This window comes from Vreelandella sedimenti, from assembly GCF_013416325.1.
GTDB classification, from domain to species: domain Bacteria; phylum Pseudomonadota; class Gammaproteobacteria; order Pseudomonadales; family Halomonadaceae; genus Vreelandella; species Vreelandella sedimenti.
In genome coordinates this window covers 56512-114182 of record NZ_JACCGK010000004.1, presented here as the reverse complement: position 1 = coordinate 114182, position 57671 = coordinate 56512, and the positions used below count along the sequence as shown (strand labels likewise).

Annotated in this window: 56 protein-coding genes (2 of these 56 only partly in view); 23 read left to right on the top strand and 33 right to left on the bottom strand. The window is 54.7% G+C overall.

The window, feature by feature from the left end:
* Window positions 1-475, top strand: partial view of a type II toxin-antitoxin system HipA family toxin gene (locus HZU72_RS05445; protein WP_180090896.1) — the end only. The gene continues 776 nt to the left of window position 1, outside the view; only the last 475 of its 1251 coding nucleotides appear in the window; the start codon falls outside the window, past its left edge; it ends in the stop codon at window positions 473-475.
* A 461-nt stretch (window positions 476-936) separates the two neighbouring features.
* Here HZU72_RS05445 and HZU72_RS05440 read toward each other — a convergent pair whose 3' ends face one another.
* Window positions 937-1815, bottom strand: coding sequence for a YicC/YloC family endoribonuclease (locus tag HZU72_RS05440; protein ID WP_180090895.1), 879 nt, complete (start codon window positions 1813-1815; stop codon window positions 937-939).
* 94 nt (window positions 1816-1909) lie between these two features.
* Window positions 1910-2926 (bottom strand): substrate-binding domain-containing protein, encoded by a 1017-nt coding sequence (locus tag HZU72_RS05435; protein ID WP_180090894.1) that lies wholly within the window; start codon window positions 2924-2926, stop codon window positions 1910-1912.
* Window positions 2927-3256: 330 nt separating this feature from the next.
* On the opposite strand from HZU72_RS05435, the gene HZU72_RS05430 reads away from it, so the two are divergent.
* The 6 genes from HZU72_RS05430 (at window position 3257) to rph (ending at window position 10215) form a co-directional block, all read left to right on the top strand.
* The gene (locus HZU72_RS05430) at window positions 3257-4240 is read left to right on the top strand and encodes a substrate-binding domain-containing protein (RefSeq protein ID WP_180090893.1); all 984 of its coding nucleotides are present in this window, start codon (window positions 3257-3259) and stop codon (window positions 4238-4240) included.
* A gap of 76 nt (window positions 4241-4316) precedes the next feature.
* The gene (locus tag HZU72_RS05425; RefSeq protein ID WP_208457971.1) at window positions 4317-5804 is read left to right on the top strand and encodes a sugar ABC transporter ATP-binding protein; all 1488 of its coding nucleotides are present in this window, start codon (window positions 4317-4319) and stop codon (window positions 5802-5804) included.
* Window positions 5797-6795, top strand: a complete 999-nt coding sequence (locus HZU72_RS05420) for an ABC transporter permease (protein ID WP_180090892.1) — start codon at window positions 5797-5799, stop codon at window positions 6793-6795. Before HZU72_RS05425 ends, HZU72_RS05420 begins: the two co-directional genes overlap by 8 nt.
* Complete coding sequence (locus HZU72_RS05415; RefSeq protein WP_180090891.1) at window positions 6792-7784, top strand: ABC transporter permease; 993 nt, start codon at window positions 6792-6794, stop codon at window positions 7782-7784. The genes HZU72_RS05420 and HZU72_RS05415 overlap by 4 nt, the downstream gene beginning before the upstream one ends.
* Window positions 7785-7796: 12 nt before the next feature.
* Entirely contained in the window at window positions 7797-9353 is a 1557-nt protein-coding gene (locus tag HZU72_RS05410) for an FGGY family pentulose kinase (protein ID WP_180090890.1), read from the top strand.
* Window positions 9354-9492: 139 nt separating this feature from the next.
* Window positions 9493-10215 (top strand): ribonuclease PH, encoded by a 723-nt coding sequence (gene rph, locus HZU72_RS05405; RefSeq protein ID WP_180091028.1) that lies wholly within the window; start codon window positions 9493-9495, stop codon window positions 10213-10215.
* A 126-nt stretch (window positions 10216-10341) separates the two neighbouring features.
* Here rph and HZU72_RS05400 read toward each other — a convergent pair whose 3' ends face one another.
* Window positions 10342-11109 carry an exodeoxyribonuclease III gene (locus HZU72_RS05400; protein ID WP_009286323.1) on the bottom strand — a complete coding sequence of 256 codons (768 nt, stop codon included), beginning with the start codon at window positions 11107-11109 and terminating at the stop codon, window positions 10342-10344.
* Window positions 11110-11250: 141 nt separating this feature from the next.
* On the opposite strand from HZU72_RS05400, the gene pyrE reads away from it, so the two are divergent.
* A complete protein-coding gene (pyrE, locus tag HZU72_RS05395) occupies window positions 11251-11916 on the top strand; it encodes an orotate phosphoribosyltransferase (protein ID WP_180090889.1) in 666 nt (221 codons plus the stop codon).
* Here pyrE and HZU72_RS05390 read toward each other — a convergent pair whose 3' ends face one another.
* Complete coding sequence (locus tag HZU72_RS05390; RefSeq protein WP_180090888.1) at window positions 11917-12387, bottom strand: tRNA (cytidine(34)-2'-O)-methyltransferase; 471 nt, start codon at window positions 12385-12387, stop codon at window positions 11917-11919.
* Between the two features lie 134 nt (window positions 12388-12521).
* On the opposite strand from HZU72_RS05390, the gene rep reads away from it, so the two are divergent.
* Window positions 12522-14591, top strand: a complete 2070-nt coding sequence (gene rep, locus HZU72_RS05385; protein WP_180090887.1) for a DNA helicase Rep — start codon at window positions 12522-12524, stop codon at window positions 14589-14591.
* Window positions 14592-14698: 107 nt separating this feature from the next.
* Here the strand turns inward: rep and HZU72_RS05380 are convergent, their stop codons facing one another.
* Both HZU72_RS05380 and HZU72_RS05375 read right to left on the bottom strand, forming a co-directional pair.
* Complete coding sequence (locus tag HZU72_RS05380) at window positions 14699-15529, bottom strand: c-type cytochrome (protein ID WP_180090886.1); 831 nt, start codon at window positions 15527-15529, stop codon at window positions 14699-14701.
* Between the two features lie 184 nt (window positions 15530-15713).
* Window positions 15714-16661, bottom strand: coding sequence for a GNAT family N-acetyltransferase (locus HZU72_RS05375; protein WP_180090885.1), 948 nt, complete (start codon window positions 16659-16661; stop codon window positions 15714-15716).
* A 113-nt stretch (window positions 16662-16774) separates the two neighbouring features.
* On the opposite strand from HZU72_RS05375, the gene HZU72_RS05370 reads away from it, so the two are divergent.
* From HZU72_RS05370 to HZU72_RS05335, 8 genes are all read left to right on the top strand, one after another.
* The gene (locus HZU72_RS05370) at window positions 16775-17416 is read left to right on the top strand and encodes a thermostable hemolysin (protein ID WP_180090884.1); all 642 of its coding nucleotides are present in this window, start codon (window positions 16775-16777) and stop codon (window positions 17414-17416) included.
* Entirely contained in the window at window positions 17400-18860 is a 1461-nt protein-coding gene (locus HZU72_RS05365) for an AMP-binding protein (RefSeq protein WP_180090883.1), read from the top strand. Before HZU72_RS05370 ends, HZU72_RS05365 begins: the two co-directional genes overlap by 17 nt.
* Window positions 18857-19549, top strand: a complete 693-nt coding sequence (locus tag HZU72_RS05360) for an iron-containing redox enzyme family protein (protein ID WP_180090882.1) — start codon at window positions 18857-18859, stop codon at window positions 19547-19549. The genes HZU72_RS05365 and HZU72_RS05360 overlap by 4 nt, the downstream gene beginning before the upstream one ends.
* Complete coding sequence (locus HZU72_RS05355; protein WP_180090881.1) at window positions 19536-20363, top strand: SDR family oxidoreductase; 828 nt, start codon at window positions 19536-19538, stop codon at window positions 20361-20363. Before HZU72_RS05360 ends, HZU72_RS05355 begins: the two co-directional genes overlap by 14 nt.
* Complete coding sequence (locus HZU72_RS05350; RefSeq protein ID WP_180090880.1) at window positions 20360-21025, top strand: tetratricopeptide repeat protein; 666 nt, start codon at window positions 20360-20362, stop codon at window positions 21023-21025. The genes HZU72_RS05355 and HZU72_RS05350 overlap by 4 nt, the downstream gene beginning before the upstream one ends.
* Window positions 21026-21036: 11 nt before the next feature.
* Window positions 21037-21714: a response regulator transcription factor gene (locus HZU72_RS05345; protein ID WP_180090879.1), complete on the top strand. Its 678-nt coding sequence runs from the start codon at window positions 21037-21039 to the stop codon at window positions 21712-21714.
* Window positions 21711-23096 carry an ATP-binding protein gene (locus HZU72_RS05340; RefSeq protein WP_180090878.1) on the top strand — a complete coding sequence of 462 codons (1386 nt, stop codon included), beginning with the start codon at window positions 21711-21713 and terminating at the stop codon, window positions 23094-23096. Before HZU72_RS05345 ends, HZU72_RS05340 begins: the two co-directional genes overlap by 4 nt.
* A gap of 132 nt (window positions 23097-23228) precedes the next feature.
* Window positions 23229-23828, top strand: a complete 600-nt coding sequence (locus HZU72_RS05335; RefSeq protein ID WP_180090877.1) for a CBS domain-containing protein — start codon at window positions 23229-23231, stop codon at window positions 23826-23828.
* 110 nt (window positions 23829-23938) lie between these two features.
* On the opposite strand, the gene nhaD is transcribed toward HZU72_RS05335, so the two are convergent.
* From nhaD to HZU72_RS05310, 5 genes are all read right to left on the bottom strand, one after another.
* Entirely contained in the window at window positions 23939-25405 is a 1467-nt protein-coding gene (gene nhaD / locus HZU72_RS05330) for a sodium:proton antiporter NhaD (protein ID WP_180090876.1), read from the bottom strand.
* Between the two features lie 157 nt (window positions 25406-25562).
* Window positions 25563-27389 carry a glutamine--fructose-6-phosphate transaminase (isomerizing) gene (gene glmS, locus HZU72_RS05325; protein WP_180090875.1) on the bottom strand — a complete coding sequence of 609 codons (1827 nt, stop codon included), beginning with the start codon at window positions 27387-27389 and terminating at the stop codon, window positions 25563-25565.
* A gap of 189 nt (window positions 27390-27578) precedes the next feature.
* Window positions 27579-28949, bottom strand: a complete 1371-nt coding sequence (gene glmU / locus HZU72_RS05320) for a bifunctional UDP-N-acetylglucosamine diphosphorylase/glucosamine-1-phosphate N-acetyltransferase GlmU (protein ID WP_180090874.1) — start codon at window positions 28947-28949, stop codon at window positions 27579-27581.
* 1 nt (window position 28950) lies between these two features.
* Window positions 28951-30120, bottom strand: a complete 1170-nt coding sequence (locus HZU72_RS05315; protein ID WP_235975994.1) for an FAD:protein FMN transferase — start codon at window positions 30118-30120, stop codon at window positions 28951-28953.
* A 12-nt stretch (window positions 30121-30132) separates the two neighbouring features.
* Window positions 30133-30933 (bottom strand): undecaprenyl-diphosphate phosphatase, encoded by an 801-nt coding sequence (locus HZU72_RS05310; RefSeq protein WP_180090873.1) that lies wholly within the window; start codon window positions 30931-30933, stop codon window positions 30133-30135.
* A gap of 219 nt (window positions 30934-31152) precedes the next feature.
* Here HZU72_RS05310 and HZU72_RS05305 point away from each other — a divergent pair, with 219 nt between their 5' ends.
* A complete protein-coding gene (locus HZU72_RS05305) occupies window positions 31153-32346 on the top strand; it encodes a cation diffusion facilitator family transporter (RefSeq protein ID WP_180090872.1) in 1194 nt (397 codons plus the stop codon).
* A gap of 26 nt (window positions 32347-32372) precedes the next feature.
* On the opposite strand, the gene mgtE is transcribed toward HZU72_RS05305, so the two are convergent.
* From mgtE to argC, 19 genes are all read right to left on the bottom strand, one after another.
* Window positions 32373-33755 (bottom strand): magnesium transporter, encoded by a 1383-nt coding sequence (gene mgtE / locus HZU72_RS05300; RefSeq protein WP_180090871.1) that lies wholly within the window; start codon window positions 33753-33755, stop codon window positions 32373-32375.
* A 171-nt stretch (window positions 33756-33926) separates the two neighbouring features.
* Window positions 33927-34355, bottom strand: coding sequence for a F0F1 ATP synthase subunit epsilon (locus HZU72_RS05295; RefSeq protein ID WP_180090870.1), 429 nt, complete (start codon window positions 34353-34355; stop codon window positions 33927-33929).
* Window positions 34356-34379: 24 nt separating this feature from the next.
* On the bottom strand, window positions 34380-35759 hold the full coding sequence (atpD, locus tag HZU72_RS05290; protein ID WP_009286338.1) for a F0F1 ATP synthase subunit beta: 1380 nt from the start codon (window positions 35757-35759) through the stop codon (window positions 34380-34382).
* 73 nt (window positions 35760-35832) lie between these two features.
* Entirely contained in the window at window positions 35833-36720 is an 888-nt protein-coding gene (atpG, locus tag HZU72_RS05285; RefSeq protein WP_180090869.1) for a F0F1 ATP synthase subunit gamma, read from the bottom strand.
* A gap of 65 nt (window positions 36721-36785) precedes the next feature.
* Window positions 36786-38330 (bottom strand): F0F1 ATP synthase subunit alpha, encoded by a 1545-nt coding sequence (gene atpA, locus HZU72_RS05280; RefSeq protein WP_180090868.1) that lies wholly within the window; start codon window positions 38328-38330, stop codon window positions 36786-36788.
* 16 nt (window positions 38331-38346) lie between these two features.
* Complete coding sequence (locus HZU72_RS05275; protein ID WP_180090867.1) at window positions 38347-38883, bottom strand: F0F1 ATP synthase subunit delta; 537 nt, start codon at window positions 38881-38883, stop codon at window positions 38347-38349.
* 11 nt (window positions 38884-38894) lie between these two features.
* Window positions 38895-39365, bottom strand: coding sequence for a F0F1 ATP synthase subunit B (locus tag HZU72_RS05270; protein ID WP_064232398.1), 471 nt, complete (start codon window positions 39363-39365; stop codon window positions 38895-38897).
* 76 nt (window positions 39366-39441) lie between these two features.
* Window positions 39442-39669: a F0F1 ATP synthase subunit C gene (atpE, locus tag HZU72_RS05265; RefSeq protein ID WP_007112217.1), complete on the bottom strand. Its 228-nt coding sequence runs from the start codon at window positions 39667-39669 to the stop codon at window positions 39442-39444.
* Between the two features lie 64 nt (window positions 39670-39733).
* Window positions 39734-40561 carry a F0F1 ATP synthase subunit A gene (gene atpB, locus HZU72_RS05260; protein WP_180090866.1) on the bottom strand — a complete coding sequence of 276 codons (828 nt, stop codon included), beginning with the start codon at window positions 40559-40561 and terminating at the stop codon, window positions 39734-39736.
* A 32-nt stretch (window positions 40562-40593) separates the two neighbouring features.
* Entirely contained in the window at window positions 40594-40986 is a 393-nt protein-coding gene (locus HZU72_RS05255) for an ATP synthase subunit I (RefSeq protein ID WP_180090865.1), read from the bottom strand.
* A gap of 218 nt (window positions 40987-41204) precedes the next feature.
* Entirely contained in the window at window positions 41205-42134 is a 930-nt protein-coding gene (locus HZU72_RS05250; RefSeq protein WP_180090864.1) for a ParB/RepB/Spo0J family partition protein, read from the bottom strand.
* 60 nt (window positions 42135-42194) lie between these two features.
* On the bottom strand, window positions 42195-42962 hold the full coding sequence (locus HZU72_RS05245) for a ParA family protein (protein ID WP_180090863.1): 768 nt from the start codon (window positions 42960-42962) through the stop codon (window positions 42195-42197).
* A gap of 41 nt (window positions 42963-43003) precedes the next feature.
* Window positions 43004-43669 carry a 16S rRNA (guanine(527)-N(7))-methyltransferase RsmG gene (gene rsmG / locus HZU72_RS05240; protein ID WP_180090862.1) on the bottom strand — a complete coding sequence of 222 codons (666 nt, stop codon included), beginning with the start codon at window positions 43667-43669 and terminating at the stop codon, window positions 43004-43006.
* Entirely contained in the window at window positions 43666-45570 is a 1905-nt protein-coding gene (mnmG, locus tag HZU72_RS05235; RefSeq protein ID WP_180090861.1) for a tRNA uridine-5-carboxymethylaminomethyl(34) synthesis enzyme MnmG, read from the bottom strand. Before mnmG ends, rsmG begins: the two co-directional genes overlap by 4 nt.
* Before the next feature lie 617 nt (window positions 45571-46187).
* Window positions 46188-46958: an amino acid ABC transporter ATP-binding protein gene (locus HZU72_RS05230; protein ID WP_208457970.1), complete on the bottom strand. Its 771-nt coding sequence runs from the start codon at window positions 46956-46958 to the stop codon at window positions 46188-46190.
* An 11-nt stretch (window positions 46959-46969) separates the two neighbouring features.
* Window positions 46970-47641 (bottom strand): amino acid ABC transporter permease, encoded by a 672-nt coding sequence (locus tag HZU72_RS05225; protein WP_180090860.1) that lies wholly within the window; start codon window positions 47639-47641, stop codon window positions 46970-46972.
* 119 nt (window positions 47642-47760) lie between these two features.
* On the bottom strand, window positions 47761-48537 hold the full coding sequence (locus HZU72_RS05220; RefSeq protein WP_180090859.1) for a transporter substrate-binding domain-containing protein: 777 nt from the start codon (window positions 48535-48537) through the stop codon (window positions 47761-47763).
* Window positions 48538-48698: 161 nt separating this feature from the next.
* Window positions 48699-49052 (bottom strand): iron-sulfur cluster insertion protein ErpA, encoded by a 354-nt coding sequence (gene erpA, locus HZU72_RS05215; protein WP_007112206.1) that lies wholly within the window; start codon window positions 49050-49052, stop codon window positions 48699-48701.
* Window positions 49053-49384: 332 nt separating this feature from the next.
* Complete coding sequence (argC, locus tag HZU72_RS05210; protein ID WP_180090858.1) at window positions 49385-50419, bottom strand: N-acetyl-gamma-glutamyl-phosphate reductase; 1035 nt, start codon at window positions 50417-50419, stop codon at window positions 49385-49387.
* Window positions 50420-50553: 134 nt separating this feature from the next.
* Between argC and HZU72_RS05205 the strand changes: the two genes are divergently transcribed.
* The 5 genes from HZU72_RS05205 (at window position 50554) to HZU72_RS05185 (ending at window position 55398) form a co-directional block, all read left to right on the top strand.
* Window positions 50554-52389, top strand: a complete 1836-nt coding sequence (locus HZU72_RS05205; RefSeq protein ID WP_180090857.1) for a chloride channel protein — start codon at window positions 50554-50556, stop codon at window positions 52387-52389.
* Between the two features lie 9 nt (window positions 52390-52398).
* Window positions 52399-52830, top strand: coding sequence for a protoporphyrinogen oxidase HemJ (gene hemJ / locus HZU72_RS05200; RefSeq protein WP_180090856.1), 432 nt, complete (start codon window positions 52399-52401; stop codon window positions 52828-52830).
* Entirely contained in the window at window positions 52830-53639 is an 810-nt protein-coding gene (gene thiD / locus HZU72_RS05195) for a bifunctional hydroxymethylpyrimidine kinase/phosphomethylpyrimidine kinase (protein ID WP_180090855.1), read from the top strand. Before hemJ ends, thiD begins: the two co-directional genes overlap by 1 nt.
* A gap of 36 nt (window positions 53640-53675) precedes the next feature.
* On the top strand, window positions 53676-54956 hold the full coding sequence (hemL, locus tag HZU72_RS05190; protein ID WP_180090854.1) for a glutamate-1-semialdehyde 2,1-aminomutase: 1281 nt from the start codon (window positions 53676-53678) through the stop codon (window positions 54954-54956).
* 79 nt (window positions 54957-55035) lie between these two features.
* Window positions 55036-55398, top strand: a complete 363-nt coding sequence (locus HZU72_RS05185; protein ID WP_208457969.1) for a hypothetical protein — start codon at window positions 55036-55038, stop codon at window positions 55396-55398.
* Between the two features lie 64 nt (window positions 55399-55462).
* On the opposite strand, the gene HZU72_RS05180 is transcribed toward HZU72_RS05185, so the two are convergent.
* The 3 genes from HZU72_RS05180 to HZU72_RS05170 all read right to left on the bottom strand — a co-directional run.
* On the bottom strand, window positions 55463-56224 hold the full coding sequence (locus tag HZU72_RS05180; RefSeq protein WP_180090853.1) for a hypothetical protein: 762 nt from the start codon (window positions 56222-56224) through the stop codon (window positions 55463-55465).
* Window positions 56225-56282: 58 nt separating this feature from the next.
* Window positions 56283-56822 (bottom strand): hypothetical protein, encoded by a 540-nt coding sequence (locus HZU72_RS05175; RefSeq protein ID WP_180090852.1) that lies wholly within the window; start codon window positions 56820-56822, stop codon window positions 56283-56285.
* A 239-nt stretch (window positions 56823-57061) separates the two neighbouring features.
* Window positions 57062-57671 carry the 3' portion of a CsgG/HfaB family protein gene (locus tag HZU72_RS05170; protein WP_180090851.1) on the bottom strand. 221 nt of this gene lie beyond the right edge of the window, so 610 of the gene's 831 nt are visible here — the last part of the coding sequence; its start codon lies beyond the right edge, outside the window — the gene reads right to left on this strand; it ends in the stop codon at window positions 57062-57064.

Sequence of the window (57671 nt, the reverse complement as noted above, 5' to 3'; positions counted from 1 at the left end):
CCTACATTTTTCATCCGCAATGACGCAGCTCCAGTACTATGATGGTGAGCATTCCCACGGTGCTAGTTATCTTGAAATCGCAGAATTCCTCTCTAATCAGGGCGCACAAACAAAAGCTGATCTTGCCCAATTATGGCGACGGATTGTGTTTAACATTGCGGTGTCGAACACAGATGACCACTTGCGTAATCACGGTTTTCTGTTGACTGACAAGGGCTGGAAGCTATCACCTGCTTACGATTTAAACCCCATTGTAGGAAAGCAAGGCCTTCACCTGAATATTACCGATGCAGACAACGCGCTTGACTACCAGCTAGCCTTTGAAGTGCAAGCTTTCTTCAGGCTCACGCAAACCGAGGCAATGCAAATTTACGATGAGGTTTTAAATGCCGTGAAACAGTGGCAATTGATTGCACAGCGATTAGGGATCAGCCGAGCTGAGCAAACTTTGAAGCAAGAAGCCTTTAATGTTTGAGTAATGTCAGTATCAAGCACAACTTCTCTTTATTCGGTTCATAATTCTGAAATTCCTGAATAATCGGGAATATAGTCCTATTATTTTATGTCGATAGTATCGACGTAAACCAAGATTGCTCAGCGCAGCAGCGCATTCTTAACTTGTCCGATGTCAAAACCGTAAGTACCTTTGTCCGCTGCACTATTAAAGCATTGATGACCAGTGGTGATTTCCGCACTCCATTCTTATTGGCGCCTGTCCCGTGGCCTGGTTGAGCGATATCTACTGGTAGATTTAAACCTACCGTGCAGGTGCTGGTCACGAGCGTAAAGCCAGCCTGCCCAGTAACACCTCCCACGCATGTGCTGTGTAAAAGGATAGTATTTTGGATGATTAACCTCATGACAACCCGGTCACCGCCTAGTAAACCGCCAGTAGGCTAACAGGGCTCTTTAGCCATTCTTGAACGGGTAAAAAATCTATTCGATGTTTTGAATCTGCTCCCGCATCTGCTCAATCAACACCTTCAACTCCACCGCGCAGCGGGTCGTCTCAGCGACCACGGATTTTGACGACAGCGTGTTGGCTTCGCGGTTGAGTTCCTGCATTAGGAAGTCCAAACGGCGGCCTTTGGGGCCTTTCTGGGCGAGCTGGTGGCTCACTTCTTCTATATGCGTGGTTAGGCGGTCTAGCTCTTCATCCACATCAGCTTTTTGCGCCACCAGTACCAGTTCGGCTTCCAGGCGCTGCGGGTCGAGTTCAGTTTTGGCAACCTCCAAGCGTTCCAGCAGTTGGGCGCGTTGGCGCTCTAAAATCTGCGGCAGCAAGCTACGCACGGTGGCTACCTGCTCACTTACGGCGGTAAGTCGGGTGGTGATCATCTCGGCGAGCTTTTCGCCTTCACGGGCGCGGGCGTCGATCAGCTCATTCAGCGCCTGATCAAACAGCGCTTTGGCGGCGGCCTTTATAGCGTCTTGGTCAAGGTGCTGGGTTTCCATCACACCGGGCTGGTTGAGTAGCGCAAGCGTGGTGGGTGGCACGGCGCTGGGCACTTGCTGCTGTATGGCGGTTAGCGCATCAGCAATGGCGGCTAGGCGAACGCTGTTAACGGCGGGGGCTTGGGCGGTTTCGGCGCTCTCAAAGCGAACACTGCACTCGACTTTGCCACGGGCTAAACGGGTGCGCAGCGCTTCACGCAGCACTGGCTCTAGGTCACGCAGGCTTTCGTGCAGGCGGAAGTGAGGCTCTAAATAACGCTGATTCACTGAGCGAATTTCCACCTGCAGCGTGCCAAACGGGGCAGCCTGCTCGGTGCGGGCAAAGGCGGTCATGCTGTGTACGCGGCTGGAAGTGGCCATGTTTCATCCTGGTAGTGAATAACGGTGTATAAAGCATTGCCCTAAATGGCTAGCCTATTCATTCGATTAAATAAGTGCTGTGCAAAAGAGCGCATCAAACACCCATTATTTCTGGCTGAACCTCTATGAGCAGTTGCGGATCCCGCGGTGGAGTATCAATCAGCTCGAAGACGCGGTCGATCATCTCGATCACATTTTGCCGAACCATCATCAAACGCGGATGAAAGGCAGCGGCAAGGGGATCCCAGTCAAAACAACCAAAAATAATGTCATCTAGATAATAGCCATTTAGCTGTAACCCGCGAACGATGCCCTCAAGAGAAATCGTGGAGTTGACGAACATAGCACTGGGCAGAGTAGAGCGATTACGCAGGTATGTTTCCAGCGCAGCCTGGGCCTTATCGGCAGCATAATCGCAAGGGAGGATATTCTCTTCTGCCGTCGCCAGTCCCACTTCCTCTCTCGCTTGCTTGAAGCCGGCAATACGCTCGCGGGTATTGTGATCTTCATCACGGCCGCCAATAAATAGCACAGGATCATCACTGCGCTTCTCTTCAGTAAGGCGGTTGAGGATGGCATGGGTAAGCTGTCGCGCGCCCTCACGGTTATTGGAAATAACCGACGGGGCCTTACTGCCAGGAAGGTCGAGATTAATGCTTTGCACGCCGCTCTCTGCACACATCTGTGCAATCGTATCCGGATCCGTTGCGCCGGTGCATACCAGGCACTCGACACGGTAAGCCAGCATCATTCGGGCTGCTTCACACTCTTGCTTGGGATCTCGATTCGTACACGAAACAATCGCAAACAGCCCCCGTCGACGTGCTTCTGATTCGAAGTGTTGGGCTATCGAACTGAAATAGCGGTTGTCGTAAAGCGGCAGAATCATACCGATGATACCTGAGCGCTCGCGCCGCAAGGCACGGGCCTGCATGTTGGCCGAGTAGCCTTCCGACTGGGCGAGCGAAAGAATTTTGCTGGCGAGTTTCTTACTGATGCGACGGCGCTGCCAAGTGCCGTTGAGCACAGCACTGACGGTACTGGGCGATGTTTCTGCCAACCTCGCCAGGTCGTAAATAGTCAGCCGCTTGGATGAAGAGTCGCTAACCACGTGGCAGCTCCTTGCGATTAGATAAAAGTAGCATTGACGTGATGATGCAATAGATCAATCCTACGCTATGCACAACCGATTGTGCATGCTCGATTAAATGACAATAACGATAGCGATGACGCATCGCTTAGGTACCACTCAACGTATCCAGCACTGTGTAAAGCTTCTATGCATTAAGTTCTTATGCATTAAATTCCTATGCATTGTGAGGCTCGGAAGCGTCTGCGCCATTTCATTTGACCATGGCGCAACGTACAGCAGCACTATTAAAGCGCTTCAATGCACTCTATTCCACTGACTGGGTCAGCCAACAGCAAGCAGGAAATCACAATGAAATACAAAGCACTTCTTACCGCAGCTACGCTAACAGGCATTATCGGCAGCACCGGCGCAATGGCTCAGGAGTCTCCTACGATTGCCGTGGTCGCCAAGGTGGGGGGCATCCCCTGGTTCAATGCCATGGAAATGGGCATCGAACAAATGGGTGAAGAGCTTGGATTAGAAGCCTATATGGTAGGCCCTACCAGTGCTGACCCCGCCCTGCAGGTGCGTGCGATAGAGGATCTGATCAGCCGTGGCGTTGATGTCATTGGTGTTGTCCCGAATGATCGCGAGGTTCTTGAACCGGTATTGGAACGGGCACGTGATCAGGGAATTATCGTACTGACCCATGAAAGCCCCGAATCGGTCAACATCGACTACGACTTTGAAATGATTTCAGCGCAGCAGTTAGGTGAAGAGCACGCCAAGCTATTGGCTGACAGCACCGGCTGCGAAGGCTCTTATGCCGTTTACGTTGGCGGCCTCAGCGTGCCCGCTCACAACGCCTGGGCAGATGCTGCCGTGAACTGGCTCGATGATAACTGCTCGGGCTTGACCCAGGCCGCTGATCGTTTCGGCGTTGCCGAAAGCGTCGATGACAGCCGCAACACTACACTGGACTTGCTGCGTGCCCACGAAGACTTGGCCGGCATCATGTCGTTTGGTAGCCAGGGAACCATAGGCGCTGCTCGGGCCGTGAAAGAGCGGGGGCTGGAAGGGGATGTGGCCGTTATGGGCCTGTTCTCTCCAGGCCAGGGGCGCCGCCTGGTACACGAAGGTGTGATTACCGGTGGTTTCCAGTGGAGCCCTCTGGACGCGGGCAAAGCGTTCGTTGCCCTGGGTGAAATGCTCTATAACGGCGAAGAGATTACCGATGGCGCCGAATTGCCGGTACTGGGTGAAATTACCCTGGACGGCAAAACGATCTTTGCCTCAAAGCCACTCAAGCTGAGCAAAGATACCGTGGATGAGCTGGCCGAGCTCGGCCTATAAGACTGCGCTTATTGATCGTGTATAGGCTGCCGCGCTCCTGATGAGCGCGGCAGTGATGTTAAGAGAGGAGCCTCCAATGGGCGATATCGCGATTCGAGCGCGTCACGTTAGCAAGATTTTCGGTCAAAGCCGGGTGCTCGATGATGTCGAATTCGAACTTCGCCGGGGTGAGGTGCTTTGCCTTGCAGGTGAAAACGGTTGTGGCAAAAGCACGCTCATTAAAATTATTAACGGCGTATACACGCCTGAAGAGGGGGTAGAGCTTTCGTTTGGCGATGAAACGCTCTCTGCCATTAGCCCGATAGAGGCGCGCAACCGGGGCATCCATGTGATCTGGCAAGATCTCGCTCTGTTCCCGCACCTGACCGTCGCGGAAAATATCGTCTTCGATGACTACGTTGCCAAGCCTTGGCGGCCTATTTCCTATAAAGATGCGCTGACGCAATCCCGTGAGATCATCCAGCAGTTTGGCCTAGACCTGGATCCGATGGCCCGTGTTGAAGACCTTTCGATTGCCCATCGTCAACTCGTTGCGATTTGCCGCGTGCTGCGTGCAGGGGCCAGTATCATTTTTATGGATGAGCCCACCGCCTCGCTTACCTATAAAGAGGTGCAGACACTGCTGGGCATTACCCGCTCACTGGCGGCGAAAGGCATTTCCATTGTCTTGGTCAGCCACCGGCTGGTGGAAGTGTTGGAGGTGTGTCAACGCGTGACCGTGCTCCGCAACGGGAAGTTGGTCGGCACCTACCCCACCGAGGGGATGACCCAGGCACGACTTTCAACCCTGATGACCGGGCTTGAACTTGAGTTTACCCCCCGTGCTGAAACACACAAAGGCGCCCCAGTACTGGAGCTTAAAAACTTAAGCCGTGAAGGGGAATTTGAAAATGTCTCTTTCACCCTGCATCGCGGTGAAATTCTTGGCCTGACGGGCTTGCTGGGCGCAGGGCGTACCGAAATAGCCCACACGATTTTTGGGATGACCCAGCCCACTTCAGGGCAGCTGCTAAAAGAGGGTCAACCGCTGACGCTAAACTCCAACCGCGATGCAGTGCACCATCGCATTGCCTACCTCTCTGAAGACCGACTCAATCTTGGCCTGGTGCAAAACCAGTCCATCAATATGAATACCGCAGTGACAGTACTACCAAGGCTGGAAAAACCGCGCTTTTTTCTCTCCCCTCAGCGCATCAAGGCACTGACCGTCCACTGGATTGAGCAGCTTAAAACCAAGGTGAGTGATGCCGAGCTTGCGGTCTCCTCATTATCCGGTGGTAACCAGCAACGCATTGCACTCGCCAAATGGCTAGCCACCGAACCCGAGGTTCTCATTCTTGACTGCCCGACGATTGGCGTCGATGTAGGCGCCAAAGCCGGTATTTTCGACATCATCAGAAATCTTGCCGACCAGGGCATGGCCATCATTCTGATTTCGGATGAAGCAGGAGAAATCTGGATGAACGCAGATCGTGCGCTCGTATTGCGCGACGGGCGCATCTACTCCGAGGTCATACCTGCGGAGACCACGGAAGAAGCGCTGGAGGCGATCATCAATGCATAAACGACTGCTAAACAGAAGGATCGGCACTGAAGGTACGCTATTGAGCATCCTCATGCTGCTGTGCGTGGTGTTAGCACTTGCGACCGACAGCTTTCTCACCTTTCAGAACCTGTTTGACCTGCTTAACAATCAGTCGGTCAATATCATCTTTGCAGTGGGCCTGGTCGTCGTTCTGATTGCGGGTGGGATAGATATTTCCTTCGCAGTGGCGGCATCCGTGGTGCAGTACGTGGTGCTGTCACTGCTGATCAATTACCTGGGCGGGGGCAACTGGTTGCTTGGCATCCTGCTTTCGATGCTGGTTGGCATGCTACTGGGGCTCTTCAATGCGCTGCTGATCCACCGCTTCCGAATCGTTTCGATCATCGTCACTATTGGCACATTTAACCTGTTTTTCGGCCTCTTGATGTACTTCACCAGTGGGGTGTCCATCTACGATATTCCCGATTGGCTCTACTACTCCGTTCCACTGCTTGACCTACCTGCCGAACGCGGATCAGCCACGCTCTACTTACCCGCGGCAGTCATGGTGGTGATGGTAATACTCACCTGGTTCATTCTGGCCCGTACCGGTTTTGGTCGCGCGATCTACGGTTTCGGATCAAACCCCGAGTCTGCTCGCCGCTCTGGCGTTAGTGTCTGGAAGATCCATGCCTTTGCCTACGGCTGGCTGGGGCTATGCGCGGGGGTGGCGGGCCTGATGCAGGCACATATCGTACAAGAGGTCGTGCCCAACGCCTTGATAGGCCAGGAGTTGCCAATTCTGGCGGCTGTCGTGCTAGGCGGCGCCACCCTGGGTGGCGGGCGTGGCTCAGTGCTCGGCGCCGTACTGGGTGTGCTGCTTCTCGCCATCGTCCAAAACGGCCTGAACCTGCTGGGCGTCACTCCTTACGCCTTCCGCATGATTGTCGGGCTGATTATCTTGATTGCGATCACCACCAGCAACCTAGGCAACCTGTTGCCCCGCACCACCAAGGCGAGGAACGTATGAATAAGCGCCTGAATAAACAGCCCTCCACGGCCGGACTCCGCCTTGGTGGCGATACCCTTGAAGTGGCCGCCATGACGGCTCTGCTCATCGGCAGTATTGGACTCTTCTCGCTACTGGCACCAGGCTTTCTGACCGCCACTAATTTTGGCTCAATGTCGATGCAGTTGCCGGAGCTGGGGTTACTCTCATTGGCGATGCTGCTGCCCATAATTTCCGGTGGCCTGAACCTCTCGGTTACCTTTACCGCCAATATCGCAGGGCTGATGACCGCCTGGCTGGTTCAGGGGTTACTCGCGGGCATGGGCATACTAAGCGTTCCCATGGCGATTATCGCCGGGCTTGCCGTTGGCGCTGCCGCAGGCTTTTTGATTGGCGTTATCGTTGCCTATGTGGGCGCCCACCCCATTTTGGTTTCTCTTGGGGCAATGATTTTTCTGCAGGGTGTGGGTGAGTTTTTAACCCGCGGTGGCGGTATGTCAGGCATGCCGGAGGTATTTCAAACCATCGGCAGCGGCAGTTTTCTGGGCATTCCAATCCCCATGCTGATCTTTCTCGCCGCTGCCGCAGGGTTGATCTACATCATGCATTTCACCCGCACTGGCTTTTCGATTTATATGCTGGGCTCCAACCCTCGCGCGACGGAGTACTCGGGCATTAACGTCAAGCGCGTCCTGATCACCGTCTACACGATTTCCGGCATTTTGGCAGGGCTAGCAGGCATGGTAATGCTCGCCCGCTTTAACTCTGTACGTGTAGGCCACGGCGAGAGCTACCTACTGATTACGGTTTTGGCCTGTTTTCTGGCCGGGGCAAACCCCTTTGGTGGCTTTGGCCGCGTACTGCCACTGGTGCTGGGCTTGATGAGCCTGCAGGTAATCGCTTCCGGCATGAACCTGATGGGCGCCAGCCAGCATCTAGCCACCGCGGTATGGGGGGCTTTTCTAATTATTGTAATGGCACTACGCATGCCATTTATTAAACAGTCGTGAGTAAGGTTTTCCATGAGTCATCAAGAACATGTTCTAGGCATCGATATCGGCACTGGCAGCGCCCGAGCAGGCATTTTCACGCCGGATGGCGTGATGCTTGCCGAAGCGAAAACACCGATTGCGATGCATCGCCCTGCCGAGCACCACGTGGAGCAAAGCTCAACGGATATCTGGCGCGCGGTATGCAGCGCGACCCAGCGCGCCCGCGAGGCTGCCGGTGTGACGTCCGATTCCATCACCAGTATGTCGGTGAGCGCCACTTGCTCGTTGGTGCTCCTTGATAAGCAGGATAAGCCGCTAGCGCTCTCACCGGGCGATGAGGCGTGGAATATCATTGTGTGGATGGATCACCGGGCAACCGCAGAAGCCGCTGAGTGCACGGCTACCCAGGCAGCACCGCTGCGCAACCTGGGTGGCGTCATGTCTCCAGAGATGCAGATGCCTAAGCTCATGTGGTTGAAGCGGCACCGGCCCGAGCTCTATGTAAAGATCGGCTACGCTGGCGATCTAGGCGATTGGCTGGGCTTTAAATGCACCGGCTCTCTTGAACGCTCGGTCTGCATGCTCTCCTGCAAGTGGACGTTTGACCCACGCCCTGGCCATGGCTGGGATCGCGACTTTCTAAACCAGATCGATATGCAGGATGTACTCGAGTGCGCCCGCCTACCCGAACAAGCCCTTCCAGTGGGCGTAGCACTTGGGCAGTTGACCGAAGAAGCCGCCGATGACTTGGGACTGACGACTCGGTGTACCTTCGCAGTGGGCATGATTGATGCCTATGCCGGTGCGCTTGGCACACTAGGCAGAAGCCTCGCTGATGCTCCCGAGCGCCGGCTTGCCGTGATTGGCGGCACCTCCACCTGCCATATCGGCGCCCAGCCCGAACGGCGCGAGGTACCCGGTGTGTGGGGCCCCTATCCAGGGGCACTATGCGATGGTTTTGTCGCCAACGAAGGTGGGCAAAGCATTACCGGAGCCCTTCTAGATCACCTGGCGGCACTATTTTCAGCCAGCAGTGAATTCGGCGACGATCTTCACGGCGCGTTATCAGACCTTCTACTCGAGCGCTTGGCATCCGGCGACCCAGCTCCTGACACCCATGTTTGTCCTGACTTCATTGGCAACCGCTCGCCCTTGGCGGATCCGGAAATTCGCGGCACCATCACGGGATTGACCCTTGATACGCCTTGCGAGAACTTCATCAAGGTCTATTGGGCGGCAGCCACCTCGCTAGTTTACGGCACCCGCGCCATCATAGAGCGTATGAATGCCCATGGTTATGCCATCGATACCCTGCACCTCAGCGGAGGGCATGGACGTTCAGCACTGCTGCGCAAGCTCTATGCCGACGGTACCGGTTGTCGGGTTGTGCTGGCGGATGCGCCGGAACCCGTACTACTTGGGGTAGCCGTGGCGGCCCTGGCTGCTCAGGCCAATTGTGAGGTGCTCAGCGTTGCCAATGGCCTCGCCCCAGGCGAACAAACATTAGAGCCCGACCAGGCAATGCAGGCGCTGCACACTGCGCGTTATGCCGCTTTCAAGAAACTTTACGAAGGGCGTCTCGACTGACACAGCCAACCTGTTTCAAGACGCTAGCTGGACGTTAAGCCAATCAGCGCACTCTCAGACGTGTACAATGGAGGGCTTTTACTAGTTGAGCGTTTATTGAGAGGTACTATTTGTGAGCAGTGCTAAGCGTCCTGATGTTGTGCGCCCCAGCGGTCGCGAAGCCGACCAGCTCCGTGATATTCGCCTGACCCGCGATTACACCCGCCATGCGGAAGGTTCTGTACTGGTGGAGTTTGGCGATACCAAAGTGCTGTGTAATGCCAGTGTAGAGGCCGGTGTGCCGCGCTGGCTGCGCGGCAAGAATCAGGGTTGGGTCACCGCTGAGTACGGCATGCTGCCCCGCGCCACTCACACCCGCAGTGGCCGTGAAGCGACCCGCGGCAAGCAAGGCGGCCGCACACTGGAAATCCAGCGCTTGATTGGCCGCAGCCTGCGCGCCGCGGTGAATTTGAAGAAGTTGGGTGAGTTCACCATCACCGTGGATTGCGATGTGATCCAGGCCGATGGCGGTACCCGTACCGCGGCGATTACCGGTGGCTGCGTAGCGCTGATCGATGCGATCCGCTACCTGCAGCGCGAGAAGAAGATCAAAGCAGACCCCTTCAAGCAGTTGGTGAGCGCAATCTCCGTGGGCATTTATAAAGGTGTGCCGGTGCTGGATCTGGACTACCCGGAAGACAGCAAAGCCGATACCGACCTAAACGTAGTGATGACCGAAAGCGGCGGACTCATCGAAGTGCAGGGCACCGCCGAGGCGAGCCCGTTCAACCGCGCCGAGCTAAATGCCATGCTCGATTTGGCCGAGAAAGCGGGCGACGAACTACGCGACCATCAGCGCGAAGCGCTGGGTGTTCGTGGGTAATGAAGGTGAGATGTGAGGAGTAAGGCGTAAAAAACAACAGGCCAGCATTTAGCTGGCCTGTTGTTTGTCACCCCGGCTAATCAGCAAGGGTGACAGGCGACGCGGGAAAAGTTCGTTGCCTAGCGCTTAGAGCGCCAGGTCGTACTCAACGATTAGCGGTGCGAACTCGGAGAAGGTCGCATCGTAATCGATCCACGCGTCGACCACGTGGCGGCGGAAGTTGGGGCCGACTAACTGATAGTCGATCCGCCAGCCTTCCTGGCGCTCACGGGGCACGTCTTGGTCAAGCTTCGGCCACCAGGTATATTCCCCTGCATCGCGGTTAATTTCGCGGAAGGTGTCGATAAACCCGGTGGGGCCAAGCACCTGATCCATCCAGGCGCGCTCTTCCGGGCGGAAGCCTGAGGTCAGTTGATTATCCGACCAGTTAGCCAAATCGACGGTTTTATGGGCAATATGCCAAGTACCGCAGAGGATGTATTCGCGGCGTTTGCGCGACATCTTCGTCAGGTACTCTTGATACTGCTCCATAAACGCCTGTTTGGCTTTTTGGTCACTTCCGTCAGGCATCAGGAAGGAGACGATACTGAAGCGTTCATAATCCGCCTGCAGAAAACGCCCTTCATGATCACACTGTGGAAACCCAAGGCCATACATAATCGCCTTGGGAATTTTGCGGCAATAGAGTGCCACACCGGAGAAACCGTCCTCTTCGGCATCCAGGAAATAGCCTTCATAGCCTTCCGGATACAGAATGTGGTCACCCAGTTCAAAACTTTTTGCCTTGATGTTCTGCACGCAGACCACGTCGACATCCTGCTGAGCCAGCCAGTCCAGGAAGCCACGATCGACGGCATCACGAATACCATTGACATTGATGCTGGCAATTTTCATAAATCGTCCCTTTTGCGTCGCTGCTGTATGATACCCGACGTTTAGACGTTTGGGTAAAGGCAGCTAGTAAAACTTGCCATTTACCCCACTTTTATTGTTGCTTTCGTACTGATTTAAACCTACCGCCTAGTGAGGAATGCCGTGGCCACCACTCTACAACCCTACCAGCGCGATTTCATTGCCTTTGCCATTGAGCAAGGCGTGCTTAAGTTTGGCGAGTTTACGCTTAAATCTGGCCGCGTTAGCCCCTACTTTTTCAACGCTGGGCTGTTTCAAACTGGGCGCGCGCTGGCCAAGCTCGGGCGTTTTTACGCCCAGGCGATTGTCGATAGCGGCTTAAACGCCGATGTGCTGTTTGGCCCGGCGTACAAAGGTATCCCACTGGCGGCAGTCACCGCGGCAGCATTGGCCGATCATCACGACCGAGATATGCCCTACGCCTTCAACCGCAAAGAGGCTAAAACCCACGGCGAAGGCGGCAATATCGTGGGCGCACCGCTTGCGGGCGATATTTTGATCATTGATGACGTGATTACCGCGGGCACCGCGATTCGTGAAGTGATGAGCCTGATCGAACAGAGCGGTGCCCACGCCGCCGGGGTAATTATCGCACTCGACCGTCAAGAGCGCGGCCAGGGCGAGCAGAGCGCGATTCAGGAAGTGCAGGCTCAGTACGGTATGCCAGTGGTTAGTATCGTCACCCTGGAGCAAGTGCTCACTTACCTTGAAGAGCATGCCGGTGGGGAAATGGTCGCCTACGCTGAAGCGATCAGGGCTTATCGTGACCGCTATGGGATTACGAGCTGATTAGACTTGCAGCGCGCCAGCGAACCCTTGCTGGCGCCACGCTTCGTAGCTCACAATAGCCACGGCGTTGGAAAGATTCAGGCTACGGTTGTTGGGCTGCATGGGCAGGCGCAATTTATGCTCCGAAGTTAGCGCTTCATGCACCTGGGGTGAGAGCCCAGCGGTTTCAGAGCCAAACAGCAGTACATCGCCTGGGGCAAAGTCCGCATCGCTGTAGATGCGCGTGCCTTTGGTAGTGATCGCCCAGATGCGCCGCCCCTGCATGGTTTGCTGAAAGGCGCTAAAATCGGCGTGACGAGTGACGTTGTCGAGGTCGCGGTAATCCAGCCCGGCGCGACGCAGCTTTTTCTCTTCTAGGTCGAAGCCAAGCGGCTCAATCAGGTGTAATCGGCAGCCATTGTTGGCCACCAAGCGCATGATATTGCCAGTATTGGGCGCCATACGCGGTTCAAAAAGCGCTACTTCAAACATCTCCACCTGCCTGTTTATTATGCATTCGCCAAGCGGACGATTGTACTTGAAACCGTACTTGAAACCGTACTTGAAATCGTAATCGAAACTGTACTTGAAACCGCCTGCAACTCTCGTAGAGGACGACCGACGCCATGACGCCTGCAACGCCCAAGAGCATTCTTAGCCGCATCAAAGGGCTAAACCCGCGCCAGCAGGAAGCCGTGCGCTACATTGATGGCCCTTGCCTGGTGTTGGCGGGTGCAGGTTCCGGTAAAACCAGCGTTATCACCACTAAAATTGCCTATTTGGTGCAAGAGTGTGGGATGAGCGCGCGCAGGATCGCCGCGGTGACCTTTACCAATAAAGCCGCCCGAGAGATGAAAGAGCGTGTGGGCCAGATGCTCCACGGCAAAGAGGGCCACGGGCTGACGGTCTCTACCTTTCACACCCTGGGGCTGAATATTATCCGTGGTGAGCTTAAAACCCTGGGCTATAAACCGGGCTTTTCGCTATTTGACCCGGAAGACGCCAAAGCACTGCTGCGCGATTTGATGAATAAAGATGCTCAGGTGGACGCCGAGCAGATCAATGCCGTGCAGAGCAAAATTTCCACCTGGAAGAACGACTTGGTTCTGCCCAGCGATGCGCTCTCGTTTGCGGCTGATGACGATGAACAGTTTGCCGCCCGAGTATACGAAGCTTACGTACGCCACCTTAAAGCCTACAACGCGGTCGATTTTGACGATCTGATTCTGCTGCCGGTGGTACTACTGCAACGTGACCCTGAAGCGCTGGAGCGTTGGCGGCGCAAAATCCACTACATGCTGGTCGATGAGTACCAGGACACCAACGTCTCCCAGTACCTGCTGGTGAAACTGCTCATGGCGGAGCGCTCCACGTTCACCGTGGTGGGTGATGATGATCAGTCGATCTACGCCTGGCGCGGCGCACGCCCTGAAAACCTGATTACCCTGGGTGAAGATTTCCCGCGTCTGAAAGTGATCAAATTGGAGCAAAACTACCGCTCTACCGCCACGATACTGCGCGCCGCCAACACACTGATCGCCAATAACCCCCACGTTTACGAGAAGACGCTATGGTCCGATATGGGCGACGGCGCACCTATTCGAGTAATCGTGAATCGCCATGAAGAGGCGGAGTCTGAGCGGGTCGCCAGCGAAATGCTCACCCGGCGTATCAAGGAAAAGGCCGAGTGGCGGGACTTTGCGGTGCTTTATCGGGGGAATTTCCAGGCCCGCTTGTTAGAGCTTAAACTCCAGCACTACCAAATTCCTTACAAGCTCTCCGGTGGTACGTCGTTTTTCTCGCGCAACGAGATTAAAGACACCATGGCTTACCTGCGCCTGTTGATTAATCCCGCCGACGATAACGCCTTTTTACGCATCGTGAACGTACCGCGCCGCGAAGTAGGCCCAGGCACGGTAGAGAAACTCGCCAACTACGCGACGGAGCGCTCAATTTCGTTGTTCGCCGCCTGCCATGAGCTTGGGTTGGAGCAAGTATTGCCGACCCGAGCAGTGGAGCGGCTGTCGCGCTTTACCTACTTTATCGACGGCGTGCGCAAGCGCATGGATCAAGGCGATGCCATTGCCGCCATTCGCGACATGCTGCGAGATATGGATTACGAAGCCTGGCTATATCAAAACGCCAGCGCGCCCACCGTCGCCGAACGCCGCATGGCCAACGTGTGGATTCTAATCGACCAGTTGGAAAAATCACTCAACCGCGACCCAGAGGACGATACCGATTCCACCGAGACCGAAACCGACGGCGTAGAAGCGGCTATTTCACGTTTGGTACTGCGCGATATTCTGGAGCAGCAGGCGGAAGAGGATGACTCGGATAGAGTGCAGCTACTCACCATGCACGCTTCTAAAGGCCTGGAATTCCCCCACGTCTATTTAATGGGCTTAGAGGAGGATCTGCTACCCCACCGCAACGCCATCGAAGTAGGCACCGTGGAGGAGGAGCGGCGGCTGGCCTATGTGGGCATTACCCGGGCGCGGCGCACGCTAACGTTGACACTTGCCCGCCAGCGCAAAGCCTACGGTGAACTGATGGATTGTGCGCCTAGCCGCTTTTTAGACGAGCTGCCCGGGGAGGATTTGGAGTGGGAAGGTCGTGCCGATAAAGAGGATCCGGATAAGAAACAGGCCCGTGGCAAAGACGCTATTGCCGGGCTGCGTTCGCTGCTGGGGTGATAAAGCGGGAGTTATAAAACTAGGGCTTTTAAATAAAGAATATCCACAGGGCGGCGATTCAAACACCCTGTGGATAAATTTACCAAGCTAAATCATTGCTGCTTACTTTACTGGGCTTCAGCCATTAAATAATCGACAACGGCCATCACTTCTTCATCGGAAAGGTTGGGGTTGCCGCCTTTGGCTGGCATAGCGCCGATACCGTTAATGGCGCTGGCGTAGAGCTCATCAGCCCCCTTCTCTAAACGCGCCGCCCAAGCTTCTGAATCGCCTGTGGTCGGTGCGCCAGCAACGCCGTTATCGTGACATGCCACACAGCCAGAGCTTGCGTAGAGGGCTTCACCGTCTAAATCGCTACCGCCGCTCGCTTCTTCAGATGCGGCCGCGTCTTCCTCACTTGCTGCATCGTCATTAGCAGCCATCTCTTCTTCAGTTGCCGCTTCTTCACCTTCCGCAGCTTCCTCTTCGGATGCAGCTTCGTCGCCACCGCCTAATTCAGGCACGTCCATAACGGGCTCGACCATATAGGCAGTCGCCGCTTCCATCTCCGCATCAGAAAGGTTGGGGTTGCCACCGCGAGCAGGCATAGCACCAATACCGTTAATCGAGTGTTCTAGCAGCGTGGCGAAACCTTGTTCGGTACGTTCAGCCCAAGCCTCTTCATCGCCACGGATAGGTGCGCCTGCAGCACCCGATTCGTGACAAGCGCTACACACATTGCCATAGATGCCCTCGCCATCGACATCACCGCCACTGCTGCTATCGCTAGGAGGTGCCGCTGCGGTACCACAGTCTTGGCCTTGTAAACAGAGTTGACCCACCGGCGCCAAACGCTCGGCAATCGCATCACGTGCGGCGTCATCTTGGGCATAAACACTGGATGTGCCCGCCATGAAGCCGAGGGCCGCCAGCCCGCTCATGATCAGCTTAGCTTTCACTCTCACCACCTCTTGAGTATTGTCATCAAACTTTTATCCTCAACCCCTGTGCGTGGCAGCGCCAATATTGACGGTGCGCAGCTGAGACGCCAAGACGTGCATATAGGACTAGTATAACGGCAACGCAAAGCGCAAGAAAATGCTACTAAGAGCGCCTATTCAACCGTTGACGACTATTGGCAGCTTAATTTGGCAAACCCTTCCTCTCACCACTGCCTTTCCAGGCGAATAAACGTTGCTGCGCATAGCGTATGAAACCCGCCTGCTGGTAAAGCCGTTTAGCCGGTAAATTGACATCATCTACCGCCAGCATGACCTCCTGCACGCCAGCCTGTTGGGCAAGCTCGAGGCCTTTATTTAACAACGAGCGCCCCAAGCCTTTACCACGCCAATTCGGTGTTATTCCCATTAACATTAGCTCCCAGCGGCCTAGCGCAGGGCGCGGCGCAAGCAATAGCACACCCACCACGGCTTCGTGATAGCCCACAGCGTACCAGTGCTGTGGCGCTTGGGGGTCCTGCTGATAAAACCCATTCAATAACTCTTCCACTGAGAGTACGTCGCGCAAGGGTCGGCTATCCAGCGAATCTTGCCCCACTGCGGCCAGCAGGCTCAGCTGTTCCGCCAAAGAAAACTCGCAAAGCGGCTGCAGTAAAAGCGGCAGCGTTTCATTCATCGCTAAGCGGTAGCGGCTACTGCCGGTTAAATGCTCCAAGCAAGCCAAACGCTGCATGCCATGCTCACGTAACAGTGCTTCTGATACGGGCGCCTGGGGTGACAGCTCTAAGTGGCACAAGCGAATATTGTGGGCTTTTACCCATGCATTGGCCGCACGCAATAGCGCGCTAGTATGCACACCCTGCTCGCTGGGCAATTGCTTGGGTAACCATAGCTGCGCCATATTCATGGGCAGCGGTTGTACCCAGATGGCGCTCATTAACTGGCCTGCCTTAATAGTTATCCATAGCCCATCCCACTGGGCATCTGGCTGATTGTACATTGCCTTCACAGCCGCGCTCAGTGCCGCTTGCTGTTCAGGGTCATGAGCAGCAGCCAACTGCAGCAGTGCCTCGCGCCGCCGGGAGGGTGGGCACTGCACGGTCTGAAGAGGCGTTACCTGCGCGGAGGTCATCGATGCGTTACCTGTCCATTGCTCGGTCAAACCGGGGATAAATATTTACCCAGCTTAAGTTTTCGTTAAGTTATCCCGCCCAGAGTGTCGGAAAACACGATGGAGATTATCCGATGGCTCGCCTACGTTCACTCCCCACTGCGCGGACAAGGCTGAATTGGCACGAGGCCCTTAATTGGCAGGAGCAAGCGGCGCTTCAGCAACTGATTCAGCAACGCTTCGCCCAGCAGCACAGCGCTCATATCCAGCATTTCCTGCCGCGCCTGTTTGGGCTGTGGCAAGCGGAACAGCCGCAAGCGGCAGTGGGATTGCGCCTTGCCAGCAGCGGACCGCTCTTTCTGGAGCGCTACCTGGATGGCAAGGCCGAACAGGTTATTAACCATGGGTTTCAGCAGACACTTGCCCGCCGGGATATTGCCGAAATAGGCAACTTGGCTAGCCTGCGCCCTGGCTTGCAGCGCCAACTGTTTATTTACCTGGCCCATCAATTGGCGGCTGATGGCATCGCCTGGCTACTGTTTACCGCCACTCCCGAGGTTGCCAACGGCTTGCGCCGTCTAGGGTTGTCCCCACAGCCTATCACCCCTGCCGACCCTAACCGACTGGGCGAAGAGTCGCATCTCTGGGGGCGCTATTACCAGCATCGCCCATGGGTCATGGCAGGCGATCTACGCAGCGCCATGCAGACGCTTCAAGCGCAGCCCATCCTGGCTGAAATGGGTGCGGCCGAGGTGATGCATGCACGACTTGCCTAATGCGCTGATGGCACGCCTCGACCACCACGCCAACCATGCTCCCCAGCGTACCGCACTTAGCGATGGCGAACAGCGTCTCTCGTATACCGCGGTCATTCAACACATCGCTCAGCGACGCCAACGGCTACGCACGGCTGGCGCACGACGCGTTGCACTGGCGCTGGATAATGGGCTGGAGTGGGCCCTATGGGACCTGGCCCTGATGATGGAAGTGTGTGTCGCGGTGCCTATTCCTGACTTCTTCAGCGATCGGCAGCGCCGCCATATCGTTGAGCAGGCAGGACTGGACAGTTGGATTGGCCACGGTGGCGAGGCCTACGGCTTTCAGACCATCGGTGATGCGGTTATCACACAGCGCCAGATCGAACTGCCACCCGAGTTACCTACGGGCACCACGCGGATCACATTTACTTCCGGTACCAGCGGCTCCCCCAGGGGTGTGTGCCTGGATAATGCTGCGCTGCTAACTGTAACCGAGAGCTTGGCGGCGGTGGTCGAACCGCTCGCCATACGCCGCCACCTGGCCATGCTGCCGCTCGCGACCCTGCTGGAAAACATCGGCGGGCTCTATCTACCACTGTGGTTAGGTGCGTGCAGCGTGCTGCCCAGCTTGACCATGCTGGGCTGGCAGGGCGCCAGCAGTTTCAGCGCTCCTCTCGCCCTGGAATCTATCGCCCGCTACCGGCCGCACAGCATGATTCTGGTGCCACAGTTGCTGCAGGCATTGGTTAGCCATGCTCCGACCTCCCCTCATAGCCTGCGCTTTGTCGCGGTGGGCGGGGCACCGGTAGCCACCACCCTGCTCACCCGTGCCCAGGGTGGCGGTTGGCCGGTGTTTGAAGGCTACGGTTTGTCGGAGTGCTCCTCGGTGGTGTGCCTTAATCGTCCCGGAGAGCCAGTCTGCGGCGTTGGCCGACCACTGCCCCATGCCCAGGTACGTATTGATCAAGACGGCCAGCTACACGTGAGTGGTGCCCTGATGTTGGGCTATCTCGGTGAGCCTCCCAGCGGCGATTGGCACGCCACCGGAGATACCGGCCAGTGGCAGGGCGATACCATCATCCTCAATGGTCGTCAGCGGGAAGTGTTCATTACGGCCTATGGCCGAAACGTCAATCCCCAGTGGGTAGAGGGCGAGCTCTGCACCCAGCCTGCCATTGCCCAGGCCATGGTATACGGCGAGGCCCTGCCTGCTAACCGGGCGCTGATCGTACCCGCCGCGGCCCAGCTGACCGATACCCAGATCGACGCTGCCATCCAGGCAGTAAACCTCACGCTGCCCGACTACGCCCAGGTACATGAGTGGCAGCGTGTGTCTCCCTTTACCCCCAATAACCAGCAAGTTACAGCCAATGGCCGCCTGCGTCGCGAGACCTTGCTAGCTGCTTATGGCCACTGGCTAACGGCCGCGTCGACTCACTCACAAGAAGGAGCACTATCATGACCGCTTACCAACAGCTGCAAGACGCTACCCAGGGAGCACGCACCTGGCTCCTGACGACACCCATCGTCAACCGTGCCTTGTCGGGCCGTGTCACTCTGGAGGAGTATCTTGCTTTTCTCGGCCAGGCCTATCATCACGTCCGTTTTACTGTGCCGCTAATGATGGCCTGCGGCGCACGGCTACCCGACCGACTCGACTGGCTGCGCACCGCGCTGGTGGAGTACATCGAAGAGGAGCACGGCCACGAGCAGTGGATTCTGGACGATATCCGCGCTGCGGGCGGTGATGCTGAGGCCGTAGCCGTTGCCACGCCAGACCCGGCCACGCGATTGATGGTAGCCTGGATTCGTGACGCAGTCGAGCACGGCAATCCGGTGGCGTTCTTCGGCATGGTACAGGTACTGGAAGGCACCAGCACAGCACTTGCCACCCAGGCCGCCGAGCACCTCCAGGCCAGCCTGTCGCTGCCTAACAGCGCCGTGCGCTACCTTACCTCCCACGGCAGCCTGGATATTGGTCATCTGGCCTTTTTTGAAGAGCAGATAAATCAGCTAGGAGATGATGATCTCGCCGTGGTAATTGATAGCGCCAACATGTTCTATCACCTGTATGGCGCGATGTTTAGAGGTATAGAAGCGCATTGCTCAGGCCGCAGTGCGGTGGAGGAACTTAGCCATGCACTGGCCTAGCAAGCGAGTTTTTCCTGGCGGGTGGGCGGAACAGCGAGTACTGATCACCGGCGCCAGCGGCGGCATCGGTTATGCTCTTGCTGAAGCCTTAGCCCAACGCGGCGCGCAGTTGCTGGTCAGTGGGCGGAAGCAAGAGGTGCTGGTCACTCTGGCCGACCGTTTTCCCGACCGTATCACGGCCGTTAGCGCCGATTTGACCAACGCAGACGACCGTAGTCGCCTGATCGATGCAGCCCGGATAGCGGGCTGCAATATGCTGATTAATGCCGCCGGCAGCAATCAGCAGGGCTTCTTCGATTCCACCAGCGACAGTGATATCGAACAACTGGTAGCGATTAACCTGACTGCCACGCTGCAGTTGACTCGCGCGTTGCTTCCTCAACTGATGGCCTGTTCCCAGGCGACGATTATCACCATTGGCTCGACCCTTGGGCGACTGGGTTATCCAGGCCAGGTAACCTACTGCGCGACCAAGTTCGCGCTGCGCGGTTTTAGCCAGGCGTTGCGCCGTGAGCTGGCCGATACCCGCGTGCGCGTCATGTATGTCGCCCCCAGGGCAACCCGCACTGCCATGAACTCACCGCAAACCGAGGCGCTCAATGCAGCGCTGGGCAATACCGTCGACTCTCCTGACGCCGTCGCCCTGGCTATTATCAGCGCCGTGGAAAAGCAGCGCGAGGAGTTGCAGATCGGGCTGCCGGAACGCTTTTTTACCCGCCTCAATACGCTATGGCCAGGCGCTGTTGACCGGGCCCTGTTACGCCAACTGCCCGTCATTCGCCGGTTCGTTGCCACCAAGGAGTCTTCCTCATGATCATGCCAGCTTTCAAAACGCTGCGTACTACGCTACTGGCTAGTGTCATTGGCTTGGCAAGCCTTCAGGGGGTCGCCAGTGAGGGCGACAGCGCGGCGGCCGCCGCATCGCTTGCCGAGTTACAGCAGCGTTGGGCGGAAATTAACTATACGCTGCCACCAGGCGAACAGGCGGCAGCCTTCAGCCGCTTGGGTGACCAAGCTGAACAGCTTGTCGAACGCTACCCGGACGCCGCCGAGCTGCATATCTGGGTCGGCATTATCCGCTCAACAGAAGCAGGTGCCAGCGGCGGGCTGGGCGCGCTGGGGCTGGTAAAACAGGCTAAAAAGGAGCTTGAAACCGCGCTGGAATTGAACCCACTGGCGCTTGATGGTTCGGCCTATACCAGTCTGGGCGCGCTCTATTATCAGGTTCCCGGCTGGCCACTCGGCTTTGGCGATGAACAAAAAGCCGAGTGGCATTTGCAAAGAGCCCTTGCGATTAACCCCGAAGGGATCGACAGTCTCTACTTCTGGGGCGACTATTTACATGAGCAGGGTCGCGATGCAGAAGCACGCCAAGCGCTGGAACGCGCCTTGATGGCAGCGCCCCGGCTAGGTCGCGAACTGGCGGACAGTGGCCGCCGTGACGACATCCGTCAATTGATGTCAGAACTTCAATAGGAAGGAGCCCTATGCGCATTTTGCTGGTAGAGGATGACCCAAGCCTAGCCTCGGGTATCCGCTTGGCCTTGAAGCCCGAGCACTACACCGTGGATCATCTGAGCGACGGAGCTACCGCGCTGAATGCGCTAAAAGAGGGAGAACCCTTTGATGCAGTGATTCTCGACCTGGGGCTGCCGCGTATGGATGGTATGACGGTATTGAACGCTGTCAGGCGACACGGCAGCCAGGTGCCCATTCTGGTACTGACTGCCCGCGATGCGGTGGATGACCGCATCGCGGGGCTAGACGCGGGCGCCGATGACTATTTAACCAAACCTTTCGAAGTGGCGGAGCTGAAAGCCCGACTACGCGCCTTGCTAAGGCGTAGCCAGGGCCAAGTCAGCAGTATATTGAGCTGTCGTGGCATTCGTCTGGATCCCCATACCTTAACCGTTAGCTTTCAGGGGCAAGATGTAAGTTTATCGCGACGCGAACTCACGCTGTTGCAAGAGTTTATGAGCCACCCTGGCCGAGTATTTACCCGTGATACTTTAGCCCGGCTGGTCTACGGCTGGGATGAAGATGTGGAGAGCAATGCCATTGAGGTTCATATCCATCATTTACGCCGCAAGCTGTTCACCGAGGTCATTCGCACGGTGCGTGGCATTGGCTATGTCATGGATAAGCCGTCAAAGGATGACGTATGACCTCAATTAGACAACGTACCCTGGGGCTATCGCTACTGGTATTTGGCCTAAGCATGCTGGTAATCGGCTTTGTCAGCTACCGTTATGCCGCCCATGAAATAGAAGAGCTGTACGATGCCAGCTTAGCCCAGAATGCACGTCTGCTAGAAGGTTTGTTACAGGCGCCGCTGCCTGATACCAATCGCAATGTGTTAATTAACAGCTTAGAGAGCGCATTACAGCGCGCTCGCGACTCTGACAAACGCTTTGCGGGCCACCGCTACGAAAGCAAATTAGCCTTCCAACTGTGGGAAGACGATCGCCTACTGCTGCGCTCTGCGAGCGCTCCTGAAACGCCCCTTGCTCAACAGCCCATCGGCTACTCAACGCTTACCGTGGGGGTGCACGATTGGCGAGTGTATGTCCTTGAGGTGCCGGGCTCATCAAATCGTGTGGTAGTGAGCGAGCGCGAAGACGTTCGCGGGGAGCTGATCAGGGCGGTAGCATTGCGCACGCTACTGCCTGACCTGATTGGCCTGCCGCTACTCACCGCCCTGCTGTGGTGGTCGATTGGCTGGGGCTTGGTACCGCTGTCGCGCATGGCCGAGCAAATTCGCAATCGTGATCCGCATAATTTACAGCCTCTCACCCTCAGCCCACTGCCCCAGGAACTAGATACTATCGCCGGTGCACTCAACCGGCTGTTAGAGCGAATCCGCATAATGCGCGTGCGCGAAAAACGCTTTATTGCCGATGCCGCCCATGAATTACGTACACCCTTAGCAGTGCTTGATCTACACGCCCAAAATGCCCTGACTGCCGACAATATTGAAGATCGTCAGGAGGCGCTCAATCACCTTCGTGGCGGCGTTGCACGGGCCACGCGCTTGGTTACCCAACTCTTAACGCTGGCTCGCCTGGAGCCTGAAGAGGAGTCGCAGCCTGAATACCGCACTAGCCAGTTGCTTAGTGAAGTGCGTGAGACCCTGGCCAAGCTTTCGCCGCTGGCCGCCGAGCGCGAACAGCAGCTACTGTTAAATGCAGATGAGCAGGCAGATTGGTCGATATTAGAAGAGCCCGGTGCCATTGAAACCCTGGTACAGAATCTGGTCGGTAATGCCATCCAACACTCGCCTAACCAAAGTGTCATCAGCATCACCCTAGCGACGACGCCACATTGCTTTCAATTGACGGTGGATGACCAGGGGCCGGGGATACCGATTAATGAACGCAAAAAAGTGATTGAGCGTTTTCAACGCGCAGGCCCCAGCGCTGGTTCAGGATTAGGACTTTCCATCGTTGAGCGGCTGATCAAACGCCACGGCGGCACCCTTCAGCTTGATAGTGCTCCCAGTGGGGGATTGCGTGTGCGTATTGTTTTACAGCGACTAAAAGAGGAGTAACACTCTCTTTGCTTCCTAAGCTGAGTTTTATGGGTCTCTTAAGGTTGCGATAAGAATTGCGTGCAACTGTGGAGTTGCAAGGCGAGCCAGATACCCACGGCTCTCCCCTTTTCTCCACATGGAGGTACCCTGATGAACCAAGTGACATTTTCACCTAAGCCCTTAATTCAACTAGGCTCAGCACCACTGCTAGCCAAGCCAGCTGCGCAGCGGCTACTGCCTACTAGCCCAGCGATGACGGTACTGACTGACTTTTCCCAAGTCATGCCTCAATCCGTTGATGCCGACACGCCCATCGACGAGGCGCACCTTAAGATGCGTTATAGCGGCGTAAGACTACTGTTCGTGATGGATCACCAAGCGCACTGCATCGGCATTATTAACTCAAAAGAAGTGATTGGCACCCGGCGTATCAACATCGCCATGCAGCAGCGTAATCTCAGCCGCGAAGAAGTGACCGCTGAAATGATCATGACCCCTTGGCACAAGCTTAGCGCCATGCCCATCGCCCAGTTGGCATCACTGACAATTGAGGATCTGGTGCTGTCAATGGAAGCCGTGACTGATCAACACCTGTTAATCACTGAGCAAAACGATGACCACCACATTAGAATTCGCGGCCTTATCTCAGCCAGCGATATACAGAGTGCGGTGGGGAAAGAGATCAACCCGGTGCCTATGGCAAAAAGCTTCGCTGATATTTGCCAAGTCATTACCGGCCATGACCTGTAACACGTCGCCGCTGATCATCTTTAAGTTAATCACCTTTAATTCCTGAATCCAGAGACAACAACGCCCTTCACCGATTCCTCGATGAAGGGCGTTTCACGTTTTAACGCACCTTAGAACAAAGCGGCATTGATCCAAAGATGCGTCGCAATGCTGGCGGCATAGCCCAGCAATATTGCCGGTACCCAGCGAAGGTGTACGGCAAAGGTATAAATACCTCGCGCCTGGCCCATAAGGGCGACTCCCGCGGCAGAGCCCATAGAGAGCAAACTACCCCCCACGCCTGCGGTTAAGGTAATCAACAGCCAATTACCCTCCGTCATATCCGGGGCCATGGAAAGTACCGCGAACATCACCGGGATGTTGTCCACGACTGCCGAGATAAGCCCCAGCACCACGTTCGCCCACACCGGGTTCCAACTGCCGTAGAGCGTTTCGGAAAGCAGGCTGAGATAGCCCATAAAGCCAAGGCCACCCACGCACATCACCACCCCATAGAAGAACAGCAGCGTATCCCACTCGGAACGGGCGATACGGCTGAAAATATCGAAGGGTACCACGCTTCCCAGCTGCTCCAGCTTCTTCCAATCGCCCCGGCGGGAATAGCGTTCACGCTTGCGTTCAAGCGAACGCGGCAGGCTGCGGCGCAGGTAGTAACCAAAGAACTGCAGTAGGCCTAAACCAAACATCATGCCCATGGCAGGCGGTAAGTAGAGGATAGAATGGCACAGAACCGAGATGGCCACGGTAATCAAAAACAGTACGATAATTCGCCGCGCGCCGCGCTTGAGCCAAACATTCTCTTTAAGCGAGGCTGGCTGGCGATTAACGATGAAGAAATTCATGATAACCGCAGGTACCATGAAATTAACCACCGCGGGAAGCAGCAGCGCGAAGAATCCTTCAAACGGCACTTGGCCCGCCTGCCACACCATCAGTGTGGTGATGTCGCCAAATGGGCTAAAGGCACCGCCCGCGTTGGAAGCCACTACTACGTTGACACAGCAAAGGCCGATAAACTTATTATCTCCCTCGGCCACTTTGAGTACCACGGCGCACATCAGCATGGCGGTGGTCATATTGTTGGCGATCGCCGAAATACCGAATGCCATGACACCGGTAATCCAGAACAAGGAGCGATAGCTGAAGCCTTTACGCACTAGCCAAGAACGTAGCGCATCAAATACCCGACGCTCTTCCATGGCATTGATATAGGTCATTGCCACCAGCAAAAACAGCAATAGCTCAGCGTATTCAAGTAGTGTTTCACGGAAGGCGGTTTCCGCCTCTTCCGGCATCCCCGCTTGTACATAGACCCAGGCCACTAGCGCCCAGATAAGCCCTGCCGCAACCAGCACCGGCTTAGACTTACGCATATGCAGTAGCTCTTCACTCATCACCAACGCATAGGCGAGCACGAAGATCACGACAGAAGAGATACCGGCAAGCGAAAGAGTAAGATCTAGGGGCCCGGCGGCGGCATAAGAGAGAGAAGGAAAGACAAAAAGCGTGCAGGCGAGCAACAACCAAGTGACCCGGCTAGCATAATGCCGGGTTACGTGGACGTTTGGTGGTTTCATGGCGATATTATCCAATCAGAAGGGAAAAAGACCGCCACGATCATAAGCACCCTAATGACATGCTGCAACGCAACGGTTGCGCATAAGATGCGACTTATTGCCGCATCTTGTAAAGCGTTTTTATTGGCTTAACTAAATATAAAGTCTGAGGTCTAAATCACTCCACCGTCACGCTTTTAGCCAGGTTACGGGGCTGGTCTACATCGGTGCCTTTGAGTACGGCCACGTGGTAGCTCAATAGCTGTAGCGGCAGGGTATACAGTAGCGGCGCCAGCGCTTCGTGCACGTGTGGCAGGGTCAGCACACGTATATCTTCCTGGGCGTCGATACCCACGCTTTCATCAGCGAACACAAACAGTTGACCGCCGCGGGCACGGACTTCCTGAAGGTTGGATTTTAGCTTTTCAAGCAGGTCATCGTTGGGGGCGACCGAGATTACTGGCATTTCGCTGTCCACCAGCGCCAGCGGGCCATGCTTTAACTCCCCTGCTGGATACGCCTCGGCATGAATATAGGAAATTTCTTTGAGCTTTAACGCCCCTTCAAGGGCAATCGGATAGTGAGCCCCGCGCCCCAAGAAGAGTGCATGATGTTTCTCTGCAAACGCTTGGGAAAGTATTTCGATCTGGCTATCCAACGCCAGCACCCGCTGACACACCTCCGGCAACGTGCGCAGCGCAGCGATTATATCCGGATACTCAACCTGATTTTTGGCTTTACTGACCGAAAGCGTCAGCAGCATTAACGCCACTAACTGGGTGGTAAAGGCTTTGGTGGAGGCCACGCCAATTTCAGGGCCCGCGCGGGTCATAAGGGTAATGTCTGACTCACGCACCAGCGAACTACCGGGCACGTTACAAATCGCCAGCGAGCCCACATAGTTGAGGGTTTTAGCAAAACGTAACGCGGCCAGGGTGTCGGCGGTTTCGCCGGACTGGGAGAGGGTGACAAACAGCGTGCCTTCGGGCACGACCGGGTGGCGGTAGCGATATTCAGAGGCCACCTCGACCTGCACCGGCACCCCCGCATAGCGCTCCAACCAATAACGCGCCACCAGCCCCGCATGGTAGCTGGTGCCGCAGGCAATGATATGCACGTGGCGAGTGCGCTGGAAAAGCGCCAGCGCATCGGGGCCAAAGCTCTCTATTAACACGCTTTGAGCGCTCAGCCGCCCCTCTAGTGCCGCCTCAATCACCGTTGGCTGCTCGAAAATCTCTTTGAGCATATAGTGGCGGTAATCGCCCTTACTGGCCGCGCCATCGCCGTGCTCAAAGGTATGAATAGGGCGCTCGACGTCGTTACCGTGGCGATCCACTATGCGAATGGCCCCTTGAACGCGCAGCTCAACCAAATCGCCCTCTTCCAGGTAAATAAAGCGATCGGTAACCGGCAGCAGTGCCAGCGGGTCAGAGGCTAAAAAGGCCTCATTAATCCCCACACCGACCACCAGCGGGCTACCCTGGCGTGCGCCAACCACGACTCCAGGCTCTTTAACGCTCATTACCCCCAAGGCGTAGGCGCCGCCTAAGCCGTTAACGATCTGCTGGGTAGCATCAAACAGGGTGAGCCCATCAGCCAGCTTTTCGGAGAGTAAGTGAGCAATTACTTCGGTATCGGTTTCTGAGCTAAACGCATAGCCACTGCGCTGGAGGCTCTCTTTTATAGCCTCGTAGTTCTCAATGATCCCGTTATGCACAACGGCAACCTGATCGCTACTGTGGTGCGGGTGCGCATTGGCCTCAGAGGGTTTACCGTGGGTTGCCCAGCGGGTATGCGCGATACCCGAAAAACCCGGCAGTGCGGCCGCATCCAATTGGGCGGTAAGCGCCGCCACTTTTCCAAGCGCACGATGGCGGGTTAATACACCGTCGTTGAACACCGTCATACCGGCTGAATCGTAGCCGCGGTATTCCAGGCGTTTTAGTCCTTCTAATAGAATTTCTTGGACGTTGCGCTGGGCAACGGCGGCCACAATGCCACACATAGTGATTCTCCTAGGTTTGAACCAGAGCGCTTCAAAAGCGACTCAACCAGTCCGCAGAACTGTAAAACGACGACTAATGATTATGAATACGGCTTTTTAATGATTCTTAGCACCATTTTAAAAACGATATTAAGTGCTGTTTTAAGAACTGACTCAAGAGCCCTCTTTAATAATTGCTTCCTTCCAGCCCTAAGGCTTTGTCACTTTACTGGGACGCAGCCAATCAATTTTTTCTAGCTGACGGCCTCGCGTAACGGCCAACGCGTAGTCGGTGACATCTTTAGCAATCGTAGACCCAGCCCCTATGGTAGCGCCTTTGCCTACCGAAACAGGTGCGACCAAGGCAGTGTTCGAACCGATGAAGGCGTTATCACCAATGTCGGTGTGGTGCTTGTTAGCGCCGTCGTAGTTACAGGTGATCGTGCCAGCCCCCACGTTCACGTCACGCCCCAATCGGGCATCACCGACGTAGCTTAAGTGATTAATCTTACTGCCCTCACCCACATCGGCGTTTTTGGTTTCAACGAAATTGCCCACCTTGGCTTTTACCGCCAACCGCGTCCCTGGGCGTAGCCGTGCAAAGGGGCCAACCTGGTTCAGGCCAGCTGCCACGGTACCGTCTATCACGCTGTGGGTCTCTATCACGCTCTCTGCACCAATAGTGCTGTTTTTGATCACGCAGTAGGGGCCAATGCGCACGCCCTCGCCTAGTTCAACCTCGCCTTCAAAGACACAACCCACGTCGATAAACACATCGTGACCGCAGGTCAAACGCCCGCGCACATCGAGCCGTTCGGGGTCGGCAAGAGCCACTCCTTGTGCCATTAAATTATCGGCCAACTGGCGTTGATAAACGCGCTCCAAGCGGGCCATTTGCGCTCGATTATTAACCCCTTCCACTTCAACGGCGGAGGCCGGTTGGGCAGTGCATACCTTGATGCCTTCCTCTGCGGCCATGGCAATTACATCGGTCAGGTAGTACTCACCCTGGGCATTTTCTGCGGAGAGCTGCGGTAACCAGCGTTTAATCTGGGCACTCGTCATGGCCATAATGCCGGTATTGCATTCGGTGATCGCAAGTTCGGCGCTGCTGGCATCTTTTTGCTCAACGATCGCCACTGCTTCGCCTGCGTCGTCGCGCACAATTCGTCCATAGCCCGTGGGATCCGCTAGCGCTACCGTCAACAGCCCCATGTGCTGTTCATCTACATAGGCCAACAGCTCGCTCAGGGATTCCCGTTGCAGCAACGGTACATCACCGTAAAGGACTAACACCTTGCCGTTCCCTAACTGCTCGAGCGCTTGCGCAACCGCGTGTCCGGTGCCCTTCTGCTCGGCCTGCACGGCAAACTGCACAGTATGTTCTGCCAACGCTTCACGCAGCTGTTCAGCGCCATGACCAATCACGACATGGGTGCGATCCGGCTGCAATCCTGAAGCGGTATCCAGCACGTGTTGCACCATAGGCTTACCCGCCAAGGTGTGAAGCACTTTAGGTATTTGTGAACGCATCCGCGTGCCTTTACCCGCGGCGAGAATGACAATATCCAGTTCTTGCATACTATTCACCTATTACTGATGGGTCAGCGGGCGCTGGGCTGTCTGTGGCGGGGCTGTTGGTCGCTGGGGTTCGTCGTTGTTCAATGCCCAACTCATTAACCAGTGTTTCCCCAAAATAATTAACAAATTCCGGGCTAGCAATGCTGAGCCACTGCTCGCCATCACGCACGAGCAAAAGCACTTTGAGGTTATTCTCAATGGCCAGTTGCATCGCCTCCTTTTCGCCAACCACCAGTAGCGCCGTCGCCCAGGCATCCGCCCAGGCATTGGAGGGATGAAAAACCGACACCGAGGCAAGCTGGTGGGTCACTGGTCGACCCGTGCGCGGATCGATGGTGTGGGAAAAGCGATGGCCATCTGCTTCAAAATAGTTACGGTAATCACCTGAGGTGGCCACCGACATACTCTCTAGTGGGATAATATGCTGAGCACGCTGCTGGCCATTTTCAGGTACCTCAATACCAATCTGCCAGGGCGTTTGTTCTTCCTCATCACGCAGTCCGCGGGCGATCAGTTCTCCACCAATATTGACTAAGTAGTGCTCAAGCCCCTGCTGCTCCAGGTAAGCAGCTACCCGGTCAGTTCCATGGCCTTTAGCCACGCCAGAAAGGTCGACAAACACATCGCGGATACGCCGTGCCTGCATATTTTGAGTATCGACCTCTAACGCGTCAAAGCCTACCTGGGCCAACTGCTCGGCGAGAACATCGTCGGCGGGCACCTCTTCTGGCCGCGCACCGGGGCCGAAGCTCCACAAATTGACCAGGTCGCCCACGGTAATATCAAAGGCGCCGTGACTGGCTTCAGCGACGGATTGGCTAATCGCCAATACCTCAATGAGCTCATTGGAGAGCGGCTGCCACTCCTCCAGCGGAGCCTCGTTAAAAGCAATCAGTTCGGCATCTTCACGATAGGTGGACATAGCCTGATCAACACTCTCAAGCTCTGCTTTAAAGCCCTCTTCCAACTCAAGAGACTCGCCCTGAGTAAGCGGATCCATAATGGTCACCTGGTAGAAGGTGCCGAAAATATTGCCATCAAAGCGTACCGGTGGTTCCAGCGGTCGATCGCTCTCTGAGCAGCCTGCCACGCCTAACCCCAAGCCCAGCAGTGAGCCCGTTACGATAAGAGCACGTCCCCACCTTGCTGTGCGTTCAACAGCCTTTTTCATCGTTGCTTTATCCTAAAAATAAAAGAACCACAGCAGCCAGGCGCCGAACAGCACGCGATAAATCACAAAGGGCTGCATTCCTAATTTTTTTATAACCACCAGAAAGTAGTGAATACACAAATACGCGCTTAATCCCGATAACAGGGTGCCCGCCAACATCGCGATCCAATCAATCGACTGTGGAGCGTTAAACAGCCCCACTGCTTCTAGGCCACCTGCCAGCACAATCACCGGGATTGATAATAAGAAAGAGAAGCGCGAGGCGCCTTCTCGGCTCATGCCCACCAACAGCGCCGCGGTAATGGTAATTCCCGAGCGTGAGGTGCCTGGGATGAGTGCTAGCGCCTGGGCACCACCAATAATCAGCACATCCTTCAAACGTAGTTGGTACTCATTGCGCGTCCCCTCTTTACGCCAATCGGCATACCCCAACAATAGCCCGAAAACAATTAAACTGAAGCCGATAATCAGTGTAGAGCGCATAAAATGAGAAATAACATCGTGCAGTAGTAAACCAATAAGCCCCACAGGAATGGTCGCTAACGTCACCCATAAAGCCAGTCGTGCATCTTCGTTCACTCCTTTGCCGCTGAGCGCAGCCAAGCTGCTAATGACCATCTGCCAAATTTCCTGACGGAAATAGATAATCACCGCGGAGAGGCTGCCTAAATGCAGAGCAACATCAAAGGCTAGCCCTTGATCTTGCCACTCGGTCAGCACAGGCACCAAGATTAGGTGGGCAGAGCTTGAAACGGGTAAAAACTCTGACACTCCCTGAACAACCGCTAACACCACCACCTGGAGCCAATCCATAAAAAAAATCCTGTGTATAGAAACAATTTAATGGTTTGCAATGGCGTTTAAGGATACACATCCACCTATTCGTTGTCCGCATTGCCTTTGCTGACACTAGCCGCCACTGACACACAAAGGTATCGTTTTCACAGCCTGGAAGCAGTGGAGCCTATAGAGGATATAAGGAGTGCGCTACAATAGGCATCTATTGAATGCGTGCGTCCTTGCAAGGTACCCATGACTCAGACCATCGAAACGCCAGTGGTTCACGATCAAGCGCGACTTAGCCAAGAGGCCAAACGTGTTACCTATATCGGTGCGTGGCTGGATGCCCTGTTAAGCATCGTCAAAGTCGTGATCGGTTTTATGGTCGGTTCAGCGGCGTTGATTGCCGACGGCATTCACTCCCTATCTGATTTAGTCACCGATGGCTTTGTCCTGGCGGCCATTCACTATGGGCGTCAGGAGCCCGATAAAGACCACCATTACGGCCACGGCCGTATCGAAACCCTGACGACCCTGCTGCTGGGAAGCGTGCTAATTTTCGTGGCTGGCGCGATTGCCTGGTCGAGCCTGGATCGCCTGTTTAGCGGCGCCGACGTTAACGCCCCTGGCGCGCTGGCAATCGTGATTACCGTCATCGCGCTGTTTAGCAAAGAGTGGATTTTTCGTTACACCATGCGGGTTGCCAAGCGGGTAAAATCAAAGTTACTCGAAGCCAATGCTTGGCACTCGCGCAGTGATGCCTTATCCACTGCCGTGGTGTTGGTAGCCTTGGTGGGTGCCCAGTTTGGCTTGGGCTGGCTGGATGCCGTGGCCGCCATCATTGTGGGCCTGTTGGTGGGTAAAGTAGGTTTGGATCTGCTATGGGAGTCGGCTCGTGAGTTGGTGGATACAGCGCTGCCGGTGGATGTGCAGGATCAGATGCACGATGTGGCCTGCAGCGTACCAGGTGTGGATAGCGTCCATGACCTGCGTACTCGCCAATCCGCCGGCTGGGTGATGGTCGATCTGCACGTGGTGGTGGGGCCTAAGATTACCGTGTCGGAAGCCCATGAAATCGGTAACGAAGTCAGCCGCCGCCTGCGCCACGAGTTCCCCGCACTGACCGACGTGATCTTCCATGTCGACCCCGAAGACGACGCCGGTGCAGGAGATCCTAGCCGCCTTCCCGGCCTTCCGCTCCGCCCTGAAGTAGAGGCTGCCCTGGATGCACGCTGGTACAAGCACCCTGTGTGGCGCACCCTGAACGAGCTCCAGTTGCACTACTTGGACGATAAGGTGTCGGTATCATTGATCATTGACGACGCCGTGCATCAGCCGCCCCAGTGCCTCGCTAGCCAACTAAAAGCGCTGGCTAGCGATATCGAGTGGCTCGGCCACGTCGAGGTGCTGTTTATCACCCGCGCCGCCAGTAGCTCGATGCGCTAGAGCCACTACCCACTGGTTGTTTCTTCTTATAACCCCGTCAACAGTAGTGTGGCGATGCTGAAGTAGATCACCACCCCAGAGGCATCAATCAAGGTGGTGACCAGCGGCGCCGATGCCGTGGCAGGGTCGACCTTAAAGCGCTCGAGTACGAACGGCAGGCACATCCCCAACAGGCTACCAAACAGCACGATGGTCACCATGCTCAAGGCGACCACCATTGCCAACGCTTCTCCCCCGCGCATAATGCCAATAGGCGTTACCGCGATGGCCATGGTGATACCCAGTGACCCGGCGACAAGTAGCTCACGGCCCAGTAGTTTGCCCCAATCTTTGACGCCAACGTCACCGGTCGCCATGCCGCGCACCATCAACGTAGCTGCCTGAGCCCCGGCGTTACCGCCACTACCGATCAATAACGGTAAAAAGAATACCAGCGCTACCTGGGCGGCAATGGTCTCCTCAAAATAGGCAATCCCGGCCCCCGAAAACAGATTGGCAAAGACCAGCAGTACCAGCCAGAACACGCGCTTACGGTATAGGCTCCAGAGCTTCACCCGGCTTACGCCATCTTCCAGCTGGCCGATCGACATCCCCTTGTGGAAATCCTCTGTCGCCTCGGATTCAGCGACATCCATCGCGTCATCGTGGGTCACAATACCGACCATGCGTTCATCGGCATCGATCACTGGCAGCGCCAACAAGTCGTACTTCGCCACAATACGGGCGACATCTTCCTGGGCACTATCAACCCGTGTACTGATGACATCCTTGATCATAATGTCATCAACAATAGCGCCGGGGCGTGCCACCATAAGCTGACGCAGCGACATGGTACCGATCAGTTGTCCATCGCTATCCAGGATATACAGCTGATAGACCGTTTCCGCATCGGGAGCGGTCTGGCGTACCCTCATCATCGCCTGCGACACCGTCATGCCACTGGCTATGGAGACATAGTCAGAGGTCATGATGGCGCCGGCGGTACCCTCTTCGTAGCTGGCAAGCCGCTTCAGGTCTTCTCGCTCGCGGTGAGCCATGCGTCGCAGCAGTGCCTCACGACGGTCTTCATTGAGAAGATTGAACAGATCGGCGCGTTCGTCCGACCCCATCTCTTCGAGCAGCTTGAGAACCTGGCTGTCATCCAGCTTCCCTACCACTTCGAGCTGGCTCTCACCGGGCAGATAGCCCAGCACATTGGCTGCCCGTTCCGCAGAAAGAATATCCAGTAGAGCGAGCGCCGCAGGCAGCTCTTCATCATCCTCGATCATCTCTTCGAGCACTTCACCGATATCCGCGGAGCGGGTTTCGGCCAAACGCAAAGAGAGCACCGATTTACTGGGCACTTCCTTGGCCAACTCGTCGAGCAGTTCGGCTTTTAATTCCTGTAGGCTTTCATCATTCAGTGCCATGACTCTCTCCCCTTGCGCTTACAAGCGTCGTGCTGCCGAGCTAATCCATCACCCAGCCCATCCTACTGGCAAAGCTCATCATACTTACTTATTTTGCCAAACAAAAAAAACGCCCCTTAAACCCTGGTAGCGGGTTTAAGGGGCGTTGGACACACGCCAAGTGCGTGAGAGTTAGCCTTTACCCGCCTTTTTACGCAGCTGCTGAATCGTTCGCAGCTGTGCAACGGCTTCGGCAAGTTCAGCGGCAGCGCGAGTATAATCGAGCTCCGATGACTTCTCATTAAAGGCTTTCAGCGCCTGCTGACGTGCTTCTTCGGCAGCGGCCTCGTTGAGGTCGCTGGCACGCGATGCAGAGTCGGCCAGAATCGTCACGACATCCGGCTGGACTTCCATGAAGCCCCCCGAGACAAAGAAGTTCTCTTCCTTGCCGCCATCGTGAATCACGCGTACCGGACCCGGCTGAAGCTCGGTCAGCAGCGGGGCGTGACCCGGCAAAACGCCCAGGTCACCCATCATCCCGGAAGCAATCACCTGCTCAACAGTACCTGAGAAGATCGATGCTTCAGCGCTGACGATATTGCAAGTAAAGCTATTCGCCATAGCGAATCCCCCTAATGGACGGGATTACTTCTTCATCTGGTTGGCTTTCTCGACGGCTTCGTCGATGGAGCCGACCATATAGAAGGCCTGTTCCGGCATATCGTCGTATTCGCCAGCGAGAATGCCCTGGAAGCCACTGATGGTGTCTTTCAGCGAGACATACTTACCTGGTGAACCGGTAAATACTTCGGCCACGAAGAACGGCTGCGACAAGAAGCGCTGGATTTTACGCGCCCGGGAAACGGCCAACTTGTCTTCGTCAGACAGCTCGTCCATACCCAGAATGGCAATAATATCCTTAAGCTCTTTGTAGCGTTGAAGAACATTCTGCACACCACGAGCAGTGGCGTAGTGCTCTTCACCGACGACCAACGGATCCAACTGACGTGAGGTGGAGTCCAACGGGTCGATCGCCGGATAGATACCCAGCTCGGCGATAGAACGTGCCAATACCACGGTAGCATCCAGGTGCGAGAAGGTGGTCGCCGGCGACGGGTCGGTCAAGTCATCCGCAGGCACGTAAACGGCCTGTACGGAGGTGATTGAGCCAGTTTTCGTCGAGGTAATACGCTCCTGCAGAACGCCCATCTCTTCAGCTAGCGTAGGCTGGTAACCTACCGCTGATGGCATACGACCCAACAGTGCCGATACTTCGGTACCCGCCAGGGTGTAACGGTAGATGTTATCGACGAATAGTAGAACGTCGCGGCCTTCATCACGGAATTTCTCGGCGATGGTCAGGCCGGTCAGCGCTACGCGCAGACGGTTGCCCGGGGGCTCGTTCATCTGACCGTAAACCAGCGATACCTTATCGATAACGTTGGATTCCGTCATTTCGTGATAGAAGTCGTTACCCTCACGCGTACGCTCACCAACACCAGCGAATACAGAGTAGCCGCTGTGCTCGGTGGCGATGTTGCGGATAAGCTCCATCATGTTAACGGTCTTACCGACACCGGCGCCGCCGAACAGACCAACTTTACCACCCTTAGCGAACGGGCAGACCAAGTCGATAACCTTGATACCGGTTTCCAGCAGCTCGTTAGAGGCTGCTTGGTCTGCATAGCTCGGGGCTTTACGGTGGATCGGCATACGCTCTTGCTCACCGATCGGTCCCGCTTCGTCGATCGGCTCACCGAGTACGTTCATAATACGGCCCAGCGTTTCCTTACCTACCGGTACGGAAATGGCGGCACCTGTGCTGGTCACGTCCATGCCACGCTTCAAGCCCTCAGTGGAGCCCATGGCGATGGTGCGCACCACGCCGTCGCCCAGCTGCTGCTGGACTTCGAGGATGGTCTCAACATCGGAGACCTTCAGCGCGTCGTAGACCTTGGGCACAGAGTCCCGCGGAAACTCTACGTCAATCACCGCGCCGATGATTTGTACGATACGTCCGCTCATCTTGGTTCCTCTCTAAAACCTGCAAATGAAACCTGTCTGCCGGGAGTCGCTTAAATAGTCGACTCCCTAGGCGTTATACGGCAGCAGCGCCGCCGACGATCTCAGAAATTTCCTGGGTGATGGCGGCCTGACGGGCCTTGTTGTAGACCATCTCCAGATCGTCGATAAGGCCGCCTGCGTTGTCAGTGGCACTTTTCATAGCGATCATTCGGGCGGCTTGTTCACAAGCGCCGTTTTCCACTACCGCCTGATACACCTGCGATTCGATGAAACGAACCAGCAGGCTATCGAGCAACGCCTTGGCATCCGGTTCATACAGGTAGTCCCAGCTTCCGGGACGGGCGTTTTCGTCGTCTTGCTCAGCGTCTGCGCCCATATCAGGCGACAGCGGAAGAAGCTGACGAACCACTGGCTTTTGGGTCATGGTGTTCACAAACTCGTTGTGCACCACGTAAAGCCGGTCGAGACGTCCTTCATCGTACGCTTCGAGCATGACCTTAATACTGCCAATCAAACCTTCAACGGTCGGGGCTTCGCCTAAACCACTCTTCGCCGCCACCAAATTGCCACCGTAGTTGCGAAAAAAGGTGCTGGCCTTAGCGCCCAGAGCGCAAAAATCCTGCTCTGCGCCCTGCTTTTTCCACTCGCTGGCCTGTTTGAGTAAGGCTTTGAAGAGGTTGTGGTTCAAGCCACCGCACAGACCACGGTCTGTGGAGACCACAATGTAACCAACGCGCTTAACCTCGCTACGCTCGACCATATAGTCGTGCTTGTACTCGGGGTTCGCGTCGGCAATGTGGCCAACCACTTTGCGGATCTGCTTAGCGTAAGGCTGACTAGCTCTCATCAGATCTTGCGCTTTACGCATTTTAGATGCAGCCACCATTTCCATGGCGCTGGTGATCTTCTGCGTATTTTTAATGCTCCCGATCTGGGTGCGTATCTCTTTTGCAGCTGCCATAGCGATCTACCCTTCGTTCGTGGCTCTCAGAAAGCATGCAAACCCGCCCGCAGGCGGGCCAGACATTACCAGCTCTGAGTCGCCTTGAACTTCTCAAGACCCGACTTCAAGCTGTCTTGAATCTCACCGTTGTAGTCGCCGCTCTGGTTGATCTTGTCGAGCAGATCACCGTGCTCAGACTTCATGTAGTCGTGCAACGCACGCTCGAAGTCCAACACTTTGTTCACATCGACGTCGTCCAGGTAACCTTCGTTGGCGGCATACAGCGAGAGCGCCATCTCGGCAACTGACATTGGCGAGTACTGGTTCTGCTTCATCAGCTCAGTAACACGCTGACCGTGCTCAAGCTGCTTACGCGTGGCTTCATCAAGATCAGAGGCAAACTGCGAGAATGCCGCCAGCTCACGGTACTGAGCCAACGCCAGACGCACACTGCCGCCGAGCTTTTTGATGATCTTGGTCTGCGCCGAGCCACCGACGCGAGAAACCGACAGACCTGCGTTAATCGCCGGACGAATACCGGAGTTAAACAGGTTGGTTTCCAGGAAGATCTGACCGTCGGTGATCGAGATCACGTTGGTCGGTACGAACGCAGAAACGTCGCCACCCTGGGTTTCGATGATCGGCAGCGCGGTTAAGGAACCGGTTTTGCCTTTCACTTCACCGTTAGTGAACTTCTCAACGTAGTCGGCGTTAACGCGCGCAGCACGCTCAAGTAGACGCGAGTGGAGATAGAAAACGTCACCGGGGTAAGCTTCACGGCCGGGCGGACGACGCAGCAGCAGCGATACCTGACGGTAGGCGACGGCCTGCTTGGAGAGGTCGTCGTACACAATCAGCGAGTTCTCGCCGCGGTCGCGGAAGTATTCGCCCATGGTGCAGCCGGAGTAGGCGGCCAGGAACTGCATCGGCGCCGGATCTGCAGCGCCAGCGGCGACAACGATAGTGTGCTCCATGGCGCCATGCTCTTCGAGCTTGCGCACCACGTTGGCAATGGTCGACTGCTTCTGACCGATCGCTACGTAGACACAGGTCACGCCTTTGCCTTTCTGGTTGATGATTGCATCAATGGCAATGGCGGACTTACCGATCTGACGGTCACCGATGATCAGCTCACGCTGACCACGGCCGATCGGCACCATGGCATCGATCGACTTTAGGCCGGTTTGAATCGGCTCATCAACGGATTGACGGGTAATAACGCCCGGCGCCACTTTTTCAACGGCGTCGGTCATTTTAGCGTCAATTTCGCCTTTACCATCGATGGGGTTGCCCAGCGCATCGACAACGCGGCCAATCAGCTCAGGGCCCACCGGCACTTCGAGAATACGACCGGTACACTTGGCGGTCATGCCCTCTTCAAGCTGCAGGTAGTCACCCAGCACCACGGCACCAACGGAGTCGCGCTCCAGGTTAAGTACCATGCCAAAAATGCTGTTGGGGAATTCAATCATTTCACCAAACATCGCGTCTTCGAGGCCGTGAATTTTCACGATACCGTCGGAAACAGTGACGATGGTGCCCTGATTACGGGCTTCGGATGCGACGTCAAGCTTTTCAATTCGCTGCTTGATGATGTCGCTGATCTCGGAAGGATTCAGTTGCTGCATGCCATGTCCCTCAGACTCAAGCGGTTAGCGCTTCGGAAAGGCGGTTCAATCGACCACGTACCGACCCGTCAATAACGGTGTCGCCAGCACGCAGGATGACACCGCCGATAAGCGACTTGTCCACCTGAGTAGTAATGGAGATTTCGCGATTCAGACGTTTCTTGAGCGCGTTCGCTAGTTTGGTCTTCTGCTTACTATCTAATTTGTAAGCAGAGGTGACGTTTACTTCAACACGCTGTTCGTGTTCGGCACGTAGGTGCTCAAACTGAACAGCGATTGATGAAAGTGACATCAAACGACCTTGGTCTGCCAAAACATCTAAAAAACGCTGTAAAGCCTCGTCTTGCTCGCCTGGTGTCATATCGGCCAGCAGCGATACTTTTTGTGCGTTCTCAAGTTTTGGACTGCCCAGCAAACGACGAACATCGCTGTCAGCGACCGCTAAGCTTAAAAAGCCCAGCGCCTGTGACCAGCTATCAAGCGCCTCATGATCACGCGCGTATTCAAACGCTGCTTTAGCGTAAGGACGAGCGACGGTAAGTAATTCCGCCATGGTTCACCTCCTTACAGTTCAGCAGCAAGCTCATCGAGTAACTTGCGATGGGCTTGTTCGTCGACCGACGCTTCAAGAACACGCTCGGCACCCATAACGGCGAGATAAGAGACCTGGGCACGAAGTTCATCCTTAGCGCGATTCACTTCTTGCTCAATCTCGGAACGTGCACTCGCTACTAGGCGTTCGCCTTCGGCGCGGGCTTGCTCGCGGGCTTCTTCAATCATCTGGGCAGAGCGTTTGTTGGCCTGCTCAAGAATTTGAGAAGCTTGCTCCTTGCTTTCACGCAGCGTCTGTTCTGCCCGCTCTTGAGCAAGCTCAAGATCACGGTTAGCACGGCTGGCTGCATCCAAGCCATCAGCAATTTTCTTCTGACGCTCATGAAGCGCATTGCTGATCGGAGGCCACACATACTTTATGCAAAACCAGACAAAGATCGCGAAGGCGATCGTCTGCCCGATTAGCGTCATGTTGATATTCACAGGAATGTACCTCTGACAAGTTCGTGGCGACCGGAGTGAAACAAAACCGAGCGCTTAGCGCTCGGCTGAGCTGTCATTAACCGGCAACAACGAAAATCAGGTACATCGCAATACCAACACCGATCATCGGAACGGCGTCAAGTAGACCGGCCATGATGAAGGTTTTAGTTTGCAGTTGGTCACCCAGTTCAGGCTGACGTGCAGTTGACTCAAGCAGTTTGCCGCCCAACAGAGCGAAGCCAATGCCAGTAGCCAGCGCGCCTAGACCGATGATGATGGCAGCTGAAAGATAAACCATTTCCATGATGAAGCTCCTGAGTTTAAGTTTTGGTTAAGGGTTGAGGGTTAATGAAAAGGTTATTGCTAGGTTAATGATGTTCGTGTGCAGCGCTTAGATACACCACGGACAGCACTGTAAAGATGAAAGCTTGTAGTACGACGATCAAAATATGGAAAATAGCCCACGGCACATCCAGCACCCAGATAGCCCAGAACGGCAGCATGGCGATCAAAATAAAGATGACTTCCCCGGCAAACATATTGCCGAACAGACGCATCGCCAAACTAAACGGCTTCACCAGCAACGCAACGACTTCCAACAACAGGTTGAAGGGAATCAATGCCCAGTGATTAAACGGCGTCAGTGACAGCTCTTTGGCGAAGCCACCCACGCCTTTCACCTTAAAGCTGTAGAAGAGAATCAGTCCGAAAACACCTAATGCCAGCCCCAATGTGGCGTTCACATCGGTAGTGGGTACTATTTTCATGTAGTCCACACCTAACTTGCTGAACAAGACAGGGAAGTAGTCGACCGGAATAATTTTTAGCGTGTTCATGAACAGAATCCACACGAACAGCGTCAGGGCCAGGGGCGCAATAATCGGGTTATGCCCTTTAAATATCCCTTTGACCATGTCCTCGACAAATTCAACAACCATTTCAACCGCATTTTGCAGGCCACTGGGCACCCCCGTGGTGGCCATTTTGCCGGCTTTGCGGAAAATCCAGATAAACAGCAACCCCATGGCAATCGACCAACCCATGGTATCTAAATGAATGGCCCAAAAGCCCATTTCACTTGCTTCTTCCGCTGAGTGCGCCAGCGACCAGCCGTTCTCGGGGTGGTTGCCAAAGGTCAAATTCTGCAAGTGGTGCTGGATATAGTAAGTCGTTGAGACTTCGTTTCCTGCGGCCATGGATGTGTCACCTCAATCAGTTGTGCAATTTTCTAGGCATTAGCGTTTTTTGGCATTAACCAAGGCGTAAGCCAATGCGTTAGAACAACCGCAACATAAGCGTAAAAAAAGAAAGTAGGGTTTGAGGGGGGCGCTGCAACGAACACTGCAACAAACAGTGCCACCGTCAAACCAAACTTGCCTGCTTCAGCACGAAATAAGTGCATAGCTCCTCGTGTTCGGCGCCTAGCGTGAAAAACCCCCATTCGCTGAATAAAAAAGGCTTGCGGTAATAAGGCTACCAGCGCTCCTTTAAATACCGATGACATACCTTCAGCATCTGCGACTAGGTAGGCTGCCAGCATACCAACAAAGGTAACCATCAGCTGCGCGATCGTCAGTCGAATGATATAGGCTTTTCTCCGCTGGGTTTCGTATCGCTGCATAACTCTTGGGGAAAATTACCCAGCCTCACTAGTTAAAACCCACTGCTCGACAAGCTAATACCTCGACAAACCAAGGCAACTTGCACAAATCTTGCGCGATTATAGGGAAGGGCTATCACACCTTCAACCGAACTCGCACCGAATTTGCCCGTTAAGGGGCCTAATTGCGACCAAAGAGGGAAAACGTGTGCGCTTCTTACGCGACATTGAATAGCCTGCTATTTAATATGATTTAAGATGCCGTCCAATTCTTCGAGGCTGGTATAACGTATCGTTAACTTACCTTTGCCTTTTTGACCATGATCAATGGAGACAGGCGCACCAAGCAGTTCGCCAAGATGTGTTTCAAGCTTGGCCACATCGGGCTGCTTGCTTTGGCGGCTAGGCGTTTTGATTGGTGTTTGGCTGGTTTGGACTTTTTTCACCAGCGCTTCGGTGGCCCTCACCGTCATATCATTATTAACCACCTCATGAGCCACTTGGCGCTGCTGGGTGCTGTTCAGCGTCAGCAATGCCCGTGCATGCCCCATATCCAGGTCACCCCGTTCGAGCAGGGTTTGCACTTCCGGATCTAACGCCAGCAGGCGCAACAGATTGGCCACCTGGGTGCGCGATTTACCCACTGCGTCGGCAATCTGCTGCTGGGTAAGCTCAAACTCTTCGCCCAGGCGCTTGAGCGCCATGGCTTCTTCGATGGCGTTGAGGTTTTCACGCTGAATGTTTTCGATCAGCGCCAGTGCCAGGGCAACTTCATCGCTGACTTCCCGGATCACCGCCGGGATAACGTCCAGCTCGGCAAGTTGGGCTGCCCGCCAGCGACGCTCACCGGCAATAATTTCGTAGCGATCCACGCCAATTGGGCGCACGACGATGGGCTGCATCACGCCCTGGGCGCGAATGGAGTCCGCCAGCTCCTCTAACGCTTCGGGCTGAATATCGCGGCGCGGCTGATATTTACCCCGCGTTAATTGCCCTAACGGCAGGCGTTCAAGACGATCTTCGGTAACGTCGTCGGCCGCAGCGCTACGCGCGGCGTCAGAAAGCTCCAACGAGGTGCCACTACCGGCAAGTTCTAAGCTGTCACGACGACGGGCACCGGCACCAATCAGGGCATCCAGGCCACGTCCCAGCGCGGGTTTACGCGTCATACGCTTTCCCTCATTTTTTCAGCGCCCTTTTTTGAATTGAAGAGTTGAAGTGAAGAGTGGTTACAGTGAAAGACGACGAATCATCTCTTTCGCCAGCACGCGATAGGCCTGGCTACCCCGGGAGAACCGGGCATATTGCGTAACGGGCAGCCCGTGGCTTGGCGCTTCGGCAACTTTTACATTACGCGGGATGGTCGTTTTCAATAGCATATCGCCAAAATAGTCACGCAACTGCTTATCCACTTCCCGCGTGAGGCTGGTGCGCTTGTCGTACATGGTGCGCAAAATCCCCGCAATGGCAAGATCAGGATTCACATTTTGCTTAATCTGCTCAACGGTATCGAGCAGGGCCGACAACCCCTCCAGGGCATAAAACTCGCACTGAAGAGGGATCAGCACGCTATCGGAAGCCGTTAATGCATTCACTGTCAGCATGTTCAATGAGGGCGGGCAATCGATCAGCACTACGTCATACGCATCCGAAACCGAAGCAAGCGCGGTGGTTAAGCAGCTCTCGCTTTTATCGCGATCCAGCAGCTCGACTTCGGCAGCGGTGAGATCACCGTTACCCGGCAGTACGTCGTACTTGACCGCCAGCTTTTTGACAATCGTATCAGCGGCCGTTGCTTCGCCCAGGAGAACGTCAAGCACGCTTTTATCGAGCTCATATTTATCGATTCCGCTGCCCATGCTGGCATGGCCTTGGGGGTCAAGATCCACCAGCAGTACGCGACGGTCGAGCGCAGCGAGACTGGCCGCCAGGTTAACGGCCGAGGTGGTCTTGCCCACGCCGCCTTTTTGGTTGGTCAGGGCAATGATCTGGCTCACTTACTCAACTCCTTCTGGGGGTCAGAATCAACGTTCAGCTCTCAACATTCAGCTTTCACATTTAAAACCAGCAGCTGCCTCTGGGCTGCTTCAAAGGGTACTTCTAGCAGGTGACGCTGGTGTAAACATATACCGGCAGGTAAGTCGCGCAGTTCATCATCCGCACCCGGGCCTTTCATGGCTAACCACTGGCCGTCGGCGCTAGGTAGCTGGCGGGTCAAGGTGACAAAATCGACCAAGCTGGCAAAAGCCCGGGAAATCACCTGATCGAAAGCGGCGGCCTCAAACTGTTCCACCCGCGCTTGTACGGGAGTTACGTTTTCAAGCCCTAACTCCATTACCGCCTGACGCTGAAAGCGCACTTTTTTGCCATTACTATCCAACAGCGTCACATCAAGGTGAGGGGCTAATATCGCTAATACAATGCCAGGAAGCCCAGGGCCCGCACCCACATCCAGTAGCTTTGGCCCCAGCACATAGGGCAACACAGCGGCGCTATCCAACACATGACGCGACACCATGTCATCCACATCGCGCACCGCTGTGAGGTTATAAGCCCGGTTCCACTTGTGCAACAGCGCCAATAAGCCTAGCAGCTGTTGGCGTTGATGTTCGTCAACGGCGATGCCTAACTGGGTAAGGCCTTGATCGAGCCGAGGTGCAACGCTTGCAGGTAGAGTCTTCAACAGTGGGTTCAACGAACTCATCCGTTAACCACCTCAGCTGCGGCCACCAAACGGCGCTTTTTCAGATGTACCAGCAAAATAGAGACGGCCGCCGGGGTAACCCCTGAAATCCGCGCCGCATGAGCAAGCGTTTCCGGCCGCGCTTCAGCCAGCTTTTGGCGAATTTCGTTAGACAAACCTTCGACTTTCAAATAATCCAGTTCCGCAGGCAGTGGCGTAGCTTCGTGGCGCTTGAGCTTATCGATCTCATGCTGCTGGCGATCGATATAGCCTTGATACTTAGCCTGAATCTGCACCTGCTCGGCGACTGCCGGGTCAGTGACCAGGGTGCCCTCAATACCGGGCAGATTGGCCAAATCTCTGTAATTCAATTCAGGGCGTTTAAGCAAATCACTCAGGCAATACTCGCGAGTAAGCGGTGCGCCGGTTTTTTCGGCCACTTGTTCAGCCGCTGGACTTCCTGGTTGTATCCACAGGGTGCTTAGCCGCGCGCTCTCTTGTTCGATAGCCTCGCGTTTTTGGCTAAACGCTGCCCAGCGCGTGTCGTCGACAAGACCCAATTCCCGGCCCGCTTCGGTTAAGCGCAAATCCGCGTTGTCTTCCCGCAACAGCAGGCGGTACTCCGCACGGGAAGTAAACATCCGGTAGGGCTCTTTGGTACCCATAGTGATCAGATCATCAACCAGTACACCAAGATAGGCTTCATCGCGGCGGGGATACCAGGCGTCCAGCTCCTGAGCGCGGCGGGCGGCATTCAGGCCTGCGAGCAAACCTTGAGCACCGGCTTCTTCGTAGCCGGTAGTGCCGTTGATTTGACCCGCAAAAAACAGGTTGTGGATAAATTTAGTTTCCAGCGAGTGTCTTAAGTCTCGTGGATCAAAAAAGTCGTACTCAATGGCATAGCCAGGCCGGGTGATATGAGCATTTTCCAAGCCTTTGATGGAGCGCACGACTTGAATTTGCACATCAAAAGGCAACGAGGTCGAGATGCCGTTGGGGTAGAGCTCATGGGTATCCAAGCCTTCGGGTTCGATAAACACCTGGTGGCTGGATTTATCGGCAAAGCGATGAACCTTGTCTTCAATCGATGGGCAGTAACGCGGCCCGATCCCTTCAATTACGCCGGAATACATCGGCGAACGATCCAGGTTGGCCAGAATCAGGTCGTGGGTGTGCTGATTGGTGTGAGCAATGTGGCAACTCACCTGCTGAGGGTGCATCTCCCGCGATCCCAGGTAGGACATAACTGGTGTTGGGCTATCACCGGGCTGCTCTTCCAACTGGGAAAAATCCACGCTTTTGGCATCGATGCGCGGCGGCGTACCGGTTTTTAGACGATCAACCCGAAACGGCAGGGCGCGCAGACGTTCAGCCAGCGCGTTGGAGGGAGGATCACCCGCTCGGCCGCCTTTGCTTTGATCCAAACCAATATGAATCACGCCACCCAAAAATGTACCGGTACACAGCACTACGCTGTCGGCATGAAAGCGAATCCCAGTCTCCGTGACAACGCCTCGTACGGTGTCGTTATCCACAATCAGATCACCAGCGGCTTGCTGGAAAATCGTTAAGTTGGGCTGGTTTTCCAGCATTCCGCGGATTGCTGCCTTATAACGGATGCGGTCAGCCTGGGCACGGGTGGCCCGAACAGCGGGCCCTTTGCTGGCATTGAGCACGCGAAACTGGATGCCACCCAAATCCGTGGCAAGCCCCATGGCGCCACCCAGTGCATCAATTTCCTTGACCAAGTGACTTTTGCCGATGCCGCCAATCGCGGGATTACACGACATTTGGCCCAGAGTTTCGATGTTATGGGTGAGCAGCAGGGTCTGACAGCCCATACGAGCAGAGGCCAGTGCGGCTTCAGTTCCCGCATGGCCACCGCCGATGACAATCACGTCAAAGCGGTCGGGGTAATTCAAGAAACACCTCGTCTTGTGCCTGTCGGCACGGATGATGTGGCCAATGCAGTCGATTCTAGACGCAGCCACCTTAGATCAATGAGTCGGCAAGTATAAACCCCCTGTGGGTAACCGTCAGGTTTTTCCACACCTCAAATCGCTAAACCGCCTCTATTAATAACAATATAAATATAAAATAAGAGAAGTTCTGTAAATGTTGTAATTACTAGTGTGGACAATTTCTGTGTATAAGCGATTAATCATTAATTATTTCATTAACTTATATTGTTGACTTCTACATGTTTGAAGACGGGAGTGCCTGGGTAGAAAGGGTGCTAAGCCTGTGGATGAAATAGCACCTTATCCACAGATGCAATTAGCCACGGCTTATCCACCGGCCAGTACCTGGGTTGTTACCGCAGCTGTGAACAACCATCGTTGGGTGTGGAGCTAACGCTGAGAGACTCCCATGGTAGGCCTTACGGAGATAAAAACGATCAATGTAAAAAAAGTTTATCCACAGGCAAAAAAATGGCCTGTCGTGTCGACAGGCCGGTAAAAAAGCGTCATTTCGCATCAGCGAACGAGTTATTTAGGTGCCAAACGCAGGTCTATGCTAGGGCATTGAATGGCTACATCTAGTGTTTTAGCACCCGCGCAAGGAAGGATTGAGTACGTTCATGCTGCGGTGAATCGAACAGTTTTTCTGGATGGCCCTGCTCGGTAATCTCGCCTTTATGGATAAAAATCACCCGGTCGGCAACCTCACGGGCAAAGCCCATTTCATGGGTAACAATCACCATAGTCATGCCCTCTTTGGCCAGTTCACGCATGGCATCGAGCACTTCACCGATCATTTCCGGGTCAAGCGCCGATGTGGGTTCGTCAAATAGCATCAGCCGGGGTTCCATAGCCAAGGCACGAGCGAGCGCCACACGCTGCTGTTGGCCGCCTGAGAGCTGGCTGGGGTACTTATCGGCCTGGTCGGCGATACCCACCCGGTCAAGCAAACGTTTGGCATTACTGACCGCGTCGTCACGGCTTAAACCGCGCACTTTCATCGGCGCGAGGGTGACGTTATCAATGACGCTGAGATGAGGAAACAGGTTGAACTGCTGAAAGACCATGCCTACTTCGGTGCGGATGGTTTGCAGTGCTTGGGTGCTCTTTCCATGGGGCAGCAGTTCGTTGTTATCGACCACCAAACTGCCTGATTGGAACTCTTCCAGGCCGTTAATACAGCGAATCAGCGTCGATTTACCTGAGCCACTGGCACCGATGATCACGACAACTTCACCGGGCACTATCGTAAGGTCAATATCGTTGAGTACGTGCAGGCTGCCAAAGTGTTTGTTGAGCTGCTGCATACGCACAATTGGTTGCGTTGTGTTTTTCAATGTCTCGCTCATTGCGCGTGTCCTTATTGTCCGGCCAGACCTCTGCGCTCAAGTTGGCGCAGGATGATGGAGAGCGTCCAGGTGATCGCGAGATACATAAGGGCGACCATAAAGTAGACCTCAAGGGCCGTGAAGGTGGTGGCGATATAGATCTGCCCTTGGCGCACTAGCTCACCTACGCCGATCACCGAGAACAGAGAGGTATCTTTGATACTGATAATGCCTTGGTTGCCAAGGGGCGGGATCATGCGCCGAAACGCCTGGGGCCAGATAACGTAGCGAAACGCCTGAGTGCGGGAAAGGCCCAGAGAGAGCGAAGCTTCCCCTTGACCTCGCTCAATCGACTGCACACCGCCGCGCACGATTTCAGAGATGTAAGCGCCGGAATTAACGGCGATCGCGGCAATCCCGGCGACCAGGGCGTTAATTGGCCCACCCAGCAGTTGTGGTAAGCCGTAAAAAATAAACAGCACTTGGACTAGAATCGGCGTGCCGCGGAACACTTCGACATAAATGATGGCCGGCCAGCGTAGCCAGCGCAGGCGGCTAATGCGTAACAGGCCAAAGAATATGCCGATAAAAAAACCAATGGCCAAGCCGCCAAATGAGATAAGTAGCGTCCAGGGAATACCCGGCAGCAGGTAAGGGATAGACCCAAACGCCGCCGACCAATCAAACTGAAAATTGACGTCCACGCGTAGACTCCTGAAACAAAAAAGCAGTTGGCAAAAAAACACATGATCAACGCAGCAGGGCCGGGGGTTTTGGCCACCCGGCCCTGTAATGGCGTTACGCTATTGTTGAGGTTTTACACTCACTCTTCGCTGGGGGCTTCACCAAACCATTTGGTGTAGATCTCATCGTAAGTGCCGTCTTCCTTCATCGCGGCGAGTGCTTCGTTGGTGGGTTCCACCCACTCGCTGCCTTTGTGAAAGACGATGCCGTACTGCTGACCTTCATATAGCGGGCCAACAACCTTGGTACGGCCTTCGCCACGGGTTTGCGAGAAGTAGGCGACGTTAGGGGCGTCATAGAGCACCGCGTCAACGTTACGGCCTAGCAGCGCCATGTACATGTCGGCAGTACCCGGGAAGGGGGTGATTTCTGCATCTTCGCCAAGCTCTTGCTGCAGGTAGTCGTAGCTGGTGGAACCAATTTTGGTACCAACGGCGAGATCCTGAAGGTCTTCTAGCGTTTCGACGCTGTCATTGTCGGCACGCACAATAATGCGAAGACCGGAATCGTAGTAGGGGTCGGAGAAGTCGACAACTTCTGCACGCTCTTCCGTAATGGTGGTACCGGCAATGGCGATTTCCTGGCTACCGGTTTGCACGGCGGGAATAATGCCGGAGAACTCCATGGTAGTGAGGTTGACTTCAAAGCCTGCGCGTTCGGCGACTTCGTTGATGATATCCATATCGAAGCCGACCATTTCGCCGGTCTCTTGATCCATCATTTCAAACGGCACAAAGCTTGGGTCAGTGGCCACGTTCACCGATGGCGTTTGGGCCATGGCGGCAGTGGCGCTGCCCAATCCCAGTGCAAGCGCCAGCGTTGTTTTGGTTAGGCTGAGTGGTAGTGCTACTTTCATAAGTTTCCCCGTGCTTTATGTGGCTGGTGGCGGGTTACAAAGCGGTTTTTTACCGTTTGATGCTCTTTATAAACCGTTATTTAAGCCGTTGTTGACCTATTAACCTTGGCGAGAAACCGACAAGGCGTCAAGTCACGGGGAGCGCTGTGGGCCAACGCTGTTTAGACCATAAAGGAGGCGCCGCAGCCGCAGGTGGTGGTGGCATTAGGGTTCTGAACGCGAAAACGTGCGCCCGCCAGGCCCTCTTCGTAGTCGACGGTGGAGCCTACCAAGTATTGGTAGGAGAGGGGATCAACCACTAGAGCTGCGTTACCGAACTCAATAACGGTGTCATCGTCAGCGACGTTTTCTGCAAAGTCGAAACCGTACTGAAAACCTGAACAGCCGCCACCAGTTACATAGACCCGCAGTTTAAGGGATGGGTTATTTTCTTCTGCAATCAGCGCATTAATACGTTTGCGTGCGCTATCAGAGAGCAGTAGTGGAGTAGGAACAAAGGCTTCTGCACCGCTCATGGGTACCTCCCGCGAGCTTTAAGAACGAATAAATCGGCATTGGGGGATGATTATGGGTAATTCCCAGCAAATTGGTCAACTATTGCTGGAAATTAGTTAGGTGAAGCTTAGCTTGCAGCCCTTAGCTGGTGAGGGCAGGTTTCCGCGAGGGCGCTGTGAACCCGTCCATGGGCGCTACTTTCGACATCTGACCGCCATGGATGGCGGAAATGCCGGAATTGTCGGGAACATTTTCCGGCCATGTCGAAAGACCCTCGCTCCAACCTGCCCTCGCACCTGCCTTGGCAAAGAACCTCTTTGAGTACCCTCTGCATACTGGTGTTTTGTTTGGTTCAAGGCATCAGCGCAGGGGCAGTGAGACCGGTATTCTCTTCAAAGCCAAACATTAAGTTGAGATTTTGGATTGCTTGGCCTGAAGCGCCTTTGACCAGGTTATCGATCACCGATAGCACGACCACCGTGTTGCCATTGTTAGGCCGGTGGACTGCCAAGCGGCAGGTGTTGATGCCTTTGACACTGCGCGTTTCAGGGTGGCTCCCCGCAGGCATCACATCGACAAAGGGTTCGTCGGCGTAGCGCTGCTCAAACAGTGCCTGCAGATCGCCGGGGTCAGCGGTTAGCTGGCCGTAGAGTGTGGAGTGAATGCCGCGAATCATCGGTGTTAGGTGGGGCACAAAGGTTAAACCCACCGTGGATTGCTGGATATCTCTAAGTCCTTGGCTAATTTCCGGCAGGTGGCGGTGGCCCGAGGCGCCGTAGGCCTTCATCGACTCGCTGGCTTCGGCGAGCAGTGAGCCTACTTTAGCGCCGCGGCCTGCGCCGGTAACGCCGGATTTGCAGTCAGCAATGAGTTGGCTTGGGTCGATCAAACCCGCTTCCAAAAGCGGCAGGTAGCCCAACTGAACGCTGGTGGGGTAGCAACCGGGAACCGCAATTAACCGTGCGTTTTTGATTTTCTCCCGGTGCATTTCCGGCAGCCCGTAAACCGCCTCTTGCAACAATTCCGGGGCGCCGTGGGCCTGACCGTACCAGCGGCTCCACTCTTCTGTATCGCGCAGCCGGAAGTCGGCTGATAGATCAATCACCCGAGTGCCGTTTTCGAGTAGCTCACCCGCTAGGGTGTGGGCAACGCCATGGGGGGTGGAAAAAAATACCGCATCCATGGCGCCCAACTGTTTGGCGTCCGGCTCGCTAAATGCCAGCGTGTTGTAATGACCGCGCAGATTGGGGTACATGTCGCACACCTTGACGCCGGTTTCCGAGCGCGAGGTAATCATGGCTACGTTAACTTGGGGGTGTTGGGCGAGTAGCCGCAGTAGTTCAACGCCGGTGTAACCTGTACCGCCAACAATGCCGACCTTAATCACAAATCACTCCTTACGGGTGCCGCTGAGTAGAAAACCAAATTCGCTATTAGCTTAAGCATAGGACACCAAGCTGTTTAAGCGTATCCAGCTATGATACACAAGAGTGTAAAGATACAAGAGTAAGGAAGGTCACTGTGGCGCGTTTTTCCCGATCGGATTTTACCTTAGAGAGTTTTCGTCGCCAGTTGGCCAACGTCGACGCCCTTCCGCAACTCTGTTTGCTGGGCCTTGTCTCGGGGATCATTACCGGCGCTGTGATGGTGGCGTTTCGGCTGCTATTGGAGGCGGGCGCCGCGCTCTACATGACCGATGGCGACCCAGAAGCGTTTGAAAGCATGGCGCCCTGGCTGCGTGCACTGCTACCTATGTTGGCGGTTACACTTGTGGGTGTGCTGCTGTACCGGCAAAAACCGGCAGCGCGTAAGTTGGGCGTTGGCCATGTAATTGAGCGGCTTACCTATCATCAGGGCCGTTTTCCGTTACGCAATTGGTTAAATCAGTGGTGGGTAGGTGTTGTGGTGGTATTGGGCGGGCTCTCTGCTGGACGCGAGGGTCCAGCGATTCATTTAGGCGCGGCGGCGGCCAGTGGGTTAGGTCAACAGATGCGCTTGCCCAATAATAGTCTCAGAGTACTCGTGGCTTGTGGTACCGCAGCAGCTATTTCCGCCTCTTTTAACACGCCTATCGCGGGTGTCATCTTCGCCATGGAAGTGGTGATGATGGAGTACACATTGATGAGTTTTATGCCCGTGATTTTGGCCTCTACCATGGGTGCGCTGGTGGCGCAGCTAGCGTATGGCAACGAACCCGCTTTTCGTATCCCTGAGATAGCATTAGGTTCACTTATCAACTTGCCGTGGATTGTGTTTACCGGGCTGGTGATTGGTCTGCTAGCGGGGCTGTTTATTCATATTTCACGCAGTCAGCGGATTATGCTGTGGCCGCTCTGGATGCGTCTTGGCTTGGTGGGTGTGGCAACTGGCGCGGTGGCTTGGTGGTTTCCTCAGGTTCAGGGCATCGGTTATGACAGCGTAGCGGCGGCGCTCAATAACCAGCTGGAAATTAAAGTGCTGCTGGCGCTGATGATTGTCAAACTGCTGCTTACGGCGCTAACTGTCGCTGGTGGTGTACCCATTGGTATTATCGGCCCGGTGTTGGTCATAGGTGCTGCCACAGGCGCACTGTTTGGTTTACTGGGGGGCTGGCTTTGGTCTGATAAAGCCGCGGATCCTGGTATTTACGCGATGCTAGGTATGGCCGCAATGATGGGGGCGGTATTACAAGCGCCCCTGGCTGCCCTAATGGCGCTTTTGGAGTTAACCCATACGCCGAGTATCATGCTTCCCGGCATGCTGGCGGTGGTGGTGGCGTGCTTAACCTCGCGTCAATTGACCGGCTGTGAAGGTTTCTTTATTAGCACTGTACGCTACGGGTTGCACCCGCTTCAGCAGCCGTTGATGCAGGCTCTCTCACGGGTTTCGGTGCCTGCGGTGATGGAGCGTCAACTAGTGCGCACCGAGCGAATGATCCCCCCTGATCAAGCGCGGCTTTTATTAGAGAAGAACCCGGTGTGGTTAGTGATTGAGCGGTCAACAGAGGAAAAACCGGTGCTGGCGCTAAAAGCCGCTGAACTGGCACGTTGGCTGCTTGAGCACGATGAGGCGTTGCAGGGGAAAGAGCCGCCTACGGATGAACTGATCGACTTACTGGAGATCCCAGGACAGCGCTTGGAACTGGCGCCGATTGGTTTACAGGCGACGCTTTCCGAAGCGTTTCTAAAACTGCAGGATAACGCTCTGGGGGCGCTCTACGTCGTTCACGGCTATCGCCCAAAGCAGCGGCGTATTTCAGGTATTATCACCCGTGGCGCCATCGAACGTTATTATCACTACACTGACCCCCGTGGCGTCGACCCTCGTGACAATGAAGTACGAGGGAATGATGCCCGTAAGAAGGATTCATCACTTTAAGGAGCGACAATGTACCTATGGTTAAAGGCCCTTCACTTAATGGCCGTAGTGACGTGGTTCGCTGCGCTGTTCTATTTACCCCGCCTGTATGTGTATCACGCCACTGCGCGGGATAACGGCGACGAACAGGCCATCAGCTATTTCAAAACCATGGAGCGTAAGCTCTACCGTGGCATCATGACCCCTTCGATGATTGCAGTGCTCATTTTTGGTGGCTGGATGCTCTATCTGGTGCCCGAATGGTTTAGCCAGGGCTGGATGCATGCCAAGCTGGCGCTAGTGGTTCTGCTTATCGCCTATCATCACGTTTGTTTGATCTATTTGAAGCAGTTTGCCCAGGATCGTTGTACCAAAGGCCATGTGTTTTTCCGTTGGCTTAATGAAGCGCCGGTGATTGCGCTCGTGGCGATTATTCTGCTTGCCGTTGTGAAGCCCTTTTGATGCGCCGACCGCTTCCCCCCGTGGTGTTAGTACTCGCCGGGCATGACCCGACTGGTGGCGCTGGGTTAATCGCTGACAGTGAAGCCATTGCGGCCTGTGGTGGTTGGGCGGTAACGATCCCCACTGCGCTGACGGTACAGAATTGTCATAATGTGACCCGCGTGATCCCTGCTGAGCCGACCGCGATGCGCCAAATGGCCGAGGCAATTAGTGAGATGCAGGTCGCGGCGATTAAGATTGGCCTACTTGCTGACGAAGACACCTTGCGCGCAGCGGAGCAAATTATTCGTCGTTTTCCAGGCATTCCCGTGGTAGCCGATCCGGTCTTTAAGGCCGGTGGCGGAACTGAGTTATCCACACCTGCTTTGCGTCAATTGTTTATTGATCGCTTGTTACCGCTTGTGGATATCTTAACCCCGAATCGTGCTGAGTTGGCACAGCTTACGCCTGACATCATCACTCCTTTCGATGATACGGCCCGTGCGGTGGCACTGATGTCACAGGGGTGCCAAGCCATTCTGGTCACTGCCACGGATGAGCCGCTGCCCGGCAACGACCAGCAGGTGGTGCACACCCTGCACTCGCCTGATACTACTCGCCAGTGGCAGTGGCCACGTTTGCCTGAATTGTTCCATGGTTCTGGCTGCACACTGGCATCGTCTCTAGCTGCTCGTCTCGCTGTTGGTGAGCGCTTACCAACAGCTTGTGAGCAGGCTCAGCACTTTACTTGGCAAAGTCTGTCTCAAGGCTTTCAACCGCCCAGCGGCCAGTGTTTGCCACATCGTTTTTCACGGGCTGCCCGTTTTTGATCCTATCTTCTGTACGCCATTGACCGAGAGGATGCCATGACTACATCAGCTGAACTGTTCGATCTTGCCAATCGCCATATACCGGGCGGGGTAAACTCACCTGTCCGGGCGTTTAAAGGGTTGCACCGCCCGCCGGTCTTTATGGAGCGTGCTCAAGGTGCCTTTCTGTTTGACGTCGAAGGCAATCGCTACGTGGACTATGTCGGCTCCTGGGGGCCCATGATCACTGGGCATGCCGACCAAGACGTATTGGCAGCCGTACGGGCGCGATTAGACAACGGCCTGTCCTTTGGAACCCCTACCGCAGTCGAAACCACCATGGCGGATTTGATCTGCGAGATGATCCCCTCCATGGATATGGTGCGCATGACCAGCTCGGGCACCGAAGCCACCATGTCGGCGATTCGGCTGGCGCGAGGTACCACTGGCCGCGATAAGATCGTTAAGTTCGAGGGTAACTACCACGGCCACTCTGATTCACTGTTGGTTAAGGCGGGCTCGGGCGCGCTTACCCACGGCGAACCTAGCTCGCCGGGCGTGCCCGCGTCGCTGGCTGAACACACTATTACGCTGTCGTTTAACGACCCTGAAGGTGTTGAAGCGTGTTTTAGCGAAATTGGCGATCAGATTGCCTGCATTATTGTTGAACCCGTTGCCGGCAATATGAATTGCATTCCGCCTCAACCGGGCTTTTTGGAAACACTTCGCCGAGTATGTAACGAGTACGGCAGCCTGCTCATTTTTGACGAAGTGATGACCGGTTTTCGAGTGGCATTGGGCGGTGCCCAAGCCCACTATGGCATAGTGCCTGATCTAACCTGCTTGGGAAAAATTGTCGGTGGTGGTATGCCGGTGGGCGCCTTTGGTGGCAAGCGCGAGATAATGCAAAACATTTCCCCCCTGGGGCCGGTTTACCAAGCGGGCACATTGTCGGGTAACCCGCTGGCGATGGCTGCAGGTGTTGCACTGCTAACCAAACTACAGGTGCCGGGCTTTCATGATGCGCTTACCCAGCGGGTTAACACCCTTTGTGCGGGCCTTCAGGAGCGTGCCAATGCCGCACGGGTGCCGATGATGACGCAGTCGGCAGGCGGTATGTTTGGACTTTTCTTCACCTCACAAAGCCGTGTGGATAACTTTGCCCAAGCCACCGCCTGCAACCCGGATGCCTTCCGCCGCTTCTTTGGCGCGATGCTCGATCACGGTGTTTACTTGGCGCCTTCTGCTTACGAAGCAGGCTTTATGTCCAGCGCTCATACCCCGGAAGACATTCAGTTCACCCTGGATGCAGCAGAAAAAGCCTTCGCAGTTATGTAACGGCAAGTAACTAAAAGCCCGCTATACTGCAAGAGCCGCTCACTCTGAGCGGCTCTTGGCTTAGATGAGAGCTACACTCATGACACGACCAACGGCTTGGCGATACGTGATCTGCGCAGCGGGGCTGCTAGCCTGCTTTCCGCTGGTTGCACAGTCGCCTCAGGAGCAGGACATGACCCAGATCCATATCACCATGAGCGGTTCGCCAGGCGCAGAATTTTCCGCCCACTGGCAGATTACCCATGAAGGCGAAACGACCGAGCATGTGGAAGAGCACGGGACGGTGCCTGCCGAATATTCGTTTACCGGGACAGAGCTGGAAGGCACGGTAAAACTGTTAAGTGACGATGAGCGGTTGGAAGTGGATATTCAGAAAGGTAGCAACCGGTCGCGTTCGTCGACTCAGGGAGCCGGGGGTACATTAACGCTGATGATTCGTTAACTTTTGCATTCTTGAAGTAATAAAAAACCGCCCCAGAAGGGGCGGTTTGCGTGAGCTCGATCGATTACCACTGAGTCGAGATAGCAGAATTGTTGTGCCCTACTTGAGAGTGAGTAGCTGCAGCAGCACCACCGTAAGAAGCGTTTTGGCGGATAGTAGACACGTTATTACGACCTTCTTGGTATACATCGGCCATGTGATCATTGCCACCTTGATAGATGTAGGAAGAACTTAGATCTGCTGCAACTTGGATGACTTTAGCTTCATTATAATTTCCGTCCTGATGCACAAAGCTCCAAGTTTCATCGGTATTATAAGCCTGATAAACGTCCGAAGAGTTATTGTCACCAAATTGCTCGACTATGGAGTCGCTCTTGCTAGTGTTCCAGAACTGTGCAACGGTGGAGTTGTTACCATTACCCTCTTGGTGAACAAAAGAATCATTAAGCTCTCCACCCTTTTGTACAACAATAGACTTGTTCTCATCGCCTCTTTGATAAACAATAGATTCATGCTCGTTGCCGCTTTGTAATACATAAGAGGTATTGTCATCTCCTTTCTGAGCTACGCGAGAATATTGCTCATCACCATATTGATCAGTTTCAGCCATGTTATCATCACCATTCTGGATGATTAACGACGTTCGCTTAGAATCTCGATCAAATCCATTCAAACCTGAACGAATCGATTCTTGTTCATCAAAAGCTGGATTCGCTACCGAATTTGCAGTGCCGTTGATGGTAGAGTCTTGGTAGTCACGAGCTTGTGCTGAGAACGCGCTAACTAGAGCAATGGCGGCAGCGATAGTAGTAATTTGAGTTTTCATGGTGGTTCCCCTTTTTCGATCTACTTGCTTTGGTTTTAACTGAGAAGCTGGCTGCGACTCAGTTGGTATCGATAGTGACCGGTCGTGCATAGCCCGAATAATTTTGTTGTTCGACACTTATGCTGCGAAGGCCACTGCCCGATTGATAAAGAGCTATATCACTGTTCCGTCCAAACTGGTTTACTTGTGCTTTAATTTCAAATTGGCCACCAGTTTGACTGATATTTGCGATATGATTTGAACCTATCTGTTTCACTAAACCAATGTTAGCGCCATTATTTTGAGAAATACTGGCTTGGTTGTTGTATCCATCTTGATAGATGTAGGCGATGTTACCCATTTGATAGCTCGCTGAGCGAGACTGTGTAACGTTAGCTTGGTTATCATTACCGTTTTGACTAATGATGCTAACGTTACTTTTTAATAAATTGTTATGGTATGTACCTGCTGCATACTGAGTTATTCTGGCATCTTCTTCCGATGAATGTGGAAAGTTATTACCTGCGGCTAATGAGGTGGAAGCATTGGTTAATGAAATTGCGGCCACTAACGCAGTAAAATAGATTCGCATGTGCTGGCAGTAACTGAACGGTTTCATATCTGGCCTTTCGAAACTTTATGTATCATTTTGTATCATTGTGTTTATTTTGGTGTGTTTTTAGAAATTAACCATAGTGATTTTTTTTGAGATGACGATTGTTTTTTTAACTATTAAAGAGATAATACTTATCATTAAAATCACTATAAAAGAATTAGGTTTGTAGTCATTTTAGGTATTATTTACGTGTGTAACGGCCACTAGAAATGTGGCCGTTGTTACTTTTTATATAAGAAATATTAAAGCATGGGCGTGGGGGAATTTAGGTAGTCATTAAGTACGGTATCTTGAATATTCGTCCCTGGTGCCAAATTCCACAGGCGGTTTTCAACGCCTCTAGCAATAAGGTGGATAACTGCCGATTCAATCGCTGACATGACCGCAAGTTGAACGGGTTCATTCGTGGTAAGGCCTACTTCGGCCTCTAGCAAACGACGAAAATCAATAAAGCGATAGACACCCGCTCGCATCTCTTTAGAGTAAATTGTTTTCGTAGTAGTTACGTTAGCTAGTACTTCGCCTGTGGAAATTTCAACCGCGCGTAAATTGACCGTTACCTGATCAACTTGGTACTGCCCTGAGGCACCAATACCAAAATATTCAGCACCAGCGCCACCAGTTCGCACATTGGATTCATAAGCGATAATGCCACCTTCCAGCATTACCGAGGCCGCCCGGAGTGATGGAAGCGTATCGGGCTGACCAAAGCGTTCGAATTCAGCCCGTATGATGCGTCTTTCAGTAAGCAGGTTTTGTAAGCCCACACGCTCAAGCGGTATAAACCAACCTGAATCCGCCAGTGCGCCGGTCAGCATTGCTGCGGCACCTTGGGTGACGGCGGTGGAAAAA

Coding starts and splice junctions, on each gene's coding strand:
- HZU72_RS05440 (WP_180090895.1), bottom strand. CDS start 1,815: ATGGCCACTTCCAGCCGCGTACACAGCATGACCGCCTTTGCCCGCACC.
- HZU72_RS05430 (WP_180090893.1), top strand. CDS start 3,257: ATGAAATACAAAGCACTTCTTACCGCAGCTACGCTAACAGGCATTATC.
- HZU72_RS05425 (WP_208457971.1), top strand. CDS start 4,317: ATGGGCGATATCGCGATTCGAGCGCGTCACGTTAGCAAGATTTTCGGT.
- HZU72_RS05420 (WP_180090892.1), top strand. CDS start 5,797: ATGCATAAACGACTGCTAAACAGAAGGATCGGCACTGAAGGTACGCTA.
- HZU72_RS05415 (WP_180090891.1), top strand. CDS start 6,792: ATGAATAAGCGCCTGAATAAACAGCCCTCCACGGCCGGACTCCGCCTT.
- HZU72_RS05410 (WP_180090890.1), top strand. CDS start 7,797: ATGAGTCATCAAGAACATGTTCTAGGCATCGATATCGGCACTGGCAGC.
- HZU72_RS05400 (WP_009286323.1), bottom strand. CDS start 11,109: ATGAAAATTGCCAGCATCAATGTCAATGGTATTCGTGATGCCGTCGAT.
- HZU72_RS05390 (WP_180090888.1), bottom strand. CDS start 12,387: ATGTTTGAAGTAGCGCTTTTTGAACCGCGTATGGCGCCCAATACTGGC.
- rep (WP_180090887.1), top strand. CDS start 12,522: ATGACGCCTGCAACGCCCAAGAGCATTCTTAGCCGCATCAAAGGGCTA.
- HZU72_RS05375 (WP_180090885.1), bottom strand. CDS start 16,661: ATGACCTCCGCGCAGGTAACGCCTCTTCAGACCGTGCAGTGCCCACCC.
- HZU72_RS05370 (WP_180090884.1), top strand. CDS start 16,775: ATGGCTCGCCTACGTTCACTCCCCACTGCGCGGACAAGGCTGAATTGG.
- HZU72_RS05365 (WP_180090883.1), top strand. CDS start 17,400: ATGCACGACTTGCCTAATGCGCTGATGGCACGCCTCGACCACCACGCC.
- HZU72_RS05360 (WP_180090882.1), top strand. CDS start 18,857: ATGACCGCTTACCAACAGCTGCAAGACGCTACCCAGGGAGCACGCACC.
- HZU72_RS05355 (WP_180090881.1), top strand. CDS start 19,536: ATGCACTGGCCTAGCAAGCGAGTTTTTCCTGGCGGGTGGGCGGAACAG.
- HZU72_RS05350 (WP_180090880.1), top strand. CDS start 20,360: ATGATCATGCCAGCTTTCAAAACGCTGCGTACTACGCTACTGGCTAGT.
- HZU72_RS05345 (WP_180090879.1), top strand. CDS start 21,037: ATGCGCATTTTGCTGGTAGAGGATGACCCAAGCCTAGCCTCGGGTATC.
- HZU72_RS05340 (WP_180090878.1), top strand. CDS start 21,711: ATGACCTCAATTAGACAACGTACCCTGGGGCTATCGCTACTGGTATTT.
- HZU72_RS05335 (WP_180090877.1), top strand. CDS start 23,229: ATGAACCAAGTGACATTTTCACCTAAGCCCTTAATTCAACTAGGCTCA.
- nhaD (WP_180090876.1), bottom strand. CDS start 25,405: ATGAAACCACCAAACGTCCACGTAACCCGGCATTATGCTAGCCGGGTC.
- glmS (WP_180090875.1), bottom strand. CDS start 27,389: ATGTGTGGCATTGTGGCCGCCGTTGCCCAGCGCAACGTCCAAGAAATT.
- glmU (WP_180090874.1), bottom strand. CDS start 28,949: ATGCAAGAACTGGATATTGTCATTCTCGCCGCGGGTAAAGGCACGCGG.
- HZU72_RS05315 (WP_235975994.1), bottom strand. CDS start 30,120: ATGAAAAAGGCTGTTGAACGCACAGCAAGGTGGGGACGTGCTCTTATC.
- HZU72_RS05310 (WP_180090873.1), bottom strand. CDS start 30,933: ATGGATTGGCTCCAGGTGGTGGTGTTAGCGGTTGTTCAGGGAGTGTCA.
- HZU72_RS05305 (WP_180090872.1), top strand. CDS start 31,153: ATGACTCAGACCATCGAAACGCCAGTGGTTCACGATCAAGCGCGACTT.
- mgtE (WP_180090871.1), bottom strand. CDS start 33,755: ATGGCACTGAATGATGAAAGCCTACAGGAATTAAAAGCCGAACTGCTC.
- HZU72_RS05295 (WP_180090870.1), bottom strand. CDS start 34,355: ATGGCGAATAGCTTTACTTGCAATATCGTCAGCGCTGAAGCATCGATC.
- atpD (WP_009286338.1), bottom strand. CDS start 35,759: ATGAGCGGACGTATCGTACAAATCATCGGCGCGGTGATTGACGTAGAG.
- atpG (WP_180090869.1), bottom strand. CDS start 36,720: ATGGCAGCTGCAAAAGAGATACGCACCCAGATCGGGAGCATTAAAAAT.
- atpA (WP_180090868.1), bottom strand. CDS start 38,330: ATGCAGCAACTGAATCCTTCCGAGATCAGCGACATCATCAAGCAGCGA.
- HZU72_RS05275 (WP_180090867.1), bottom strand. CDS start 38,883: ATGGCGGAATTACTTACCGTCGCTCGTCCTTACGCTAAAGCAGCGTTT.
- atpE (WP_007112217.1), bottom strand. CDS start 39,669: ATGGAAATGGTTTATCTTTCAGCTGCCATCATCATCGGTCTAGGCGCG.
- atpB (WP_180090866.1), bottom strand. CDS start 40,561: ATGGCCGCAGGAAACGAAGTCTCAACGACTTACTATATCCAGCACCAC.
- HZU72_RS05255 (WP_180090865.1), bottom strand. CDS start 40,986: ATGCAGCGATACGAAACCCAGCGGAGAAAAGCCTATATCATTCGACTG.
- HZU72_RS05250 (WP_180090864.1), bottom strand. CDS start 42,134: ATGACGCGTAAACCCGCGCTGGGACGTGGCCTGGATGCCCTGATTGGT.
- rsmG (WP_180090862.1), bottom strand. CDS start 43,669: ATGAGTTCGTTGAACCCACTGTTGAAGACTCTACCTGCAAGCGTTGCA.
- HZU72_RS05230 (WP_208457970.1), bottom strand. CDS start 46,958: ATGAGCGAGACATTGAAAAACACAACGCAACCAATTGTGCGTATGCAG.
- HZU72_RS05220 (WP_180090859.1), bottom strand. CDS start 48,537: ATGAAAGTAGCACTACCACTCAGCCTAACCAAAACAACGCTGGCGCTT.
- erpA (WP_007112206.1), bottom strand. CDS start 49,052: ATGAGCGGTGCAGAAGCCTTTGTTCCTACTCCACTACTGCTCTCTGAT.
- hemJ (WP_180090856.1), top strand. CDS start 52,399: ATGTACCTATGGTTAAAGGCCCTTCACTTAATGGCCGTAGTGACGTGG.
- thiD (WP_180090855.1), top strand. CDS start 52,830: ATGCGCCGACCGCTTCCCCCCGTGGTGTTAGTACTCGCCGGGCATGAC.
- hemL (WP_180090854.1), top strand. CDS start 53,676: ATGACTACATCAGCTGAACTGTTCGATCTTGCCAATCGCCATATACCG.
- HZU72_RS05185 (WP_208457969.1), top strand. CDS start 55,036: ATGACACGACCAACGGCTTGGCGATACGTGATCTGCGCAGCGGGGCTG.
- HZU72_RS05180 (WP_180090853.1), bottom strand. CDS start 56,224: ATGAAAACTCAAATTACTACTATCGCTGCCGCCATTGCTCTAGTTAGC.
- HZU72_RS05175 (WP_180090852.1), bottom strand. CDS start 56,822: ATGAAACCGTTCAGTTACTGCCAGCACATGCGAATCTATTTTACTGCG.